We start from the raw sequence: 56,986 nt of genomic DNA, 5'->3' as shown, positions 1-56,986 counted from the left end.
TATAAGTCAAAGGTGAATGGTTAGTCGCCATTAGTTGATTACCTGAAGATACGTTGTTTACGCGATGTATCATCGAAGAATTAGTGAGGAAATGCAATGGATACCCATGTCTGGTTAGCTTATGTAGTAACAGCAATCGTTTTTAGTTTGGCTCCGGGCTCTGGCACGGTGAACTCAATCAGTAATGGTTTGAGTTACGGTACCCGTAAATCACTGGGTGCCATTATTGGCTTACAAATTGGTTTAGTTATCCACATCGCGCTGGTGGGGGCGGGTATTGGTGCGCTTGTCGCGCAGTCAGCAACCGCATTTTCTGTCATTAAATGGGTTGGTGCCGCTTATCTGGTTTGGCTGGGGGTTCAGAAATGGCGCGACACATCAAGCTTAGTCGCAGCTGAAAACCACAACGAGATGTCAGGCACGGTGCTGTTGTACAAGGCAGTGTTAATTAACCTCACCAACCCTAAATCGATTGTTTTTCTGGTGGCGTTGTTCCCGCAGTTTATTGACCCGGCAAAAGACCAAATCACGCAACTGTTGGTGCTTGGCGTCACTACGGTCGTGATTGATGCGTGTGTAATGTTGGGTTACACGAGCTTGGCAGCACAAATGGGACGCTTTATTCGCTCCGATAAAATCATGGGAAAAATAAACAAAGTATTCGGTTCAATGTTCATGGGTTGTGGTGCATTATTAGCAGCTGCAAAGTCATAAGCCATTTATAGGTCCTTCTTTAGCATGAATACAACGTATGTCGCTCGCCAGCCGATCTTTAACCGAAAAAGACAGACGCTGGGTTATGAATTGTTGTTTCGAGACGGGGAGAGTAACGCATACCCTTCACATATTGATTCAAATCGAGCGACATACCGACTGATCGTCGAAAACTTTCTATCACTGGGTACTAACCCAGTGATTGCCTCTTCTAGATGCTTTATTAACTTTCCTCATCAAAGCTTGGTGCGACGTTTGCCGCGCAGTTTGCCGAAAAACAAAATTGTCATCGAAGTGTTGGAAACGTGCCAACCTACGGATGAGCTTCTTGATGCGATTCGTGAGTTTTATCGAGAAGGTTACTTGATCGCTTTGGATGACTTCACCCTAACACCAGAATGGCGCCGTTTTTTGCCATATGTGCATATTGTGAAGCTCGACATTATGGCGATGGGACTCGAAAAGGCCTGTGAACTGGTCAAAACACACCTTGCCAAACGCGTCAAATACCACTTTTTAGCAGAACGTGTTGAAACCGCAGAAGAGTTTGAGCAAGCGAAAGCGGCTGGCTTTAAATTTTTCCAAGGTTATTTTTTTAGCAAGCCACTCGTCTCGCAGACTAAATACGTCAGTCCTGAGCAAGTGTTGGCATTGCAACTGTTTCGTGAAGTTTGTGCTCCTGAGCCTGATTTTACTCGTATCGAGTCCATCATTACGCAAGATGTCGCGTTGTCATATAAATTATTGCGTTTTGTAAATACGCAAGCGCCGAATTTGGCTGTCGAAATCAGCTCTTTTCGTCAGGCATTGATTTATCTTGGCCAGGATAACCTTAAGCAGTTTGTCTCTTTGGTTGTGGCATCGTATATCTCCAGTAACAAGCCTCGAGAGCTGTATCACCTTTCATTGCAACGAGCTCAATTTTGCCAATTGATGTCGCGCTATCAGCCATTCTCTCACCTCAACGAGCAAGGTTTCATGGTTGGTTTGCTGTCGATTCTAGATGCGCTGCTGGATCTTTCGGTGGAATCTTTAGTTAGGCAGTTACCGCTTAGTCATTCAGTACAACAAGCGCTATTACATCGTAAAGGGGTTTATGGTGCACTTATTTCCCTCGAAGAGTGCTACGAGCGTGCCGATTGGTCAGGGGTTGAAAAAATCACGATGCAATTGGGGTTGCCTTTAGAGGAAGTGAAGCTCTCCTTAGGTGAAGCGGCTCGCTGGAGTCAAAGCATCGCGACTGCATAATTTCTTGTCTTATCTTTTATCTCTTTGAATCTCTCTATTTACAATCAAGCTGTTCGTTAGATGTGAAACTTTTATGACGATGGACGGTTTCCTCTTGACGATATATCTTAATTAAATAAACATATACGCATATCCATATATAGGTATGTTCATTATGCTTCCACATCAGTTTTTTAAGCTGTTATCCGATGAAACACGCGTACGTTGTTTAATGCTCGTGGCCCGTGAAGGTGAAACTTGCGTTGGCGATTTGGCGTTTGCTCTACAAGAGAGCCAGCCGAAAGTTTCTCGTCATCTTGCTCAGTTACGATCCAGTGGCATCTTGGTGGATAAACGCCAAGGGCAATGGGTGTATTACGAGTTATCACAGCAATTACCAGGTTGGATGCGAAAGTTAATTGAAGACTTAGTGGCATCAAACTGTTTGAAGCAGGAATACCAAGACGACATCACACGCTTACACGATAAAAGTCGTGAGGCTTGCTGTTAACAGCGAATAGAGATTCAAGGTAGAAGATTAGAGGGTAAAACTATGACAATTAAAGTAGGAATTAATGGCTTTGGCCGAATTGGTCGCTTAGCGCTGCGAGCGGCATTTGATTGGCCAGAATTGGAGTTTGTGTTAATCAACGATGTCGCAGGTGACGCCGCTACGCTTGGTCACTTATTAGAATTCGATTCAGTGCAAGGTCGTTGGCATCATGGAGTTCAGGTCGAAGGCAGTGAGCTCGTCATCAACAGCAAGCGTGTCGCCACGACTCAACAACGCGATATCGATGCGGTGAACTGGTCTGATTGTGATGTTGTGATTGAAGCGACAGGCGTACATCGCAAAACATCATTCCTAAACAAATACCTAGAGCAAGGCGTGAAACGTGTCGTGGTAAGCGCACCTGTGAAAGAAGAAGGTATCGCGAACATTGTGGTGGGCGTGAACGACCATATTTTCGACCCTGAAAAACATCGTATCGTGACAGCAGCTTCGTGTACGACTAACTGTATCGCACCTGTGGTTAAAGTCATTCATGAGAAATTGGGTATCGAACAATCTTCTTTTACGACCATTCACGACCTGACGAATACGCAAACTATTTTGGATGCGCCACACAAAGATCTACGCCGTGCAAGAGCATGTGGCATGAGCCTTATCCCGACCACGACGGGTAGCGCGAAGGCGATTGTCGAAATTTTCCCAGAATTAAAAGACAAAATTAATGGTCATGCGGTTCGCGTGCCTCTAGCAAACGCATCGTTAACAGACATCATTTTTGATGTGAAGCGTGATACCACAGCAGAAGAAGTGAATGCACTGTTAAAAGAAGCATCTGAAGGTGATTTGAAAGGCATCCTTGGCTTCGAAGAGCGTCCTTTAGTTTCTATCGATTATAAAGGCGACCAACGTTCAACCATCGTTGATGCGCAATCAACCATGGTTGTGGGTTCTCGTATGGTTAAGATTTACGCTTGGTACGATAACGAAATGGGTTATGCAACGCGCACAGCAGAGCTGGTTCGTAACGTTGGTTTGGCTTAAAAGGGGGTCACAATGTCTCATCCTACATGGCAATTAGATTTGGACTCCGGTGCTTTAATCTTAACACCGTGCCCAGGAACGAAAGGTGTCGATTTGCATGCGTCGTTAGAACAGTTGAAAGAGCAGGGTGTTCAAGCGGTCGTTACTGCATTAGATGATAGTGAATTAGCTGCGAAGAATGTCTCTGCATTGGGTGAAGCCACTCAGCAACTGGGTATGAAATGGTTCCAGATCGAGATTGAAGACGACTGCGCACCAAATGAAGAATTTGCGACGAAGTGGCAACAAGCCAGTCCGGAACTGCACGCGATTCTTGCTCAAGGTGGCAAAATTGCGATGCATTGCATGGGTGGTTCGGGGCGCACAGGTTTGTTCGCTGCTCACCTACTCCTAGAAAAGGAATGGCAGTTAGAAGATATCGTGCGAGAAGTGCAGGCATTGCGCCCTGGTGCATTTACAAAACCTGTGCAAGTTGAGTACATCGAACGCGTGGCTCAAGACGCTTGATCAGCTTAAATAGCTTTTGGTTCATCATGATCCAAAAGCTAAATTCAAGCTTCTTCAGGATACGACTGTTTACAAAAAATGCCATTAATATTAACTAATGCATTGTTTTTAAGGTGTATTTTGCTTTTTATTGATGTTGGGGCATTTTTTGAAAATCACAGCAACATTGTATTGGTCAATGTTGCTGTACAGGTTAGGAAGTATTTAGAACATGATGATCTAAATGCTTCTATCGCTGTACATATGAGGTCAATATGATTTCTCAATTAAGCAAAAGTATTCGTCAGTACATGTTAGTGACGTTTAACTATTGGAACTTTACGGTGACCGATGGCGCACTGCGTATGCTAGTGGTGCTCTATTTTCATGATTTAGGTTATTCCACGTTAGCTATTGCCTCACTGTTCCTTTTCTATGAATTTTTTGGTGTGGTGACAAACCTAGTTGGTGGTTGGTTGGGCGCAAGGTTAGGCCTAAATAAAACCATGAACATTGGTTTAGCGATGCAAGTGTTTGCGTTGCTGATGCTCGCAGTACCAAATGCATGGCTGACCATTCCTTGGGTGATGGCAGCGCAAGCTCTGTCGGGGATTGCCAAAGATCTGAACAAAATGAGTGCTAAGAGCGCGATTAAAACGCTAGTACCAGACGAACAGCAAGGTGCGCTCTACAAATGGGTAGCGATTTTAACTGGCTCGAAGAATGCACTCAAAGGAGCGGGCTTTTTTGTTGGCGGCTTGCTGCTGTCTTGGGTGGGTTTTCAAAACTCGATGTTTATTATGGCGGGTGTACTTACATTAGTGTTTGTTTGCAGCATGATCTGGCTAGAAGCGGACATGGGTAAAGCAAAGAGTAAACCTAAGTTTCGCCAAATATTCTCCAAGTCTGAATCGATAAACATTTTATCCGCAGCACGCATGTTCTTGTTTGGTGCTCGTGATGTGTGGTTTGTCGTTGCTCTGCCTATTTATCTTGGTAGCGTGTTTGGCTGGGATCACTTGTGGGTTGGTAGCTTTCTCGCAGCGTGGGTCATTGCTTATGGGTTTGTGCAAGGCTTTGCGCCGCGTATTACTGGCAAAGCGCAAGGTCGTGTGCCTGATGGTAGTGCAGCATTGGTGTGGGCAGGAATCCTAGCGTTAATTACGGCTGGTATTGCTTATGGTGTGCAAATCGGTTGGCAGCCTGAATTGGTGATTGTGGTAGGTTTGATGATTTTTGGCGCTGTGTTTGCCATTAACTCTTCGCTGCACTCGTACTTGATAGTGAGCTACGCTAAAGGCGATGGCGTCTCGTTGGATGTCGGTTTTTACTACATGGCCAATGCGATGGGACGTTTGATTGGCACGGTATTATCGGGTTGGATCTACCAAGAGGCTGGTCTTGCAGCGTGCTTATGGGTTTCTTTTGCTTTCTTGGCACTGACGACGCTGATTTCAATTAAGTTGCCAAAAGCTGATGTTGCTACTGCGTAACTATCCCCAGTATCGCTATCTGTAGATGGTATAAATGGCTCCAAATCGGAGCCATTTTTGTTTCTTATGCGCCGTTTGCTGTAATCAGATTGTGTCGGTTTGGCATCGAGAGTGAATACTGATGCTTGGTGTTTGGTTCTCGTTAAGTGATTAGAGTGGTGATGAAATCCCCGTTGTAGGTCATTGTTGAGTTAAAAATAAGCAAAAACAGATTGTTAACCATTTCACTGGTTGAGATTTACCCTATGCTATAAACGATAAGCGACTCAAAGTAGGGAAAGGTATGAGAGAAAGGGTTCTGTTTTTTGATTTATTGCGCTGCTTCGCAGCGGTAGCAGTGATCGCCATTCACGTCTTGGCACCGTATCGAAATGAGTTAGGAGTGATTCCATTTGACCAATGGCTGACAGCGGTAGGCGTGAATAGCGTAACCCGCTGGGCAGTGCCAGTTTTTATTTTGATCACCGGAGCGCTAATGCTCAGTGACACTCGACCATTTGACGGTAAGTATTATATCAAAAGGCGTTTGGGCAAAGTTTTAGTTCCATTTCTTATTTGGTCGATGTTTTATGCATACCTTTCAGGTTGGACTTCTCAAGGCTTTGATTTTGAAACCGTAAAAGAGGTATTAAGCAATAGCCCATTCCACGCAACGTATTACCATCTCGGCTTTTTCTATTACTTTATACCACTGTATTTTGTGATTCCGCTGTTTCAATGGATGGTACGCAACGTGGATGACAACGTCTTGTATACCTATCTCGCATTTTGGCTTTTCACCAGCACACTGTTCTTGTTCAAGATTGATGGCCCTTGGAGTAATCAGATGTGGCTTTATATGGGTTACCTTCCACTGGGGTATGTTTTATTTCAAAAGGTACCTTTAAATCGCTCTATGGTGACCTTATTTGTTGGGCTAGGACTCGTGGCGTTGGCAGTGACCTTTACGATGGTTGTGACAAATAGCTTAGAGGCGGAGAAGTATACGGTTGGGCGCTGGCTCTCTTATAAAACACTGAATGTGATTCTAGCGGCTTCGATGATTTTTATGATCGGGCGTTACTTTGGTGAAGGCTTATCACCAAAAGTACAAAAAGTGGTCAGTGTGATCAGTCAGCACAGCTTGGGGATTTACTTACTTCACCCTATTTTCTTATGGCCGATGAAAGAGTTCGGTTGGTACACAGGACATCCTGCGTGGGTGATTCCAGTCTGGATCGTTCTAAGTGGAGCTGGAGCCTTGGCGATGAGCTATCTCTTTTCTCGTTCTGCCAAGACTCGTTGGTTACTGCCTTAACGTTTGATAGCGAAGTGAAGGAACTTGTTGCCGCGATAGGTCAGTGTTCCCTTATCTCCAGGGTTGAGTGCATGGTAGTAATGCACTCCAATTTGGAATTCACGCTTTGGACCGATAGAACCACGTTGAACGTAAATCCAATACTCTTGATCGTCTTGACCTGGTGGTGCGTTTGGTATGTCTATCGCTTGTTTATCTAAAACCGTTACCTGCGCGCTTTGCTCTGGAGCGTCTTCGCCCACATAGTGCTTACTATAAAAACGGAAAAACACCCACGCGCCCAAGGCAATAAGGGCGAATAGGGCGACAATAAGTGAGATTGGCATATTAACCTCCAATGTTTTATCGGGTCCCATTCTACAGAACTCGCTGACGAAACGATGAGTTGAGGTAGCTTATTCATAATCTAATGAAAGGGATATGGAGATTATTCGGCGCACTTCACGATTTATCTTAATGATGCACGATGAAATCGTCGCTTCATCTGCAAGCGAAGTCACTAAAGCTGAACGAAGCGGCTTTCACTTGTTAGGCTATATGAGCTCAAGGGCACAAATTGAAAGTAAAATTGCACTTAACGGCTCGAAAAAGCTCTAAATTTATAGAAGAATAAAAATAATGAACATAGGAAGGGTCTGGTAAGGAGGGTTACGATGTCAGATATTGAAAAAGTAGTCATGCGTACCCGAACGATCGAAAAACTTTTGCGTACTCAGTACCATGCAGAAGGGAAAGGGTTGCACCAACTTATTAATAGTTGTGAAGAACGTTTACCGCATGACGTGATAGCAAAGCTTCGATTCATCGCAACCGTGCGTAACAAAGTGGTGCACGAAGACGATTACAAGCTGGATGATCGTAAAGGCTTTATGGCGGCATGTGATGCTTGTGAAAAAGAGCTGACACCAAGAAGCTCTCGCTTTATTTGGCGTACAGCAATTTTGCTAATGACGTTGATTACGTTGGCCGCTCTTGGTTTCTACTATATGCACTGGGATATTTTGTCTAAGCACATTCAGTAGAGCTATACAGATAAATAAAAAAGGACGCATTTGCGTCCTTTTTTATTTTAAATCATTTGGTTAGTACATCATTGGCAGTGTCATTAAACCCACAACCACTGCAATCATAACCAGCCCTTGTTTTTGAGAAGATGAAATCATAACACTACCCCTTAATCTTTGATGAACTCGATGAATTTAATATAGCACTGTTTTTGGGGTTTGATCAACATATGCTCATTAATCTTTTCAAAAACCACACTTAACTTGTCTGGTTTTACGTGATTCTGACTAATGAAACTATGTTTTTTGTGCTGTATTTAAAGTGTTCACATTGTTTTATTTCTATCCTTTTTTGTTTTAAGTGTATGATTTTATAATGTTAAATGGTTTGTGATGTTGGCTTTGTAATTGTTTTTTGTTTCGAATGGTATGTTGGGTGTTTATTTTGTCTGTATTTCTCAAAAATTGAGAAAATTAAAAAATGTGCTATGAGGTTGCATCGTCAAATCGAAAGCATGGAGTGAGATTTTCTTACCTTATGAGAAAATATGGGCTTCAAAAGTGTTTAGTGATTTTATGGTTTATGAAGTCCGCACTTTTATCTATTATTGAAATTATGGTTTTATTTATCATTGACTTACTTTTCTTGTCTGATGTTTTTTTTACTGAATTAAGGTCGGTTTTCTTAGTTTTTACCCCTAGTCATCAGTAGTTTTTCCTCTCTTAGGGCGCTACTAAGACTATTTTCTATTTTGTGTCTGTTATTTATTCTTGTTGCCTGCATTACATACATCCTGGTGGTTTAATCGTCAGTTTGTGAAGTGGCGGCTTACCTGGAGCACTTATCTGTTTTTCAGTTAAATAGTTTTAGAAAGCGTTGGTTATTGTGTCGTGTGATTTGATGGGTTCGGCTGATGAGCAAAGCTTGGCCCCAATGTTTAGTGGCATCATTCAGGCTCATCGGCTTTATTATTACGTAGGCTGAGGGTTACAAAATGTTTCGAATCGCTAGCGAGATCCAACTTTCGTAGATTGCGTCTTTACATCAAAACTGGTCTACCTAGACTAGCGGCGAGTTTAAGTAAAAGGTGTATACTGCATGTGGAGTTGGCTGGCGATAGGGCTATCAGGTGTGTATTCCGTGTTGGGAGCAAAGCAAGCTAACCCGACACAATCCCTCGTGTTTAAAATCTTTACTCTACTACTTCTTCTTGTGTTGGTGTTAACTCAAGGTGCATCCGCAACATATACCTACTGGATTGCGGGTGGGCTTATTGTGTCTATGGTGGCAGATACGCTGCACTCGTTTAAAACTCGTAAGCTAATCTATTTTACGGCTTATCTGGTTGCCCAGGTATGCTACAGCAAGTCATTTTGGGTGCAGCTTAATGGTGAGATTGTCTGGTGGCTGTTGGCCCTGCTGCTTGCAGCGAGTATCGTAGCGTTCTTTTTGTTGCTACCTCAACTCGACTCTCTGGTATTCCCCGTTGTGATCATGGGGATGATGCTGGTTCAACTTGCTTGGGCTGCCGGTGAAGTTTGGTTACAAGTGCCGAGTTACGCCAATGCTATCGGCTTTAGCGGAACCTTAGTTCTGATCTATTCGGCGCTGGCATACGCGATACACGGTTATCGAAAACCGATGAAACACGCCTATTTGTGGGTGAGTGGCAGTTACTTTTTTGCTCATGCCCTCATTGTTGCCTCAATCATTTACTAATTTAAGTCAAAGCAGCTCTTGAGGATTTCAGTAAACTGAACGCATTGTTCTTAATAACTGGAGTCAATAATGAGTGAAATCCATGCTCACGAGCTGCTAAACCTACTTAGAGAAACGCCAATGGATCGCGAAGCCCTCACACAGCACTTTGGCGCTAGCGTTCGCTTTCACACCTGTAAACTGAATGATCTAGACTTAGATGCATTACTAGCATTTTTGCTCAAGCGCGACAAAATTCGTGAGCTTGAAGGTAAGTTTGTGGTCAATATGGCGCGAGTTTGCAATCACTAAACGGCGGCTAAGATCGAGGGTGAATATGGTGTTTTCGCCCTCAGTCATATACTCATGTTGTCAGTTTGCTATACACTGGCCGCCATTTTTTAGGTGAGGCCAGAATATGGACATTCTTTCTGCAGCGACCATGCTGTTTCTAATCATGGACCCTCTCGGTAACTTGCCGATTGTGTTGTCTATTCTCAAACATATCGACCCCAAGCGTCGTCGTAAGGTATTGATTCGTGAACTACTGTTTGCCTTACTGATCTTGATGCTATTTCTGTTTGCAGGACAAAGCATCTTAAGTTTTTTGCATGTCCAGCCAGAAACGCTCAGCATTTCTGGTGGCATTATTCTCTTCATTATTGCGATTAAGATGATTTTCCCGAGTGCTGGCAGCATCACTGGACTGGCAGCAGGCGAGGAGCCCTTTATTGTTCCGATGGCCATTCCTATGATCGCAGGCCCTTCAGTGATTGCAGCCTTGCTTTTACTGTCTTCGCAACATCCAGAGAAAATGTTGGAAATGTCAGCATCAGTCGTAATTGCGTGGGGCGCAACATTTTTTATACTGATGTTTTATGGCTTCTTTAATCGCTTGTTGGGTGAACGTGGCTTGAAGGCGGTAGAACGCTTAATGGGCTTGTTACTGGTGATGATCTCCACTCAAATGTTCTTGGATGGTGTAAAAAGTTACATTGGGTGACGAACGAAACGCAGAAAAAAAGCCGCTCACAAGAGCGGCTTTTTCGTATCTGAGCGATTACATCATGTGTTTACGACGAATATCGAGTAGGGCAAAAATACCAAAAATCAGGATTGAATATTTTTCCCAACTGCTCATTTTTATTTTGTCGCCAAATGCACCAATGAAGATGGCCATTTGTAAACCGTGCATGATGAACAAAAAAGCGGTCATGATGTAAAGCGCAATCGCGGCATTGCCGGGAAAGGGCATAAAAATATTTAGGATTAATACTAACCAAACAAAGGCGATAGCCGCTTTGGCCAGCATAATTAGTGCTTTCATTTAAGTATCCTTTTAAATCGAGGCGTTATGCGGAGGTACGTTCGTACAGACGATAGCTCACTTGGCCTGCTGTTTTTTCCCGATGTAATTGCCAGTTTTCTGGTAAGTCGGCAATATTGAGTTCTTTTTCTGTTTCAATATAAATCATCGCATCTTCCGCGAGCCAGCCATTTTGTTCTAGCAGAGCCACGGTCTCATCCAATAGACCTTTGCGAAACGGTGGGTCAATAAACACCACATGGTGAGCAGAACCCGGTTGCTTCAAAAAACTCAGTGCGTCGGTATTTACCACTTGGATGTTGTTCGCGTTAAGAGAGGCAACATTCTTTTGTAACTGTTGGAAAGCTTGTGGGTTTAGCTCAACCATGGTCACTTGCTCTGCTTGGCGCGAAGCTGACTCAAATCCCAAGCCGCCAGAGCCAGCAAACAAGTCGAGACATTTTGCCTGTGGTACATCTTGAGCTAACCAGTTAAACAGCGTTTCTTTGACGCGATCGGTCGTGGGGCGTAAGCCTTCAGCATCGTGTACAGGAAGTTTTCTGCCTCTCCATAAGCCACTAATAATGCGAACAAAGCCCGTTGTTGGCTTTTTTTGTGATGAGTTTTGCTGGCGACGTCTTACCATAGATTTTTTGACCGCTAATAAAGTGATACTATATCTAATCGCCCAAGCAATGAGCTTGGAGCTTGGATACAGCCCAGAATATTCAAGATGACAGAGTGTAACACTAATAAGATTAGAATTACCTAATCGGAAAGTTTTCAGAACTTTGTCATTAGCCTTTTTTAGACAGATAATAATCTTGTCAAAAAAGAGTCATTAATAGATAAAAGAACAATCTAGGATAGCCCCAGATGACGGAAAAAAAGAAGCGCGGATTACTTTCGTGGCTAGGTTTTGGTGACGAAGAACAAAGCCCAAAACCAAAAACTGAAGAAACAGTAAAAGAAGAAGCAGTGGAAGCGCCTTCTGAAGAGCAGCAAACCGAAGCGGTTGCTGAGCAAGCGGAAGCAACACCAGAACTTGAAGAAGAAGAGAAACAATCAGAGGCTGCCCCAGCAGAAGCAGAAGCAGAAGCAGAAGCAGAAGCAGAAGCAGAAGCAGAAGCAGAAGCAGAAGCAGAAGCAGAAGCAGAAGAGCCAGAAGTCGTATCGGCCGCGCCTCGTGTTCAAGAACAAGAAAAGCCAACAGAAAGCTTTTTTGCTCGTCTTAAACGCAGCCTAAGCCGAACAAAAGCAAATATTGGTGCTGGCTTCTTCGGTCTGTTCAGCGGTAAGAAAATCGATGAAGACTTATTTGAAGAGCTAGAAGAGCAACTGCTTATTGCTGATGTGGGCATGAATACCACAACAAAAATCATCAACAACCTGACAGAAAAAGCCACACGTGGCGATCTGAAAGACGGCGAAGCCCTTTATGGTTTGTTGAAAGAAGAAATGGCTGAGATTCTTTCTAAAGTCGAACAGCCACTAGAAATCGATAGCAACAAAACGCCTTACGTCATCTTGATGGTGGGTGTAAATGGCGTGGGTAAAACCACGACCATCGGTAAGCTAGCGAAGCAGTTCCAAACTCAAGGCAAAAAAGTGATGCTTGCAGCGGGAGATACTTTCCGTGCCGCAGCGGTTGAGCAGCTACAAGTGTGGGGTGAACGTAATAATGTTCCTGTGATTGCTCAACATACTGGCGCAGACAGTGCCTCTGTTATCTATGATGCGATTGAAGCGGCAAAAGCACGTGGTGTGGATGTGGTGATTGCTGATACAGCAGGTCGTCTACAGAACAAAGCGAACCTAATGGAAGAGCTGCGTAAGATTGTACGTGTGATGAAGAAAATTGATGAATCTGCACCACATGAGATCATGCTAACGCTTGACGCAGGTACAGGACAAAATGCCATTAGCCAAGCGAAACTTTTCAGTGATGTTGCCCCTCTAACCGGGATTACTTTGACTAAGCTGGATGGTACAGCCAAGGGCGGCGTAATTTTCGCTATTGCTGATCAGTTCGGTATTCCAATTCGTTACATTGGTGTGGGTGAAGGTATCGAAGACTTGCGTCCATTTGAAACTCAAGAGTTTATTGACGCACTGTTTAGTCGTGAAGAATAAAAAGAGTTAGAGGAAATCAACGGTGATCAAATTTCAGCAAGTAAGCAAAGCTTACCGAGGTGGTCGACAAGCACTGCAAAAAGTCGATTTTCACCTGAGGCGCGGTGAAATGGCGTTTTTAGGCGGACATTCCGGGGCTGGTAAAAGTACCTTGCTGAAATTGATCTGCGCGATAGAGCGACCAACCGATGGCAAAATCCATTTTAATGGCCACGACATCACGCGTATTCCAGGCAAAGACATCCCTTTTTTGCGCCGCAATATTGGGATTGTTTTTCAAGATCATCGCCTATTGATGGATCGCAGTGTGTACGACAATGTCGCTCTACCAATGCGTATCGAATCGATTTCTGAAAACGAAATCAAACGCCGTGTTTCTGCGGCGTTAGATAAAACGGGCTTACTCGATAAAGCTCGTTGTCTACCTAGTCAACTTTCTGGTGGTGAACAACAGCGCGTCGGTATTGCCCGTGCTGTGGTTAATCGACCAACGTTGCTGGTGGCTGATGAGCCTACGGGTAACCTTGACCCAGAATTATCCAACCGTGTGTTGCGTCTATTCGAAGAATTTAACCGTGCGGGCGTGACTATCCTACTTGCCACGCACGATGTGGGGTTAGTAAACACTCGCCCACAGTATCGTCATTTTGAATTGAACCAAGGCTTCCTAAGTGAGGTAGAAGACTATGGCAGGTAACAAGCACTCCCAAAAGAAGGGGAAAGGCCGCAGTGCCAAGCGTGCGAATACCGATGGTTTTTTCTCTGTCCACGCAAAACAAGCTAAATCCTCTTTTAGCGCTTTATGGCAACGACCACTAGGCAACATTCTGACCCTAGCGGTCATCTCCATGGCACTTGCCATGCCAGCTTGTTTGTATCTATTGGGGAAAAACGTTGCAGGGGCAGCGGAAGATGTCGCTTCTCCTTCACAAGTTAGTGCTTACTTAGTTGAAGGCATGCCGGATGCGCGAGTTATGGTTCTCAAAGATCAAATTGAAACTTGGCCTTTGGTAAAAGAGGTAGAATATATTTCACCGCAACAAGGTCTATCTGATTTAAGCCAATATGCAGGGTTCGACCAAGCTATCAGTCTTTTAAGTGGCTATGCGCTTCCTGGTGTGTTGGTGATTACGCCAGATTCGGAGCTAAAAAGTGATATTCAGTCATTAGCCAAAGACGTTCGAGAGCAACAAGATGTGACCGACGTGAGACTTGACGAAGACTGGCTGGCGCGTCTTGATGCCATCAAAACTCTCGCGAGTATTATTGTCATTACCCTGACAGTGCTGATGCTCGGTGCGGTATTTTTAATCGTTGGCAATACATTGCGATTTAATGTGCTGGCGAATAAAGAAGAGATTCAAACCATGAAACTGATCGGTGCGACGGACAGTTTTATTCTGCGCCCTTACTTGTACACAGGTATGTGGTTTGGCGTGTTAGGTGCCACTATTGCGTGGTTGGTAACGGCTTTAGTGACCATTGTCATGAATAGTGCGGTGGAAGACCTTGCTGCGTTGTACGATAGCCAGTTCCGCCTGATTGGTCTAAGTTGGGATGAATCTTTGTTATTAATCATCATTGGGAGTCTTTTGGGATGTATTGCGGCGCGTTTTTCTGCGCAACGACATTTAAAAGAAATTGAACCAGTTTAAGTGATGGCGGTCTTATTACTTGGATTTCATTAGCACTAGCTAATTTTGAACCCTTGCTTAGACCAAATGTTTATGGATAATTGCTTCCCCTTCTTGAAACTTGTTCATTTTGAGTTCAAGATATCGAAGCTAAATTGCAATGTAATGCTCCAGATCAGAGATTGATGAGGAATTGAATGACAAAAGAAGCGTATCCGATGGCTCTAGTCACGCAAGATAGCCTTGATAGCTATATTCGCTCAGTAAACAGCTACCCAATGCTGACTGCAGACGAAGAGCGTGAGCTGGCAGAACGATTACACTATAAAGGTGAGATTGAGGCTGCAAAAGGTCTAATTCTTTCGCACCTACGATTCGTTGTTCACGTTGCTCGTGGTTACTCTGGCTACGGTTTGCCAATGGCGGATCTTGTGCAAGAGGGTAACATCGGTCTAATGAAAGCCGTTAAGCGTTTTAACCCAGAAGTAGGGGTTCGCTTGGTTTCTTTTGCTGTCCACTGGATCAAAGCAGAGATCCACGAATACGTGCTACGTAACTGGCGTATCGTGAAAATTGCGACCACTAAAGCGCAACGTAAATTGTTCTTCAACCTGCGTAAGTCGAAAAAGCGCTTGGGTTGGTTTAACAACGGTGAAGTGGAAACCGTTGCGCGCGAGTTAGGTGTTGAGCCTTCTGAAGTTCGCGAGATGGAATCACGCTTAGCGGCGGTGGATTCAACCTTTGATATGCCAACTGATGAAGACGACAGCTCAAACGCTTACACAGCGCCGATGCTATACCTAGAAGACAAATCGTCTGATGTGGCCGACAATATTGAAGCCGCCAACTGGGAAATGCACACCAACAATCGCTTGGGTCATGCATTAGCGAGTTTGGATGAGCGTAGTCAGCGCATCGTGCGTTCTCGTTGGTTAGATGATGAGAAAGCAACATTGCAAGACTTAGCTGATGAGTTCGGTGTTTCCGCCGAGCGTATTCGCCAGCTAGAAAAAAATGCAATGAAGAAACTAAAATTGGCCGTGGGTGAATTTTAATTTCCACTGCTAATTGAAAGTAAGATTTTCATAGAAAGCCGAGATCATGTGATCTCGGCTTTTTTATTGTCGATCGAAAATCGATAGCGTTTGCGATCCGGATTTTATGTGCTACCTGTGTATAACTCTGTGAAGTAATTATTTATCAACTGTTCGAAACCCGGACAAAATAAGGGATTCAAGCACTTTTCCATCTGGGGATAGTTATAGATATACACACAGTTAGATCAGGATCATCACTACATATTGTGGATCAAAAGATCCAAATACACTTTATCAACGCAATTCACAGCTTTATCCACAAATGGTTGGAATGTGTACACTTTTGAAAACCCTGATTATCCATGTGTCTAAGTTTGCCGTTGGATAGGTTACAATAGCGGCAGTATACCCAAGCAGCTTCAAATATGGATTTTATGCTGTACCACGGGCGCTGATTAGTACGTTAGGTTCGAGGTTGCTTGGGTATATTAATAAGACAATGAGAAAGTAAATGGATCAGTTTAAGCATATCGATGTACAAGGTGCGCAAGCGCTGCTCGAGCAGGGTGATGCGAAGCTTGTAGATATCCGTGACCCTCAATCGTTTGCCGTTGCGCATGCGGAGTCCGCGTATCACTTAACTAACGATACGATCGTTGCGTTTATGGATGAAGTGGAGTTCGAACAACCTATTCTAGTGATGTGTTACCACGGCATTAGTAGCCAAGGTGCGGCGCAATATTTGGTTAACCAAGGCTTTGAACAGGTGTACAGTGTAGATGGTGGCTTTGAAGCCTGGCATCGAGCAGAACTACCGATAGTGAGAAGTTAATGAAGAGATTGGTAACGTTAAATAATCCACGTATGGCGCAAGCCTTTATTGATTATATGGCCTCTCGCCAAATTGACATCGAAATGATGCCAGAAGTGGATGGGCAATTTGCGCTGTGGCTGACTGATAGCCAGCATGAAATAGAAGCGGAAGCCGAACTTAAGCTGTTCCTTGCTAACCCGTCTGATTCAAAATACAGCGCCGCCTCGTGGGACGTTGCCGATACTCGTAAGAGCACATTTCATTATTCCAGCCCGAGTATCATAAGCATGGTCAAAGCGAAAGCTGGCCCCATGACTTTGCTGATCATGACAGTCTGTATCATCATCTACTTGTTACAAATGTTTGGCTTTGGCAATGGCGTGTTTAAGTTGTTGCACTTCCCGGCTTTTGAGGGGCAACAATGGCAAGTGTGGCGATGGCTAAGTCATGCGTTACTGCACTTTTCAGTAACTCACATCGTGTTTAACTTACTATGGTGGTGGCAGTTGGGTGGCGACATCGAACGTCGTCTCGGTTCCGGTAAGCTATTGCAACTCTTTGTGGTGTCGGCAGCGCTTTCAGGGGCAGGCCAGTTCTATGTTGAAGGGGCTAACTTCGGCGGCTTGTCTGGCGTGGTCTATGCACTGCTTGGTTATTTGTGGATATTGGGTTACCGCTTGCCACATTTAGGCCTTACGCTACCCAAGCCAATTATCGTCTTTATGTTGGTATGGTTAGTTCTTGGTTTTGTGCAGCCATTTATGGCGATTGCAAACACCGCTCACTTAGTTGGGCTACTGTCGGGGATGGCGATTGCGCTGTTTGATTCAGGCAAGATGAAATACCAACAGCAAGCCTAAAGCAGATGAAATGAAAAGACCGCTCAAGAGCGGTCTTTTTTTATGTTCAAAACGGATTTGGGTTTATTGATAAAGGTATTTTGTAAACAACAAATCGGCAATGATGGTTTTACCTGTTTCAGGCAAAAGCGTTTCGTTGAGGGTCGTCACTAAGGTTTTGCGCAGATCTTCTCGGCCAGACAGGGACTTAATCGTATCTTCTGTTTGCTTACCCAATAATTCAATCACTGCATCGCGAATCAAAGGTTGGTGATGCTCAACAACTGATAAATCTTGTTGACTCATTACCATGATGTCGATGCGCACTTGCACATAACCTAACTTTTTGCCTTTGGTATAAAAGTTAGTAGTGAGGTCAGGCTCTAGGGTAAAGTATGCCAACTTAGGTCCAGCTTCTTCCGTTTCAGCCCAACTTGGTGCGGCGAATAGTATGGTTAACGCAAAAATAATTTGGGCTATATAACGTTTGTACATATTTCTAACTTTTCTTTCTCTGGATCGCGATATTCGAATCGCTTCAGTCTTGATACAATGGGCCGTCTATAACAAATAACGGAACTTACGGTTACATACATTACTATGGACGGTAAGTTGTTGCTTTATTGTACGCATAAAGCCTCCAATTGAATACTAGTATGAATCAGCCAACATCACTCTATCTTGCTTCTTTATTGGAAGTAGAGTGGCAAAACCCCGAAGAATTCGAATTTCCAAATGAATTTGCCAAGCACTGGCTTGAAGAGCAAGGGTCTTTGTCACGTCGTTTAAAACAGCACTGCCAAGCGTTAACGGTAGAATTGCTACAAAATCAGATCGTCACAGCAGCGACATTAAAACAGGACGAAAGCCAGTTATTGTCCGAACAAGATTGCTTACTGAGAGAGGTAATTTTGTGCGGTGACAATAATAACTGGGTTATTGGGCGGACATTGATTCCTCGCTCAACCTTAGTTGATCAGCAGTACGATTTGGCTCAACAAGGGGATATCCCATTAGGACTAACTGTGTTCAGCGCAGATAACGTTGAGCGGGACTCTTTGCAAATGGGATGGGTAGCCGTACCAGAAGGACGTTTGTTAGCGCGACGCTCAAGGTTGTGGATGAATCACAAACCGATGCTAGTCGCCGAGTTATTCTTATCTAATTCACCAGTTTACGCTAAGGAGACAGTGTAAATGTCCGCAGAAAAAGCCAAAGCATATTGGCAACTGATGCGCATGGATCGCCCGATTGGTTCACTGTTACTGATGTGGCCAACGATTTGGGCGCTAATTATCTCAGCCCAAGGGATGCCGAGTTGGGATGTATTTATCGTGTTTGTATTGGGGGTATTCCTAATGCGTAGTGCGGGGTGCGTGATTAATGATTTTGCTGACCGCAAAGTCGACGGCCATGTAAAACGTACCAAACAACGTCCACTGCCATCAGGGAAAGTGACAGCAAAAGAAGCGATTGGATTATTTTTGGTTTTGGGTATCAGCTCGTTTTTGTTAGTGCTGACCATGAACCCGCTGACGATTCAGCTATCCTTCGCTGGTATTGTGTTGGCGTTCATCTATCCATTTATGAAGCGTTACACTCATATTCCACAGCTATTTTTAGGCTTGGCTTTTAGCTGGGCGATTCCAATGGCTTGGGCTGCACAAACTGGGGAATTACCATTGATTGTTTGGTTTTTGTTCCTCATTAACGCTTTGTGGACCATTGCGTACGACACTCAATATGCGATGGTAGACCGAGATGATGATCTAAAGATTGGCATTAAATCGACGGCAATTCTGTTTGGTCGTCATGACAAGCTTATTATTGGTGTGTTGCAACTGATTACACTCGCGATGTTGGTTTGGTTAGGGCAGTTCTATCAATTGGGACAAAGTTACTACTGGACCCTTTTGATTGCAGCGTCGTTGTTTGTTTATCAGCAGCACTTAATTCGTCACCGTGAGCGTGAGTTGTGCTTTAAGGCTTTCCTTAACAACAATTATGTTGGCATGGTGATAGCGATAGGGTTACTGGTCGCATTTTGGTAAGCGAAGAAATAGAAAAAGGCATCCGATTGGATGCCTTTTTTCTTATTGAAAGAAGATAAAACGGTTACGACCGAAGTTGGTGAATACTCTCTTCGATCGTCAGTTTCACTTCTGGATAAAGCAGAGTGAACAGTAGTCGTGCAAATTGCTGCGTTTTCTTCGTGTCACAGTTACCATCGTTATCGAGGTATTTTTGCTGTTTGAGCGTATTGAACATCGCGGTAAACACACCTTTATCGAAGAATTCTGGCGCATTAATACCGTGCAAACGCCCTAGGCGCTGAGCAATATCTTGGCTCTTCTGCTCTAGGTCCGATTTACCGAGTTCAGGGTAAGCAACAAGCAAGTTCATCGCGATAGAGTAGCGTTGCAGCGTTTCAGTTATCGTTCGACCTAACAGAACCAAAGGCTGGTTGTTCGATTGATTGATCTCTAGCTTATCACCATCAAGACTAATCATTTTCTGATCGGCAAATTCATGCAGTGTTTTAACGACCAATTCATCCAACTCGTCTTCTTGGTAACTTAAGAACAACTCTTTCTTCAAGAATGGGTAGATTTGTGCGACATTCGCTTGAATCTTGGCTACCGAAAGGTTGCGCTGACGAATGAGCATTTGGGCAATTAATGACGGCAGAGCGAACAAGTGAATGATGTTGTTGCGATAGTAAGTCATCAGGATCGATTGGCTACGGTCCAGCGAAATGATGTCACCCATGCTATCGGTTTCAATCACGAACTTATCAAGCGAAATTGCATGATCAACCAACTCCTCAGCACTTTCGGTAGGGATAGTGGAGGTGCTTGAGTACGGATTATTTTTGAGTAGCTTTAAGTAACACTCGATCTGATTGATCAGCGAGTCACGAGAAAGTGCACGTTGACGAGAAGCAAGCAGTGCGGTTGCACACAAGGTCAACGCGTTTGCTGCCGCCGCATCATTGATGTGCGTCATCATCTTATTAGCAAGGTCGTTGACCACAGGATTCATCCATTGTGGTTTGTTACCACCCATGCTGTCGATGTCTTTCGTCCACTCAGGAGCATGCTCGTTCAAGTATTGGTTGAGCTGAATTGGCTCACCGAAGTTCACATAGCCCAAACCAAAGTTACGCAGTTTACGCAGAGTACGCAGTACAAGCCCTGCGTTTTCTTTCTCTTTGCGTTTGCCACGCAGCTCTTTCGCGTAAGTGCCCACTTCCATCACGTGCTCGTAGCCGATGTAGACCGGCACTAGTGTTACTGGGCGGTTTAGACCACGTAGCATTGCTTGGATGGTCATAGCCAGCATACCCGTTTTCGCTTGCAGTAAGCGACCTGTACGTGAACGACCACCCTCACTGAAGTACTCGACTGAATAGCCTTTGGCAAACAGCTCAGCTAGATACTCACGGAAAATGGTTGAGTACAGTTTGTTGCCTTTAAAACTACGACGAATAAAGAACGCCCCACCACGACGGAAAAGCGGACCGGCCGGGAAGAAGTTCAAGTTAATGCCTGCCGCAATGTGCGGAGGCACCATGCCTTCATGGTATAAAACATAAGACAACAGCAGGTAGTCCATATGACTACGGTGACAAGGAACGTACACAATTTCGTGGCCGTCTTGCGCTAAACGACGCACAGTCGAGGCGTTATTGATGTGCAAACCTTGGTATAGTTTTGTCCATAACCAACTCAGGATGCGGTCGCCGTTTTTCACCAGACTATAGGAGAAGTCGGCAGCGATTTCATCCATGATGTCGTGGGCTTCTTTACGTGCCTTATCAATCGAGATGTTTTTGCTCTTGGCTTCGTCAGCAATCGCCAGTTCAATAGCTGGAGACTTTAGTAAACGAGCAAACAACACTTGGCGTTGTGGCAGGTTTGGGCCTGAAGCAGCCAGTTTCTGGCGTGAGAAGTGGATACGCGCCACGCGAGCCAGTTTGTGCGCAATTGCGCTGTCGGTACCGTGAGAGTCTGCCATATAACGCAGAGATACCACGGGACTAAAGCGAACTAAGCAGTCGCGTCCCGCCGCCATTACCGCTTTGGCTTTTTGCGGACCATTCATCGGTTGAAGGTAAGGCTTTTGGTTCTCTTCTTTACCTGGCTTACGCCCCCAAAGCACGGTTGCAGGGATCATTTGAACATCCAACTCACTATCCAGTTTGTGCAGTTCCAGTAAGTCAGTGAACAGAGAGACAGAATCGGTTGGGACATCATTATCGTTGTTCATCACAGTTGGACGCGCAGCGATAAAGACGAAACGGTTCAGCGTTTTGCCATTGATTTCCAGCGGGCTGAGCGGGTCGGGTAGACCAAGGCTCATGGCTTGTTTTTGCAGTGTCAGCAAATCCACGTTCGAGCGGAACGGCAGGGCATATACAATCGGTTTAGTTAGGTCGATGTTCAGATCTTCAATCGGGTTCGACGGGATTGTGGTGCCCTTTACCAGTACCGATAAAGGTAGTTTTAGTAATGAACGTGAAAATGATTGTCCAGAAGACATAAAGTTCACAGCCTCAATAGGTATTCAAACAGGCCTAACCTTATTTCAGTTTCCGCTTTGCATGTCTTCTCTATAAAAAGAGATGAGTACGGCAATAGAAATAAGCCTAGGCGATAAAATTTAAGCGCTGCAAGGATACCAGAAACTGGTCAAACCTTTTAATTTTATTGGCTGTAAATTAGTCGAACCCCTAAGTTATTGCTTTGACTTGATTAACTGAAAAGTCGGTGTTTTAAACGAATAAAGAATGAACTTAATCGGTAAGCTGAAAGCTCTCCACAAATAAATTAAAAAACAACCAATTGGGTTTTCATTTGAGCATTTACTGGATATACTCACAGTTAACTGTATAAAAAGACAGGTGAGACATGAAGCCGTTAACGCCACGCCAACAACAAGTCTTCGATTTGATTAAAAGTAAAATCGACGACACCGGAATGCCACCAACTCGTGCAGAGATTGCGCGTGAGCTTGGCTTCCGCTCTGCGAATGCCGCAGAGGAACACCTAAAAGCGCTTGCTCGTAAGCAAGCAATTGAAATTATTCCAGGCGCTTCTCGTGGGATTCGTATCCTGCTTGAAGACGCAGCCAATGATGAGCAGGGTTTGCCATTGATTGGTCAAGTTGCAGCGGGTGAGCCAATTCTGGCTCAAGAGCACGTAGAGGCGCACTACCAAGTCGATCCTGCGATGTTCAAACCGCAAGCGGATTTCTTACTTCGTGTAAATGGCGAGAGTATGAAAGACATCGGGATTATGGATGGCGATCTGCTCGCGGTGCATAAAACCCAAGACGTGAGAGACGGTCAAGTTGTCGTTGCGCGTGTTGATGATGATGTGACTGTGAAGCGTTTGGAGCGCAAAGGTTCAACCATATTACTGCATGCTGAGAATGAAGAGTTTGCCCCAATCCAAGTGGACTTAACGTCTCAGCACCTTACGATTGAAGGCTTAGCCGTTGGTATTATTCGTAATACCGATTGGATGTAAGTGTATTTAAGCAGCCCAGTTGATCTGGGCTGTTTTGTCTTTTCTCTTCTTTTCTCTTTTTCTACTTCCTCCAAAAGCTTGCTCATCATCTTGACCTTGTTTGTTTTGACCAATTTATAAGCTTGATAATGTAATTGATATTCATTATCATCTTTATTAATGTCTATGTTTTCTCTCTGGCGCAGGAAATGCCCATGTCTCAGTCTAAACATCAAGTTCCTAACCATCTATTGAAGCCACTGTTATTGCGTAGCCGTGAAAGCATGGTCGACAATGGCTTGGTGTACGATCCGATAGCTGCTAAAGCGTGTTTGAGCTGTAAGATGGCGCCGGATTGTTTGAGTGGTGATATTGCGCAGAAGCAATTGCTGCACGTGACGCTGACTCAGCTTTGTGACCAGCAGGTTAACCACTTCTTACAGCAGTATCCCGATGCCTGGATAATCAATGTTGGAGCTGGGTTGGATACCCGCTTTTATCGTTTGGATAATGGACGCTGCCATTGGATAGAGCTGGATGTGACGGAAAATTTGGTATGGCGTCAGCGCTTGTTCCACAAAAATGAACGTTATGAACATCGCTGTGGCAGTGTGGATGAAATGTCGTGGCTAGAGACGTTAGCCATTCCAGAGCAAGCACCGGTACTCATTTTATGTGAAATGGCACTGCTCGATTGCACAGAGCGTCAAGTCGCGAAATTTATTCAAACCTTGGGTCGATATTTTGTCTCTGCTGAACTGTGTATGGTGCTGGCAGGAGATTTAACGGAAACCAAGTGGGGACAAAAGCTTGGCTCTGATCGCTATGCACATGGCTTTGAATCGCCCGCAGAACAGATATTGCAATGGTTACCATGGGCACAGTGGGTGAAAGCTTTTTCGCCATTCGATAGATTCTGTTCTCGTTGGAAAGCTTGGCAGCGTTGGCTTAATAAGATTCCAATGTTGAAGCATCGCCTCACGCCAGTCCTCGTTCATATCAAGTGGTAATTGGCTAGTCGTTAAGCGCTCAGGTACACTCGTCGATCTTACTGATGAGGTGCCTGTGATAAATTCAATCTTCTCTCCTTTATCTAACCCAAAAGTTCATCGCCAAGTCTTAGCTTTAGCGATACCTATGGTGCTGTCGAATATTACTGTTCCATTGCTCGGTTTGGTCGATGCTGCGGTGATTGGTCATCTAGACCACGCTTGGTATTTGGGTGGTGTTGCGTTGGGCAGCACCATGATCAGCGTGACGTTTTGGCTGCTTGGTTTTTTGCGTATGTCGACTACTGGGTTGGCGGCGCAGTCCTATGGCGGTGAAGACCGAAAGCAACTTGCCTTGGTGTTTATGCAAGGCTCACTTATGGCGCTGCTGTTTGCGTTAGTCTTCCTTATTGCCCATAACCCGATTGCTGATTTGATCTTTGGCTGGAGTGACGCCAGCGCAGAGGTAAAACACTACGGCATGCAATATTTCTCTATCCGTGTGTGGAGTGCCCCCGCTGCGCTAATGAACTTTGTGTTGTTGGGGTGGCTGCTCGGGACGCAAAATTCCAAAGCACCAATGTGGATGGTGATCATCACCAACGTGACGAATATTGCCCTCGATTTGTTGTTTGTGATTGGTTTGGGGTGGAAAGTAGAAGGCGCTGCGCTGGCATCGGTGATTGCTGACTACTCAGGCATGGGTTTTGGTCTCATGTGTGTCTGGAAAACCTGGCGAGAGAGACAATTACCATCACCTCAAAAGTTGCTAGCCAGCACTCAACACGGTTTAGGGCGCTTCGTGAAATTGAATCGCGATATTTTCTTGCGCTCTTTGTGTCTGCAAGCGGCTTTTAGCTTTATGACGTTCCAAGGTGCGAGCTTTGGTGATGAGGTTGTCGCTGCAAATGCGGTTCTGATGAGCTTCCTGATGATTATCTCGTATGGCATGGATGGCTTTGCTTACGCAATGGAGGCCATGGTCGGGAAGGCGATTGGTGCCAAAGATAGGCAACAATTGAGTGAATCGCTTGTCGGCACTTTCTTTTGGAGTTTGGTTATTTGTTTAGGACTGACCGCGCTCTTTGGTTTGGCGGGATCGCAGTTGATCGCCATGATCACTTCAATTGAGGCGGTACAACAGCAAGCAGCGGTGTATCTACCTTGGCTGGTGGTGATGCCACTTGCGTCGATGTGGTGCTTTCTATTGGATGGCATTTTTGTCGGTGCAACCAAAGGCAAAGACATGCGCAATAGTATGTTTGTCGCGACCAGCAGTTTCTTTGTTGTCTTTTACTTATTCGCCGAGTGGGAAAATCACGCGCTGTGGTTTGCAATGACGAGCTTTATGTTGATGCGGGGTATTGGTTTAGGGGTTATCTTTCTCTACCAATGGCACAAGGATACCTTCCTCGCACAATGTTGATATAAAAACAGCAGGTCCAAGCCTGCTGTTTTTCTGTCTGCTATCAAGAAGCATAGATTAGAACAAGCGGTTCAAACCATTCAACGCAGCGACACGATACGCTTCGGCCATTGTTGGATAGTTGAAGGTGGTATTGACGAAATACTCGATGGTATTCGCTGAGCCTTTTTGCTCCATAATGGCTTGACCGATGTGGATAATTTCCGCGGCACGTTCGCCAAAACAGTGAATCCCTAAAATTTCTTTGGTTTCACGATGGAACAATATCTTCAAGCTACCGATGTCTTTCCCTGCGATCTGTGCACGAGCTAGATGCTTGAACGAAGAGCGTCCTACTTCATACGGTACTTTCGCAGCTGTTAGCTCTTGCTCGGTTTTACCCACAGAGCTAATCTCTGGGATGGTGTAGATACCCGTTGGAATATCATCAATCAGGTAGTTTTCTGCCTGACCTTTCGTAATGGCTTGTGCGACAAATCGCCCTTGGTCATAAGCGGCGCTTGCAAGGCTAGGGTAACCGATGACATCGCCTACAGCGTAAATGTGTTCGATATCGGTTTGGTAGTTACGGTTTACTTTTAGTTGTCCGCGAGAGTCCGCTTCCAGACCCACTGCACCCAAATTCAACTTATCGGTGTTACCTGTTCGACCATTCGCATACAACAAGCAGTCTGCCTTCATCTTCTTGCCAGATTGTAGGTGAATAATCACGCCATCTTCTGTGCCTTCGATTTTTTCATAGGTCTCATCATTACGAATTACCACACCACTGTTCCAGAAGTGGTAAGACAGCGCATCTGACACTTCGTTATCCAAAAACTCCAACAAGCGGTCTCGGGTATTGATAAGGTCGGTTTTCACTCCAAGGCCGCGGAAGATAGAAGCGTATTCACAACCGATAACGCCCGCACCGTAAATGATGATATGGCGAGGGTCGTGTTTCAGGCTCAAAATGGAATCACTGTCGTAGATGCGCTCATGCAAGAAATCTACGTCGTTAGGCTGATACGGGCGAGAACCCGTCGCGATGACAAACTTATCCGCAGAATAGATTTCTTCTGTACCGTCGCTTTGCATCACTGCAATTGAGTAGTTATCGATAAATCGCGCGGTTCCGAACAAAAGTGTGCATGAGTTACGGTCATAAAAGCCCTGACGAAGTCGAGTTTGCTTATCAATGACCGATTTAGCATGACCTAAAATGTCAGAAAATGTTGCATGAACGCTGGTGTTGTTTCGACAAAATAGCGGGTTGCTATTAAATTCGATGATGCGGCTAACGGCATGACGCAGTGCTTTTGATGGAATGGTACCCCAGTGAGTACAACCGCCGCCGACACTGCTTTCTTTCTCGACAATGGCAACATTCAGTCCCGCTTTGGTTAATCCCATTGCAGCCCCTTCTCCGCCAGGGCCACTACCGATTACGATCACGTCATAGTGATTAACATGCGCCATGATGCCTTCCTTGTTATATTTGCTTAACATTGCTTTAGCGCGATTTTAACTCATTTACTCTATTGGTACACGTAATGCCTGTTAGAGAGTGGAAGTGATCACGCAGAATCGACCAAAAGGGTGATTTGGTATGTTGTATGTCTATAAATTGCATCGAGAACATTGCAATTAGATGCATGCCAATAGTAACGTTCTCGGCGCTCAGAGCGAGCGAAGCAACATATCTTTCTCCGTAGGAGCAAATTGCGTTATATTGAGGCTCTTGTACCCTACAGAAAAAGAGCAAGTTAAGAATGAAATCGATGGGAATCCGCGCACAGCAAAAAGAGAAGACACGTCGATCATTGATCGATGCGGCATTTAGTCAGTTAAGTGCGGATCGCAGCTTTTCCAGCCTTAGCTTGCGAGAAGTCGCCCGAGAGGCAGGGATTGCACCGACTTCTTTTTACCGTCACTTCAAAGATATGGATGAGCTAGGCTTAACCATGGTTGATGAAGGCGGTTTGCTACTACGCCAACTGATGCGTCAGGCGCGTCAACGTATTGTGAAAGAAGGTAGCGTAATTCGTACCTCGGTCGAAACCTTTATGGAATTCATTGAAAGTAGTCCGAACGTTTTTCGTTTGTTGTTGCGTGAGCGCTCCGGCACTTCTGCTGAATTTCGTACCGCTGTTGCTCGAGAAATCCAGCATTTTGCGGCAGAATTAACCGAGTATTTAATGAGCACCGGCGTGACCAGAGAAGAGGCGTATACTCAAGCAGAAGCGTCTGTGACTTTGGTTTTCAGTTCGGGCGCTGAAGCTTTAGATTTAGATCGACGTGAGCGCGATGAACTCGCCGAGCGATTGATCATGCAATTGCGAATGATAGCCAAAGGGGCCTATTGGTATCGCAAAGAACGTGAACGTAACCGATTAAAAGGCGGGATAGAATAATGTCGAATGGAAATAAATCTGAAAAGAAAACGCTGATTTTGGCACTGGTTGCAGGTATGTGTGGTGATGCTTTGTTGTCATGGTTGACCATGAGTGAAGTGTCTTTTTCAATCTTCCCATTGATTGCACTCGTACTGGCTGTACAAGCTCTTTACCAAGAGTACCTAAATAATCCGGTATCAGAAGATATCCCATTAGTTGGCTTGGCGTGTTTCTTCGTAGGTGCGTTTGGTCACTCTGCGTTTATTAAAGCGCAATACCCAGAAGCAGGCTCAAACTTCTTTGCGATCATGGTTTCAATGATTTTACTCGCATGGATTGGTAAGAAGTTAGGTTTTGTCAGCAAGAAGACTTCTGCGGAATAAGCAAAACGAATCAAATTAAAAAGCGAGCCATTGAGCTCGCTTTTTTTGTATTTGACGCCGTGGGTTACACTTTGCGTTCCAATAGCACGCCCGCTTCCATGTGGTGGGTAAATCGAACTCTGAATCTTGTGGTGTCTTCTAAAATCCAAATGTGTATTTTAATTTATTGTTTTTATTTGAATTTTAATTGTTGATTGTCCAGGGGTGTCTTTAGCCGTACAATGAAAACTCGTCTTTCCCCGTACCCCGCGCCGTACCCAGAAATGCAGAGGTTTTTAAACCATGACCAAGCGAATTAGCACCAATGCCACGTTGCAATCATTGAAAGCACAAAACAAAGAATACTTAGTTCCAGATAAGAAAATTGAAGGATTGAATATTCGTGTTCGCCCAACGGGCACTATGACTTGGATCTTTCGCTTTCAGGTTGGCAAAAAACACGAAAAAATCACTATGGGGCGGTATGTTAAGTTGAAACCGGAAACGGGGATGACACTTGAACAGGCTCGAACAGAAGCGGGGCGTTACCGCAGTTGGCTGGAAAATAATAAGAATCCGAAGCTGGAACTAGCGCGAGAGCAGCGCGAGCAAGAGGAAGCGAAAACCTTTGACGATGCTTTTGCCAGTTTTGATGAAAAGCGTTTATCTAAGCAGCTGCGGGGAGAGCAGGCGAGGGCGACCTACACCCGCGATATCAAACCGTTTCTAGGTCACATCAAACTAGAAGAGTTGAGAATTCATGATCTCAATAAAGTGTTTGATGCCAAGGTTGATGAGAGTGGAAAAAGAAAGGCGGGTGCGATTAGTGCATGCCATAGAATAATCAATCAGGTGCTCAACCATGCGCTAGCTTTGAATATGCTCGGCGCTCACCCTGCACCACATTTGAAATCCAAGGATGTCGGTGGTGGCTCTAAGGTCACAAAACGCAACTTGAGCTTTTCAGAGTTGAAGACTTTGCTAACCAGTTTGCCTTCTTGGCGTACAGAGCCCTCAAACGTCCGTTTAATGCAGTTTTTGCTTGGGTGTGGGCAACGTATTAGTGCCGTGCTTGAAATGCGCTGGAGTGAGATAGATTGGCAAGAAAAGGTATGGTTGTTACCTGCCAGCTCTGAGGAGCGCCACACCAAAAGTCAGGAGAGTCGGAAAGTACCATTAAGCGATTACCTGTTGGCGCTTCTTAAAGAGCAACGTGAGAGCGTACCAAGCAAATGGAAACTTGTTTGGCCTCAGCTTTTGGCCGATAAGGTTCAGGAACCCGCAGCAGTACGTGCGCTAATTAAACGTAACTTACCGGATGATTTTGAGCGTTTCTCACCACATGATCTGCGCCGCACCTTTATCAGTCGTTGCAGTGAAATGGGGTTAGATATTGTGGCGATTGAAAAGACGGTTGGCCACCAGCTACCAGGCATGTTGCGGGTATACAACCATCACGATTACCTTGAAGAGCAGTTAGTGGTATTACAAGCCTGGGGCGAGAAGTTACAATCTCTGACGGTTGCCAATGTAGTGCCGTTGGAAAAAACGAAATCAGCTTGAGATTCTATGAACATAGTAATCAAAGTGAGTATCATTTGTAGTGCGGCTTTTGTTCATCGGTGTCTTCTCTTTTCATGCCACTGTTTGAATTAATGATTATTTTTATATAATTTAGGTTTTGAGTAAGTCCTCTTAACTTGACAAAACTTGACCTGGTCATATACTCACCACATGCAAAAAGTACTTAATATAGAAAACGCTACTGAAGCGATGCAAAAGAAGGGACTGACACAGACCGCTGTGGCAGAAGGTCTTGCTGTATCCAAAGAAGCGGTTTCTCAGTGGCTAAATGCCAAGTCATTTCCACGCCCGAACAAGCTACTTCAGCTTGGCAAACTGCTGGGTTTGACGTTTGATCAGCTTGTTATCAAACAAGAGCTTAATGCTCCAAAAGTAGCCTTTCGTAAAAAGGGCTCAGCAAAAACAAAAAGCCATCATGTAGAGAAAGCTCAGGAGATGGGACGTTTTTTACGTCATCTTGTGCCTTACCTTCCTTTTGATACTTTTGAAATGCCTCCTGTACTTAAGTCGCCAAATTGTGACTATGACTATTTACATAAAGTAGCGGCAAAGGTGCGGGAAGACATAAATGTAGGGCCGACGGATAAGATTGATTTCAAACATCTGATTCGCCGTTTCAGTGAATTACAGGCGGTTGTCATTCCTGTTTTATGGGGTACAAAGCAACGCCATGAGAACGCTATCCATATCTACTTACCTGATTCTCAAAGTACTTGGGTTTATCTGAATCTTGATACCAATATCCATGATTTCAAGTTTTGGATGGCGCATGAGTTGGGACATTGTATGTCTCCTAGATTGGAAGGCGATGAGGCTGAAGATTTTGCTGATGCATTTGCTGGTTGCTTATTATACCCGGCAGAATTGGCAGAACAGGCTTACAAGGAACTAGTTGCAGTAGCTACTCCTTCAGCAAAAATAAATAGACTAAAAGAGTTGGCCGAGAAACAGGTTATCTCGCCAAACTCAGTGCTTCAGCAAGTCAACAAATATGCGCTTCGAATGGGGTACCCAGAGATAAAAATGGGTAACTCATTTTTTGCTGCAGTAACGAAATTCAATCAACAGTATCCCAACTTAAGCGAAGCTCTATTTAAGCCTACTGGTCTTGATGAACAAGGCAACCCCACAGCAAGAGCTTATATTGACTTAGCCAATGAGGGTTTTGAAACACCAATATTTGAACTTCTAAAAGCCTACATCAAAGAGCACAACAAAGGACCAGGATTTGTGCAAACTGTGCTGGATATGCCACTGCTTGATGCCCGGAGTATCCACACAGAGTTGACCTGATGCCTCAATCCAAGATTCTTGTAGATACCAACGCCTACCTTCGATTGGCAAAAACGATAAGACCACTGTTGTTCGTCTCTTTTGGGGACGAACAGTACTGCTTGTATATTTTACCCGAACTGAATGAAGAACTGGCTGGCCGAAAACTTCAAAGCAAGTTTCCTTGGACGGAAGACGACGAGTTTCTTGAAAACCGGAAACACTTTCCAAGTATTAGCCGAAAGCAGAAGCAGTCCATCAAAGATACATTTGAGTACGTCTGGGATTATGTCCAAACTGACCTGTCCGGTCCTTCTCGAGTGGATGCTTGGTATATTGCTTACGCCCTTGAACTTGGTGTCCCTGTCGTTACCGATGATCAAGATATGAGCGAATTGGCACGTGTGTTTGAGGCGCAGGTGATGTCGACACTAGAGTTACTTAAAATAATGCTGGATTGTGGTCATGCTGATATGAAAACAATCGATGCACTGTGTTCTTACTGGCAACACATATCGGATATGCCAGCGAAATTCCACTCAGATTATCCTCGCCTTTTTGGCAAATCACCGCCGCTTTAAATATCAGCTGGTTACTATTCTGGGTTAAACTACCCGCAGACTTAAATGTTATTCAATGACTGTATTTGAGATGGAGTGCCTCCAAGGCCACCATCAGTTGTTGAATGATACTCCAAGAATGATCAGGATTTGGCCTTATGGCACAACTAGAAAATATCGAAGCAATCGAAAAACGACTTTGGAAATCCGCCGATAACCTCAGAGCCAACTCTGAGCTGGCGAGTAATGAATACTTTCTCCCAGTCATGGGGCTTATTTTTTTGCGTCATGCTTATAGTCGTTATCTGGCGGTCAAAGAAGAGATTATTGCTGAACTGCCAAGCCGTGGTGGTAAAACACGCGAACTGACCAAAGAAGATTTCTCACAGAAGAGTGCCATATTCCTCGCTCCAGAAGCTCAGTTTGATTACCTGATTGCTCTGACCGATGCAGATAAGCGTGCGGAAGCAATCATTCAGGCGATGGAGTCCATTGAGAAAGATTACAAAACCCTCAAAGACCAATTGCCGAAGCAGGAATACAACAATATCCCGAACGATGTTCTCGGTGTGTTGCTGCGCACTTTAAACCCAGAAGAACTGAAAAAAGCCAGCGGCGATATATTTGGGCGTATTTACGAATACTTCCTGACTGAGTTTGCTGATCAAGGTGCTCACGATGGCGGTGAATTCTTCACGCCAGTTTCTTTGGTGCAATTGCTGGTTAATGTGCTGGAACCTGATCATGGTAAGATTTTTGATCCAGCTTGTGGCTCGGGTGGTATGTTTGTTCAAAGCGCTCACTTTATGGAGCGTAACGCTCAGAACCCGCAAGAACTGACCTTTTACGGACATGAGAAAAACAGAGTAACTACCCGCCTCGCTAAAATGAACTTGGCCGTACATGGCTTAGAAGGCAACGTTGAGGGTGGTGAAAGCGCCATCACCTACTACAACGACCCCCATGAAGGGTTGTTTGGTACTGTCGATTATGTAATGGCTAACCCTCCATTTAACGTTGATGAGGTAGATGCTGACAAAGTCAAAAAAGACAATGCGCGTTTGCCGTTTGGATTGCCGGGAGTCAATAAAAACAAAAAAGTTAGCAATGCCAACTACTTGTGGATTCAGTATTTCTATAGCTACCTGAACGACACAGGACGCGCAGGCTTTGTGATGTCTTCACAAGCATCGAGTGCCGGACGTGATGAAGCGAAGGTGCGTGAACAATTGGTGAAAACAGGTGACGTTGACATCATGGTCGATGTTCGTGGCAATTTCTTTTATACCCGGAGCGTGCCTTGCCAGCTTTGGTTCCTAGACAAGAGCAAGCCCGCCAACCTAAAAAACAAAGTACTGATGTTGGATGCGCGTAACGTGTACCGCAAAGTTACGCGCAAGATTTATGATTTCAGCCCTGAGCAACAAAAGAACCTGACCGCCATTGTTTGGCTATACCGCAATGAAGGTAAGCGGTTTATTGAACTGGTGCGAGAGTACATTTCGCGTAGTTTGTTGGAAGCACAGCTGTGCGGGAAAATTGAAAGATCTGACGTCAAATACGTACCTGACTTTATCGCTGAGTTGGAAAAGTTACAAAAAGCCTTTGCGCCATTTATGACCTTGTTGGAAAAAGCCGGTATTGATTTGGATGTTCACACCGAGTTTCTGCATGTAAAAGAGGTGACTGAACAAAGCTGGTCTGCAATGCAAGCGATAACCTCAAGCTTACAAATACGCTGGAGTGCTGATGACATTAATCAGGTTAGCGGGTTAGTCACGTTTACCGACAAAGACGAAAGCCTCAAAGCACTGGCGGATCAAAGCCGGAATCTGATCAAAGAGTTGGATTTGGCATATAAGCTGGCAACTCGCGTCATCGAGCTAGCTGAAGCCAATGGCGCTAAAGACAGCGACCTTTGGGATAGCACTTTACTTAATGGCCGTGGCCGTAAAAACTTGAAAAAGTCTGCGGATGAAGCACGCAAGCTGGCAGTTGAGCAACTTAAGCAGGTGCGTTACTTTTACAAACAGGCACATTGGCTGTTAAGCCGCTTCCCTGAAGGTAAGCTCCGTGATATAGCAGGCTTAGTGAAGTTGGTGGATATCAAAGATATTGAAGCGGCAGGATGGAGTCTTACACCGGGACAATATGTAGGCGTTGCACCTGAAGAAATTGATGACGAGTTTGATTTTGAAGAGTCACTGCGTGATATCCATATTGAACTTAAGGGGCTAAACACAGAAGCGGTTGAGTTAGCTCAGAAGATTGCCCGCAACTTTGAGGAGTTAGCGGTATGAGTTGGTCTGATAAATCACTGGATGAACTTGGAACTGTATCAAGAGGTCGTTCGCGGCATAGGCCTAGAGATGCGGCACACTTATATGGTGGCCCTTATCCATTTGTGCAAACCGCAGATGTGAAGCGTGCAGGTCTGTATCTATCTGAGTATTCAAAAACATACAGTGATGAAGGTTTGGCGCAAAGTAAGCTGTGGCCGACAGGCACGCTTTGTATAACCATTGCAGCGAACATTGCTGATACGTCAATCCTCGCTATCGATGCTTGTTTCCCAGATAGTGTCATTGGTTTTATTCCTGATCCAGAAAAATCGGATGCTCGGTTTATCAAGTATCTTTTCGATGCAGTGCTGAAGTTACAATACCGTCAGGTCAGTCAAGGGGCCGCACAAGATAATCTGAGTCAAGGGAAGTTACTTGCTTTGAAATTCTCTGTTCCTGATGACGTTAATGAACAAATTCGAATTGCTGACTTCATCGCTAGCTACGACGACCTCATTGAAAACAACCGCCGTCGTATCCAGCTTTTGGAGGAATCTGCACGCCTTCTTTATCAGGAGTGGTTTGTTTACTTGCGCTTCCCTGGCCATGAGCAGGCAAAGATCATTGATGGTGTGCCTGAGGGGTGGGAGAAAAAAACATTAAAGCAAATAGCTACGCTTAACTATGGTAAAGCCTTAAAAGCCGATGTCCGGATTCCTGGCCCTTATCCTGTGTATGGCTCTAGTGGTGACGTCGGTTCGCATGAGAAAGCTCTAGTAGATGGACCTGGTATTGTTATTGGCAGGAAAGGGAATATTGGTAGTGTGTTTTGGGTAAATACTGACTTTTTTCCTATTGATACGGTTTATTTCATTACACAGGAGCAAAGCAGTCTTTTTCTGTATCACGCATTAAAAAATGTTCAGTTCATAAATACTGATGTGGCAGTTCCGGGATTAAACCGTGACATGGCTTATAGTCGCGAAATATTGGTTCCAGATGAGATCAACTACCAAAACTTCATAAGAGAAGTGCAACCAATCCAAGAACAAATCAATAAGTTGCAAGACTACAGCGATAAACTTGCGAAAGCCCGTGATCTACTGTTACCTAAACTGATGAGTGGTGAATTAGCCGTTTAATTCAAGGAGAGAATATGAACCGAGTTCAGGCCCAACAACTATTACAAACTGCATTGGCAAACCCTGCCGCTGAGTTCCGAGATGGACAGTGGGAAGCGATAGATGCCTTGGTCAATCATCGGCAGAAATTGCTGGTTGTTCAGCGCACGGGCTGGGGTAAAAGCTCGGTTTATTTTATCAGCACCAAAATCTTCCGTGATCGTGGTATGGGGCCAACCATTATCGTTTCCCCCTTACTGGCTTTGATGCGCAACCAGATAGAATCGGCGCAGCGTCTAGGTATTGTTGCGGAAACCATGAACTCTACCAATACCGCGGATTGGGAAGCAGTAAAGCAACGCATCTTGAATAATCAGATCGATTGTTTATTGATCTCCCCTGAGCGGCTGGCAAACGACAACTTCATTGAAACTGTACTTCAGCCTATTTCTGATCGTATCTCGTTGATGGTGATTGACGAGGCGCACTGTATTTCAGACTGGGGGCACGACTTCCGCCCTGATTACCGCCGCATTGTGAATATTCTGCGTCAGTTACCGCCCAATACGCCAGTCTTGGGCACAACGGCCACGGCAAACAACCGTGTGGTGGAGGATATCCAAACACAGCTGGGTGATATTCAAATCCAAAGAGGGGCTTTGTCTCGCGACAGCCTAGCGCTGCAAACCATGGTGCTGCCGGATCAGGCATCGCGTTTGGCATGGTTAGCGCAGGTTATCCCTACGCTAGAAGGGACGGGGATTGTCTATACACTAACGGTGCGTGATGCAGAACAAGTTGCACAGTGGCTTAAAGATAATGGCATTAATGCTTGTGCTTACCATGGCAGTATTGAAGCTGAAGGCTTTGAAAACAGCAACGAGTATCGTCAGCATCTGGAGCACATGCTGCTCCAAAACGATATTAAGGCCCTTGTTGCAACGACTGCACTGGGGATGGGCTACGACAAACCTGATCTGAGCTTTGTTATCCATTATCAGGCTCCGGGATCTATTGTGGCTTATTACCAACAGGTTGGTCGTGCTGGGAGAGGCATTGAGCATGCGATTGGTGTACTGATGTCTGGAACGGAAGACACCGATATTCATGAGTTTTTCCGTTCATCAGCGTTTCCTTCTGAGCCGCAGGTTAATGAAATTCTTGCTGTATTGGCGGCCTGTGATGGGTTGTCGATTCCTCGTATCGAAGAGAGAACCAACCTTCGTCATGGTCAGATTGAAAAGGTCTTGAAGCTGCTGAGTGTTGAAAGCCCTGCGCCTGTTATCAAAGTGGGGTCTCAATGGCGCAGGACGGCCGTTCATTTCACCATGGATCGGGAGCGTATCGAACACCTCACCTCTCAACGCGAACAAGAGTGGCAAGAAGTTCAGGCTTACCTTGGTGCTGCTGATTGTAAAATGACCTATCTCCGCCGAGCGTTGGATGATAATGACCCTACCCCTTGCGGAAAGTGTGCATCTTGTCTTGGGCAAGCCGTAATTAATCTTCCAGTCAATCCTGCATTAGCCCATCAAGCGGCCACATTCCTTAAACATGCGGAGATGGTTATAAAGCCTCGAGCACAAGTCGCTGCAAATGCCTTTTTAGAATACGGGTTCAGTGGCAATCTCCCTCAAAACCTTCGGGCGAACGAGGGGCGTGTGCTTTCCCGATGGGGTGATGCAGGCTGGGGTAAAGTGGTAGCAGATCAAAAACACGCTGGTCAGTTTAGCGATGAACTGGTCGAAGCGATGGCGACTATGATCCTGGAGCGTTGGCATCCAAACCCGATGCCGCAATGGGTGTGCTGTGTGCCTTCCCGTAACCATCCAGAGCTAGTGCCTCAATTTGCTCGTAAGCTGGCACTTAGGCTTGAGCTGCCATTTATAGACGCAGTAAGTAAAGTGAAGAACAATCAGCCTCAAAAAGGGCAGCAGAACCGATTCCATCAGTGTCGTAATTTGGATGGTGCGTTTGCCATCACTCAACCCGTTCCTAATACTCCAATGTTACTTGTTGATGATATTGTAGATTCAGGATGGACGCTGACCGTTATCGCAGCATTACTAAAACAAGCAGGCAGTGGTGATGTATATCCCGTTGCTTTGGCCTCTTCTTCGGTGAACGACGCATGAATTTATCGCCAATAGCACAGGCAACATTGTTGCTGACGAGTTATTTTTCGAAAGCAAACACTGAGGATGTAAAGCCTCTCTCCAATGCAGAATGGGGACGTTTTGCTTTGTGGTTGAAAGATAAGTCAATTACGCCAGCTGATTTATTGGTTTCAGACCCTAGGCCTTTGCTGCATGGATGGCGTGATACTCGAGTTAGCATAGAGCGTATCGAGTCTTTGTTAAATCGAGGCCACAGCTTGGCTTTGGCGGTTGAAAAATGGCGACGTGCAGGTCTTTGGCTAGTGACCCGATCTGATCCTGATTATCCCAAGCGTTTGAAGCTTAAGTTAAAGAATGATTCTCCCCCAGTTTTATTTGGTTGTGGCAATAAGTCATTACTTAATTCTGGTGGCTTGGCTGTAATTGGCTCAAGAAATGCGAGCGTTGCAGATCTTGCTTTTACTGAACAATTAGGTGTAAAAGCCGCCTCTGAAGGCATTGCTATCGTATCTGGTGGTGCAAGAGGTGTAGATGAGGCGGCTATGCAGGGCGCGATGCTTCGTGGTGGCTCAGTGATTGGTGTGATGGCTGATAGCCTGCTCAAAGCGGCAACCAGTGCCAAATGGCGTAAGGGCTTGCTCGAAAATAACGTTGTACTTGTATCTCCATTTTATCCAGAGGCGGGCTTCAATGCTGGTAATGCAATGGCTCGCAACAAGTACATCTATTGCATGGCTTCAAGTTCGTTAGTGATTCACTCAGGAAAGAAAGGTGGTACCTTAAATGGTGCAGAGGAAAACCTCAAGAAAGGCTGGGTACCTTTGTGGGTTAAACCAACCAATGATACCAATGCTGCAAATGCGGATTTGGTGGAGAAAGGCGGCGCTTGGATTGAATCTGATCTTTCCATGCTTCAAATAGCCTCAATGCTACAACCAAATAAGCAGAATTCGTTGGTATCTACGCCTACGCAGCGCAATCTCTTCACCACTCCAGACCTACCTGGGATATTTGATGAGCTAGAAACAGAAGAGAAAACTGAAAATGTGACAGCTTCTGATTCAAAGATGGGTGTCAAAAACGATGAAGTCGCTCAAATATCGGAAAAAGAACAATCAGAAGATGTTAATGAATCGATAGCGTCACACCCTGTTGATTTTTATAATATATTTTTAGGTGAGCTCTATCGATTAGCCAGCTCTCCAATCACGCTCGAAGAACTCATCGAGCAGACAGGGCTTCATAAATCACAACTTAATGATTGGCTGAAAAGAGCAAGTGAAGAATGTGTAGTGAAGAAGCTGAGTAAGCCAGTGCGCTATCAGGTAATCAATAACAACTAAAAGGATAAAGCCATGCCCATGACAGAAGATGTCCTAGTTCAAGAGGTAACTGCAGACTATCTGTTGAATGAATTGAAATGGGATGAGTCTTTCATGGGGCTGCACGAGCGGATGGGTAAAGAAGGGGATCTCGGCAGAACCTCAGAGCAGGAAGTCGTTCTTACCCGCTACCTTGGTGAAAAGCTTATAGAGCTCAATCCAGGGTTACCCTCCGAGGCCTATCAAGAAGCCCTGCGGATTGTTGTTGATGCTCCCACCTCTCGCAATATTGTTGGTGTAAACAAAGAAAAGTACGCGTTACACAAAAATGGTGTAGACGTTACTTTCACCAATGATAAAGGCGCTCGGGTCAAAAACAGCCTGCGTTTGTTTGATTTCGATAACTACGAAAACAATCACTTTTTGATTGTTCGTGAGTTTTGGGTGAAAGGTGAGATCTATCGCCGAAGAGCCGATGTGGTCGGTTTTGTAAATGGTATTCCACTGTTGTTTATGGAGCTGAAAAACGTACACAAAGATATTCGAGCAGCATACGAACAAAACCTTTCAGATTACAAAGACACTATCCCACACCTATTCTATCACAATGCCTTTATCGTCTTAGGGAATGGTATTGATGCCAAAATTGGTTCGGTTTCAAGTCAGTTCGAGCACTTTAATGATTGGAAGCGTCTTAGCGAGGAAGAGCCAGGTGTTGTGGAGATGGAAACCCTTTTAAAAGGTACCTGCTCCAAGACAAACCTGATGGATATCTTTGAGAACTTCACGTTGTTTGATCAAAGCTCAGGCCGTTTGATAAAAATTGTTGCTCGAAACCACCAGTATTTGGGTGTTTGTCGTGCTGTTGATGCTGTTGTTAATCGAAATGAACGTCTTGGTAAGCTTGGTGTTTTTTGGCATACGCAAGGGTCCGGTAAATCCTATTCAATAGTGTTTTTTGCCCAAATGGTGCACCGAAAGCTGGGGGGTAACTACACCTTTATCGTTCTGACCGATCGGGAAGATTTAGACACGCAAATCTATAAAACTTTTGCCGGATGTGGCCTGGTCAACAACGATAAAGACCCGTGTCGAGCTAAGAGTGGGAAGGATTTGAAGTCGCTTATCGGTGAGCAAAAGGCATTTGTCTTTACTCTAATTCAGAAGTTCAACGAGAGAGTCGATCCTAAAAAACCGTATTCAGAGCGCGATGACATCATCATTATTACCGATGAAGCTCACCGCACTCAATATGGTGACTTGGCGCTAAATATGCGTAATGCCTTGCCGAAGGCCAGCTTCATTGGCTTTACGGGGACGCCGCTATTTAAAGAAGATCAAATTACGAAGAAGTTTTTCGGTGATTACATCTCCACCTATGACTTCCAAAGAGCTGTTGAGGATAAAGCGACAGTTCCGCTTTATTACGACGCTCGTGGTGAGGATTTGGTCTTTACTGATGATGATGGTAACCAACACAGTGTGGCTGACCCTAAGGGGCTCAACGAGCGTATCGCTGAAAAGCTTGAAGAATTGGAAATTGATGATGTTGATGTTCAGCAAAAATTAGAACGTGAACTGAAGCGTGATTATCACATCATCACATCTTCAAGCCGTTTAGATCAGATAGCACGAGACTTTGTTTCCCATTACGCCAACGGGTGGGAAACGGGTAAGGCTATGTTTGTCTGCTTAGATAAAATCACTTGTGTACGCATGCACAAGTTAATTGATTTCTATTGGCAGGAACACATTAAAACCAAGGAAGCCAGTCTTTCTAAGGCAACGGATGAGCAAGACTTGGCGTGGCGTGAGCGCCAGTTGGCCTGGATGAAAGAAACACTGATGGCGGTAGTTGTCAGTGAAGAGCAAGGTGAAATTGCTAAGTTTGAAAAGTGGGGGTTGGATATTAAACCTCACCGTCAGCTAATGAAGACTGGATTCGAATTACAAGACGGCTCTCGTCTGGATATGGAAGAAGCCTTCAAAGCCAGTGAGCATCCGTTCAGAGTGGCAATCGTCTGTGCCATGTGGCTGACGGGATTTGATGTTCCAACATTATCAACTCTGTATCTTGATAAGCCACTAAAAGCACACACGTTAATGCAAGCGATTGCTCGTGCTAATCGGGTTGCTGAAGGGAAGAGTAACGGTCTAATAGTTGATTATTGTGGAATTCTAAAGAACTTGCGCAAAGCGCTAGCAACTTTTGCGGGCACAGGTGACGAAGGCCATGGTGGCGAAAATGATGAAACCGATCCAGCAAAACCTAATGAAGAGTTGCTTGATAATCTAAATGAAGCCGTTAGCTTTGTCGTCGAGTTTCTCCGCAAGCATGAATTTGAGCTAGAGACGATAATCACAGAGACAGGTTTCGCCCGCAATGCTGCTATTGTCAAAGCTAAAGAGGTTATTAACCAAAGCGATGAGACTAGAAAGCGATTTGAGGTAATGTCGCGAGAGGTCTTCAATCGATTTAAATCTTGTATCAATGTACCGGGTATCAATGGCTATAGAGATATTCGCGACGCTATCAATATACTTTACAAGAGCTTGCAGGCTGACAAAGAGAAAGCCGATATCACGGATATCATGAAAGAGCTGCATGCAATTGTTGACGCCAGTATTGATACTTCCCACCAGATCGGTGAAGAAAATCCAAACTCAGACAAGATCTTTGATATTAGTAAAATCGACTTTGAGCGACTACGCCAGGAGTTTACTCGCTCGGAACGCAAGAACACAACGGTACAAACCCTTAAGCATGCGGTAGAGCAAAAATTGGCCAGACTGATGTTTCAGAATCCATTGAGAACTGATTATCAAGAGCACTACGAAAAACTGGTGAAGGAATACAACCAAGAGAAGGATCGCGTTGTTATTGAAAAGACCTTTGAAGCTCTGCTCATTCTGAATGACGAATTGTCGAGAGAGGAGAAACGAGCTCTGCGTGAAGGTCTAGACGAGGAGTCTCTGGTGCTTTTTGATCTGTTGAGCAAACCGAACCTAAAACCAAAAGAAATAGTGACTATCAAGAAAGTGGCAACCTCGCTACTTGCAACCCTTAAAGCTGAGCGTTTGAAAGTGTCGAACTGGCAACAAAAAGAATCTGCGCGTGATGCGGTTAAACAGCAAATTTATGACTTTCTTTATGACGAAAAGACTGGTCTACCAGTAGAGGATTATGAAGAGGAAGAAATTTCTGTAATAACTGAAAGGGTGTTTCTACATATTTTTCGAGCATATCCTGAACTGCCTTCTCCTATCTATGGTTCATGATTTTTAAAATCTAATGAGAAACTAGCGGTTAGAATGGAAGGGGGCCCGCATCCAGGGGTATCAATTATGTGTATTGTTTTGCGGATAACTCTTGGGAGTCTCAACATCCTTTTTAGTTAAGAGAAATTCAGTAACTTTTGCCTCACTAACCGGCTTAACTTAGGTTAAGCCAGTGCTTCTATATTTTTTAGCCAAGTATCAAACAAAGGACATTTCTCACGCATGGTTTCTAGACCCACTTCTAAAGCTGCCAAAGTTCCTAAAAGTGGTTTTTCATAGCCGAAAATATGCTTCTCGATGCGCTTACTTGGTGCTGTTTGCGGGCTATTGTTGATATGTTCTGGTGAGTCGAAGCTGTTTGCGATCTCGGTAAAGACCGTTTCCAGTTCTACTCTATCCATACCTTGAGCCATCTTTATCGGATCGCTGAAGAGCAGTGCTTCAAACTCGTACATCTGCACGTAAGGGATAAACCGACGCATAGCGTTCGCACCGATTTTCTCAGTCAATTTTTCAGCGAATGCGTTTTGTAGTGTTTGAGCCTTAACAGCGACAGGTGCATTGGCATCGACGGCATTCTTACCAGGGAAGCTCTCTGGTAACCCGTAGAAATCAAAGAAGGTGGTGCAATAACACTGTTGATCTGCCAGCAAACGCTTTTCGATATCAGGAGCAAGCCGTTCAAACTTGAAGTTTCCTCCTTTATGGCCTGGGCGACCGATAAGCCCTGGCATCAAGTAAATGCCTTTAAGGGCGAATGGCTCCACCAGCAACTCTTTCACAAAAGCTTCTTCTGTTTGTCCTTCACAAATTACATGCACTATGGTCATTTTGATGGTCTCCCACCAATGATGTTTTTCTCCCATAGCTCGCCAACCGAATAATCATCTAGCCAAGTACGGAATTTATCAGCATCTAAGCGTTTAAATGTCGATGCGCCTTCTTCACGCTCTACAACAATAAGATCATCCAACTCAAATTCATTAAGCAGTGGAACGGATTGCGTAGATACGATCACCTGCATCCGTTTTGACGCACTGCGTAACAATGCCCCTAATAGCGTTATCGCATAAGGGTGCAAACCTAGTTCAGGCTCATCAATGATGATGGTCGATGGTGGGTTAGGTTGCAATAAAGCTGTGACCAAACAAATAAAACGGATAGAGCCATCGGAAAGCTGACTAGGCCAAAGAGGGTAGTCACTATCGGCTTGTTTCCACAGTAAGCGTATTTGCTCTTCACCAGAAGCAAGCGGAATAGATTTGAGAACGAAATCATCAAAGAATGGTACAGCTAAGCGCACGGTTTTGCAGATTTGTGCATAGACCTCAGAGTTTTCACGCTGTAGCTTAAATAAGTATGCGGCTAAGTTGCTCGCATCTGAACGTAGATACTCGTTATCGTGAACTGCCCCAAGGCGCTTTACTGCTGCTGTGTCGCTCGTATCATGGAAATGAAAAACCTTCCAAGCAGAAATCGCTGAATAACAGAAAGAGGCCACTTTTGATGACGTGCCTGATTGCATCTCTTTCTTTAAGTTAGACTCCTTGTGTCCGGCTCCTAAGTTGGGCTCTGTAACCCCAAAAAATGGGCCGTCGAAATAGAGCTTCTCACTCGAAAAAGTGAAATTATCGTCCGTGGTAGGCTCTAAATCTGCCGAATAGCCATTCACCCCAAAACGTATAGTGGTATGAAGTTTCTGAGTCTCTTTGACGCCATATGACAATACACGATCAGCGCCACCTTGTTTGCTCGTCCAAACTTGCAAACGACCTTCAACTAACTCATGCAACATTCTAAAGTAACTGACAAAGTTACTCTTACCGACGCCATTTGCACCGATAAGAACGTTTAAGTTGTTGAGCTGTAGCTTATCCAGCGAACGGATAGACTTAAAACCCTGGATGGTTAACCTGTCTATCTTACTCATTGGCTTCCTCTTTTCTGATAACGACGTATTGTTGATTGAATGGCTTGTTGATTTAGCAGAACTAAGCGTATTTCGATTGATGGACGATTATACCTCACAACCGTCACTTTCTGCGCTTTTCTCTTTGTTTTCTCAATCAAACTCTGACGGTCTTAAAATTGTGCATCAAGTCTAAGATGAGAGTAGCACACAAATCCGCGTCACTTTACAGCTGAAAATACCACGATTTGCCGTTGCTGACCCATAGCAATCAAAACAATTTCAGATAGATATCATCTTCGTGCATACCTCAACGGTTTCATTTTTAGGAGCTTTTTATGCGCGAAAACAACTACTATTTTGATGGTCCTGTTACGGCGGACAGGGTGCTCGACGCGGCCGCAGAAATCCTTGCTGCACGCGCCCTCCGAGGCGATCAATATTGCAATCCCGATGCAACAAAAACCTATTTATCTTGCAAGTTAAAACACCATGAAAGAGAGGTGTTTGCGGTGATGTTTCTAGATAATCAGCATCGCCTTATTGCCTTTGAAGAGCTCTTCTTTGGCACAATTGATTCGGCAAGTGTTTATCCCCGAGAAGTCCTCAAAGCGGCTTTAAAGGTCAATGCCGCCGCACTCATCTTTGCTCACAATCACCCTTCTGGCGATGCCACACCTTCCCAAGCCGATAAACAAATTACGCAAAGGCTTAAAGAGGCTTTAGCGCTGGTGGACATTCGAGTTCTTGATCATATCGTGGTTGGTGATAGCGCCATTTCTTTTGCAGAAAGGGGGCTACTATGATCCAGAAAACATCGGGTGAACTGGAACTGTTGGATGGCTTTCATCGAGCATTGCTTTTGGTAATCCAACACTATTCGATTCCTCCACAAGCTCAACGTATGGTCCTGAACTGTCGACAAAAACGCTATTACCAGACGGGGCAGGGGCTTCATCCCATTGAAATTCAATTTCGTCGTACATCGGCCAGTGAAGATTGGCAGGTTGTCTGCTTAGCGAGTTTTTCTTACTCGGAAAATAAACCGAGTGAGATGGAGACTGAACTCTACTTTCATCTCTTCAATCTTTGGTGTTATCAACCAGATAGCGGTGCTGCAAGTCTTGCACACCCGCAAGTGAAAGCGCTGTTAGATACTTGGCTGAACGCGCTCTCTCGACACCTTACTCAGTCCCTCTTTGATGACATTCAGTTATCGATGATTCAAACCTTCGATGAACACCACTCATGATCACGTTTTAACCTCGGCCACTTTTAGGAGATCTAGCCATGTCTATACTGAATTTTACGCCGTCAGTGCTGCCTGTTTCTAATAAGCTTCTGACGTTATTAAACCAACATTGTCATGCCTCGATGGAATCGACACGGTCCACCAGCCATGCCCTCTCTATCAATTTTCGAGACAAAAGCTATAGTGCGGAAGAAGGGGGATATCATCCGGTTGAGATTGGCCTCAACATTGTGAATGGTAAAACGGTTGATATTCTCTACATTACCGATTTTGCGTATATGGGGAATTATTATCCGGAGCTAGAGCGATGCATTGATTTTGACTTTGGCAATCAAGTCGCTTTTACCGTCGCCACAGGGTGGCAAAGCATTCGCTCTCCAGGTATCGATGAGCTGTATCAAATGTGGGAGCAAAACTTTCTTCAGTACGTCGAATGGGAGTGTTACGACGACATTCAGATTTCTCATTAACTTTTTATCAATCTAGCCAGACTTCCACCTGTTGCTTTGCTTCTTGCTTATGTTCTGGTTTTACATGCGCCCCTACCGAAGCCAAAGCCGCCATCAACACACCAATGTCATCACTATAGCCAATCCCTATCAAAACATCGGGTATGGCATCAATAGGTAAGACAAAGTAACCCAGCGCACTCAGTATTGCGGTTTTCGCCCAACGCGGCGTATCGCTGTCTTTCGCACAGTAGTAAAGGATCAAGGCCGTTTCAATAACCTCACGACCAGCTTTCTTGGCGTAGCGTTTGAGCTTATCCCAAAAGGATTGCTCACTGTAATGTTCTTGGTGTTGAGTGTCTTGCATGAGAGGCCCCTCTGTTGAGGTTTCAGGATACTGGCTAGCTCGCTCATTTTTAAGACAAACCTTATCCGGTACGACATAAGTTAACGCACCAATTCGTACCATGCATGGGAATTGACCACTTAATAAGAAGGATAACCAAATGGGATTTTGGGACAACGTTGGAAAGCTTGCTAAAGCAGGTGCACAAGCGGGAGCGAAGATGGCTTCTGATACGTACGGTGATATGAAAGAAGCGCAAGCGGATGCTGCTCGTAAGAGTGATGATCAGTTAGCGCGTACTATTGCCAATCGTTCAGGCGGTACATGGACCATTGGGGCTGCTCGCCAGGAGCTTAAAAGTCGTGGCTATAGTGACGATGCCATTCAAAGCTTGGTGAACCGTCACCGTTAATGATGGTAAGGGGACTCGGCGCTTTGCCGTGTCCGCTGCTTTCTTTATTTCCTCGCAAAACTGCTGCGACATAAGTCAACGCAGCGCCTCGTAAACTCACTTTAATCAATTTGTTAGCTCATTGTCTTTACTCAACTCTTGTGTGGGTGAGGGTTCGTGCGCTTAAAAATAAAGCCATCTATGAACGATACTAAGCTTAATCGCTCTCAGCATTACATCCAGCTGGTTCTTGAGATTTATAAGCGCATTCCGAACAGTCGCAAAATCACAGCCAAAGAGATCCAGCAGCAACTGAGTGAAGTGGGCATTGTGCGTTCAGAGCGAACTATTCAGCGCAATCTCACCGATATCGCTCAGTTCTTTGATGATGTCGACGTGGATATGCGCGACAAGCCTTTTGGCTATAGTCGTCGCTCGCGCCATTTGCTCTCACACGGTCCACAAGAGGCGGTTTTATTGAGCTTGGCGGAAAATTATCTGCGTTATCTTCTCCCTGTAAACTTGATGAAAACTCTCGACACGGTTTTCAATGACGCCAAGCAACACCTATTTCCCACCACCAGCAATGTGAAAGAGCGTCAATGGCTAAAGAAAGTGCGCTTTGTTAGTGAGGGCGTACCGTTGCTTCCTCCCCACATCGACAATGAGATTTTTGAGAAGGTCAGTTACGCTCTCTTCCACAATCGTTATTTGTCCCTTTGTTATACCAATGCCAATCTAGAGCAGAAAAGCAAAGAGGTGATGCCATTGGGGTTAGCGCAACAAGGAAGCCGTCTTTATCTCGTGTGCCGTTTTCGCGGTCACACTAACGAACGTTCTTTGGCATTGCATCGTATCCATAAAGCAAGCATCTCTACGTTTGATTTTACTTATCCAAGTGATTTTGACTTGGAACGGTATGATTTAGATGGGCGTTTTTACTTTGCTGAAGGGGAGGAAATACGACTGTCGTTTTGTATTGGCAGAGAAAGCGGTTATCACTTACTCGAAACGCCGCTGTCGATCGATCAGCACGTGGAATTAATTGATGGTGGGTATCAAGTGACGGCAACGGTGATTGACTCACTTCAGCTCGATCGATGGTTACGCGGGTTTGGTGATGAGGTCTGGAGCATTACCAAAGAGGAATGCACTACAAAAATTGTTTAAGCCACTGCTTCTTGTTCTAGCATTGGCAAACCCAATCGCTCATCTCGTTCTGCCACTCTTTCTAATATCCAGTCTTGTACTTCACTTTCTACCCAAGCCACGCTGCGAAAACCCAGTGATACCGATTTAGGGAACTTACCCTCTGCCATGAGCTTGTACATATACGCACGGCTCAAACCTGTATTATCCAGCACTTCTTTTAGTCGAATTAGTCTCATTTTTCTGTCCTCATGATTTGTTCGTCATAAGGAGGTAGCTAGTTGTAATTTTTCCGGACGCTAACTAAGGAGCGCTTATGTCCGAACAGCACGATCTTTTCACTGCGCTTGAAAGTGAGATACGCCAGGCATCCCTCAATGAGCGTACTCGCACCAAGTTACTCGATAACCTCAAACAAATGAGAGCCACCGAGCTCAACATCCTCATAACAGGAGCCACCGGAGCAGGAAAAAGCTCAACGATTAACGCTCTCTTTGACATGAGCGTTGCAGAGGTGGGCATCAGTTGTGAGCCGCACACTCAGGGTGTTACGCAATATCGTCTGAACAACCTTATTCTTTGGGATAGTCCTGGTCTGGGGGATGGCATCGAAGAAGACAAGCGCCATGCCCACTTATTGAAAAATACGCTGAGAGCGAGAGATGAGCAGAACCGTTTCGTGATTGACCTGGTACTTGTGATTCTTGATGGTGGCTCACGCGATTTAGGCACACCTATCACCTTGATTAATGATGTGCTTATTCCAGCATTAGGCGAAGACGCACAGCACCGTTTAATTATCGCCATTAATCAAGCCGATAATGCGTTAAAAGGAAATCAATCCTGGGACTACGAAAACAATACACCGACACCCGCATCAAAAGCTTATCTTGAAACCATGGTGCGCTCGGTTCATCGACGCGTATTACGCGCAACAGGGGTTTATCTAAAGCCCGTCTACTACGTTGCGGGGCACTGTGATGGATTGACCAAGCAACGACCCTATAACCTTTCCAAGTTGCTGTATTTGATTGTTGAACGTTTACCAAAAAATAAACGGCTCTTACTGGCAAATCGCACGCTTTCCCCTCGACATGAGAATTGGAAAGACAACGATGCCAGTGATTACAACAAAAAAACCAGTCTTAGTTTGTGGGAGGCAATCTTCGACACGACGACTCAAGGTGCGCAATACGGCGAAGAAATAGGAAGTGTGTTTGGCACGACAGGCAAGCACCTGGGCAAAATTATAGGCGGTGCGCTAGGGGCATGCTTAGGCGGTTTACGCTATCTCTTTGGCTGGTAGATAAGCACTGTTACGGTTACATCTCTCAAAGCCAACTTCTCTTCGACATAAGTTGTCGCAACCACCTTTTAATATCAACTCATCGAATAACTGTTCAAAGGATACTTCTCATGAAACCAATTGTGCTTACAACAGCACTGTCAGTGCTATTGGCCTTTAATGCGTCTGCTGAAGGCTACAAAGTGGAATACAAAGACATCAATACTCAATGGGGAACCAAAACGAAAATATTTGTGACGGCCCTTTTTGACTTCTCTACCATCTTCGGCATTGAAGTAAACCGAGGCAATTGTGAGGTCGCTTGGCCAGAGATGGCCAAGGTGACTGTAAACAAGAATAAATACAGCCAATCCGATGATTTACTCAATAATCTGAGTAATCCCGATTACAAAAAGCCATCTAGCGATAGCAAAGCGAATGGTGTTGTATGGCACCGTTATCCTGAGGTGGAACTGAAGTACGGGGATTCAACCGGATACGTCACCACAACGCGCTGTAGAGTCTTAGAGATAAAAATCTTCTCCAGTGAAGGGGAGTTCCGCTACACGACGGATTAGGTGACAGAAAGGCCCCTGCGGGCCTTTCTTTTTTGTAAACTCAATAGCGACTGTAATCGAAGCTTCTTCCGTTCCTAGGTAGTTTACTTTCTTTTTTAGCAAAGTAACTAACACGGTAAAAGGCTTGATTGTATTGATTATCATAGATCTCTTTATCGCACCTCTTATTGATTTCACACGTGCCGTTCTTAGCGAAACAAATCGCACGACTTGCTTGTGCAACCAAAAGACCTGTTGCACTTGCCCAAGCCTTAGCAATCATCCCAGAAACGTATTCTCCCGTAACATCATCGTAAGGTCCCATTCCTTGAAAAACATCACCATTCAGCAATACGGCAACGTGATAGTGAGGGTTCTCTGAAGTGACGGCCTCTTTGCACCAAATAAATCGTGGCCTAGAGTGGCGGTTGTGCGTCTTACGTTTTAGGTAAGCGCACATAATCGCTTTGAAGGATTCTTGAAATTTTGTGATTTGCTTACTTGATACTTTCTCGCTTGAAAAGCCTTGGGGATATCTCAAATCGATACGAAGCAACAATGTTCGAGGGTATTGATCTAGAGCCCTATCAAAAGTGCTTTTAATAGCTAAAAGGCAGGAAGGTATTAGAGGTCCTTTCTTGGAGTATACCGGTAAGTCCATATCATCAATGGTGAGTATTTCTGCATGTTCAAGATAATTGTTCATTTCTATCATTCCTATTGGTTAGTGTTCTCAATAGGTAGATAGGTTGTTGTAATTAATTAGATAAGATTCATATAAATACTATTATTACCGACAGTTTCTCACTCCCCCATTCCAGCCACGTATCTTTGTTCAGCAAGGCGTCCAGTAGCTTCAACACTTGCAAAAGTTACTCTGATAAAAACTACCCATCAGTTTGGCGAAACGCCTCTTTCCTTTTTGAAAAAAACAGACATCAAACGATGTCATTTTGCCAGTCACGTCATGCCTGAGCTTACGCTGTCACATAAGAACAGGTCTAAGCTCAGTAATTTTTCAATGAAAGGCTATGATAATCTTGCTAAAGCTAGGTTTGGCGGTGGATCTTCTTTTATGTTTATACTTGAAAAATACCTTGAAAACATTTAAAAAATACCTAATAAATACTTTAAAATTACTGAGTAATAAATGGCTAGTGTTGTCGAGAATATAAATGTAGATAGTGACCCTAGGTTTCTTTTTGATGTGAGCTTTGAGCTAGACATCGTAAGTAATCAGGATGACATCGACTTAAGAATAGACATTGCGAAAGATGCGGTTAGGAAGGGTAAAGTCGAAGATCTCAAGCAGAAAAGAAACCGCTTTGCAGAAAGTAATGTCGCTTTGAGTGAATATGAATGGATTGATTTTAGAGATTACGAGACATGTTATTTTGTCTGGTACTTCATGCTGCTCGGTTTTCGTTGCAAGACCAATAACACTAAGCTGTTAAACATGAATCTGAACATGGATTTCAAGACGGTTTTCGCTAACAGTCACTTAGGTCGTATCACTACTATTACAGTGCCGAGCTTTCGTGAGAATAACTCTAAGTCAAAGATGCATACTATTCTTTATTTACATTACTTATTTTCAGAAAATAAAGTTGATGCAAAATCACAGAAAGAATTGTTGGATGCTCTCAAGAGGAGATATCTTGAGTTTAGGCAATCAGCATTCTTCAAACTAACTTTGGAAGACAATAGAGACAGGGCTCAATGGACAGAAAGTAGGCTAGAGAATGACGGCATTTTTCTACCCATTGAGATTCCTGTTAGTGCAAAAGCGCATAGCTTATCGTTAGCGATATCGTTCTTTTTTTGGGACCAAAGCTCTCAGTTTTCAATAAATACCTCAGGTGAGGAGTACATTGTTGGCAAAAGTGTGTACGTTCATAAACTGAATCTTTCATGGAATCAATATAAGCATAGAGAGAAGAACAAGCTTAAAAAGGTGAAGGCCTACAGTTTTGAGATGGAGGAGTCTCTGCAAAAGAAAATTGACCACCTGTCTAAAGCACTTGATATGAAGAAAAACAAACTTATTGAGTATCTCATAGAGCAGGAGTACACCAAGCAAACTAAAAAATAGCCTGGGTGTTTTAGTACTCAGAACTGATTGTTTCTGAAAAATGAGTGCGCACTGACTTCTGATTTAGTGATAGCTAAAACAAAAACGCCACTAGCAAAGCTGGTGGCGTTGACATCAAATCCAATCATAGCAATCGAGCATTTTAGATGCTCCCGTACCCCAAGCCGTACCCAGAGTGATTTTCGCTACAATTAAAAACCGTTTAAACCCTTATTTAATGCGCTCTAGCATGATACCTGCTTCCATGTGGTGGGTATAAGGGAATTGGTCAAACAGAGCAAAACGCGTTACGTTGTGTGTTTCGCATAGAGTGTCCAAGTTCTCTTTTAGAGTCTCAGGGTTACAAGAGATGTACATGATGCGCTCGTAACCTTGCACCATTTTACAAGTATCGACATCCATCCCAGCACGTGGTGGGTCGACAAAAATCGTATTGCAGTTGTAGCTCTTCAGATCTACACCTGCATCTTGTAGACGACGGAATTCACGCTTACCTTCGATCGCTTGAGTAAATTCCTCTGCTGATAGACGTAAGATTTGTACGTTATCAATCTTATTGGCAGCGATGTTGTACTGTGCAGATACCACAGATGGCTTCGCTAGCTCAGTTGCCAGTACGCGGTCGAAATTCTGTGCCAACGCCAGCGAGAAGTTACCGTTACCACAGTAAAGTTCTAGTAGGTCACCAGTGCTTTCTTGGGTACAGTCGACCGCCCATTCCAGCATCTTCTCTGCGACTTTGCCGTTCGGCTGAGTGAAGCTGTTCTCCACTTGTTGGTAGATGTAGCTTTGACCATTTACATCGAGCTTCTCGATCACGTAGTCGCGGTCTAGGACAATCTTCATCTTACGAGCGCGACCAATGATGTTTAGGTTAAAGCCTTCATCATTTAAACGCTGTTTAAGGGCTTTCGCGTTTTCAATCCACTCTTCATCAAGTTGGCGATGGTAAAGGAGTGAAACCAGAATCTCACCGCTTAGCGTCGACAGGAAATCCACCTGGAACAGTTTACGACGTAGCGAGTCGTTGTCTTTCATCGCTTCAACCAATAGCGGCATCAGGTCGTTGATCAGACGGCTTGCTGCAGGGAATTGGTCAACACGGTACTTCTCACGAGTTTCTTGGTTGAACATGATGTAGTAAAGATCTTCGCCTTCATGCCAAACACGGAACTCAGCACGCATGCGGTAGTGCTGCTCTGGTGATTCAAACACTTCCAGTTCTGGCATGTTGTATGGCGCGAACATATCCGTGAGACGTTCGACTTTTTCAGCCAGTTGTTCTTGGTAGCGTTGTGGGTTTACATCAAGAGTAGCCATGATCTTACCTTTTATGGTGCATTCAATTTAAGAGCGCAGATTTTATTCAATCTCAATAGGATGTCCAGTTTTGTACTGGAATTGATTTAAAGATAGTGCGTACAGGCAGAGTAGAAAGCAAAATCAATCAAAACGTTACAACTTCTAAGGGCAATATTGGCTGGACAAATAATCAATAGCTGAATAATATTTGCCTCAAGTTGGTGCTATCTAGCAATCTAGATGGCTGAAATGGGAATCTGGTGTGAATCCAGAACTGACGCGCAGCGGTAAAAGAGAACGAACGCTCATCAGACACTGCATTAGTTTATGTGGGAAGTCGAGCAAGTAGGCGGTACACCCGTGCTCTTGAGTCCGAATACCTGCCAACAACTGAGCCACAGCACTGGACTGTCATGATGACAGGGCTCGGAAGGAATTACGCGATTTAGGACAATACAATGAGAAAATCCGCACTGGCGATAACTTTGGCATCGCTGCTTTCACCTGTCTCTTATCTACAGGCCCAAGAAACCTCCACTGACGAAACCATCGTTGTTACTGCAAACCGTTTTGAGCAAGCCGAAAGCCGTACGTTGGCAGATGTCGAAGTAGTTACTCGACAAGACATCGATCGCATTCAAGCGAAAACCCTACCAGATGTATTGCGTCGCCTTACGGGGATTCAAGTTTCACAAAATGGTGGTCGTGGTCAGTTAGCGTCTTTATTTGTTCGTGGAACCAGTTCCGACCAAGTTTTAGTACTGGTTGATGGCGTACGTTTTGCGCGAGCAGCGAAGGGCGCTGTGGACTTTAACCAAATCCCACTTACTTACGTTCAACGTATTGAGTACGTGCGTGGTGCGCGTGCGTCACTTTATGGCTCAGAAGCGATTGGTGGCGTGATCAATATCATCACCATTGCGCGTGCTGACGAAGAAGGAACGAAGTTAAGTGCGGGTTTAGGTAGTTTAGATTATCAAGAATTGAGTGTGGCATCTGGTATTAAAGTCACAGAGAGCGGCCAGCTAAATATCGCGCTTGGTAGTGAAAGTGATGATGGTTATAACGTTCGTCCTGTACCGGGAGTTAATGACGGTGATCGCCATGGCTTTGATACAAAGAATGGTCTGCTAGGTTACGTGCATAACTTCAATGACCAGTGGTCTGCATTTGGTAACCTACGTGCTTACGAAAATGTTTATCAATATGACAGCAGCTACGGCAGTCGCGGTTACTACGAAGCAGAAAAAGACGATCTTTCTGTCACTCTGGGCGGTAAGTATCAGTCTGATAATGTGATGTCAGAACTACAAGTAACAGCACAGAAACAGAAGTCTTGGAACTATGAGCAAGCAAAAGGCAAACACTCAGGTACTGAAGATGAACTTGAGCAGCAAAATGTCCAGTGGACCAACAGTTACTTGCTAAACAACAATACGACGTTTGCTGGTGGTATTGACTGGCGTAATGAGTCTTATAAAGACAAGAGTGCGAATAAAACGTTTGATCGTACCAATGGCGCTCTGTTCGGTATGGCAACCACCAGTATTGATAAAGCAATGCTTGAGGGCAGTGCTCGCCTTGATGATAACGAAGAATACGGTAGTGAGTTCACTTACAGCTTAGCGGCTGGTTACCAGTTTGTGCCAGAGTTTGGGGTTAAAGCTTCTTTTGGTACTGCGTTTAAGGCTCCAAACCTATATCAACAGTATGATCCAACATACGGTGAGAAAGATCTTAAGCCGGAAGAGTCAGATGCTTGGGAGCTAGCATTCAGCGGTGATGTCCAAGGCGTTTTTTGGTCCGTAACGGGTTATGACTATAAAATCACGAATCTTATCGATTACCATCCAACCACATACAAATATTTGAATGTCGATGGTGAAACACATATCCAAGGTGTGGAGCTTGTTGCTGAGTTTGACACAGGGATTGTGCAGCACCAGTTGAGTGCAGATTATAAAGATGCAGAAGACGATAAAGGGCATCAGTTGCAGCGCCGCGCTAAAGAAATGTATAAGTGGAATACTTTAGTGAGCTTCGATAAAGTGGATTGGTCGGTTAGCTATCAGTACGTCGGTAAGCGTCCAGATGTGGATTACAGCACTTGGCCTTCACAAGATATCACGCTTTCTTCTTACTCGTTGGTTGATACGGCGGTGACTTACTATCCGAATGAGTCGACCTCTATTAGCGCTCGTATCGATAATCTACTTGATGAAGAGTATGAGATGGCAAAAGGTTACCCTGCTGCGGAGCGAGCGTACTATCTCAACGTTGGCTACGAATTCTAATCGTGAATGAGCACAAACCGCCTTCGGGCGGTTTTTAATATTTTGTGGTGGAAAATCGAATGAAGAAACCCAAGCGAGTGGTGATCAGTTGGTCCAGTGGTAAAGATTCGACATTAACGCTTGAGCGCCTTAACGAGAATCCAAATTATCAAGTTGTCGGTTTGTACACGACTTACGTAGGGAAAGAAGTCCCTTTCCAAGCAACTCCGCTTGAAGTCGTACAAATGCAAGCAGACTTACTTGCGCTTCCGCTCATTACTATCGAGCTACCTGAAATCTTTCCAAGTAACGACATTTATCAATCGACCATCATTAATGCATTACAAAGTAGTGGTCTGAACATAGAAGCTGTCGCATTTGGTGATATGTTTTGTAATGGCATTGCCGATTACCGACGCAGCTATATTGAACCTGTTGGCTGGGAATGCGTCTTTCCTCTATTAGGGGAGAGCAGCGAAAAACTAGCGATGGAAATCATAGAGCGTGGTATTCAAACTATGTTAATCACCATCGACGGAAGAGTTCTCCCTCCAGAATGGTGTGGTCGCTGGTATGACAAAGCCCTAATAGAGTCATTACCAAGTCAAATTGATCCCTGTGGGGAAAATGGTGAATTTCACACATTGGTCACGTCTTCGCCATCTTTTCAAGGACATATCGAGTTGACGAAGCGAGATGTAGAATCTGGAGATAGATTCAGCCATCAAAGATACCATGCTAAAGCATTGCCAAAACAAATCTACGCAGTATGATCGCAACGTTTCTGTTCTTTAGGTAAGGCTCGTGCGAGTAGCAAGTAAGAAAAAAGTCCTAGTTTTTGACTCCGGTGTTGGTGGCCTTTCTGTATTCCAAGAGATACATCGCCTATTGCCCCAGCTAGACTACTTATACTTATTCGATAATCAGGCTTACCCTTATGGTGAACTCGATCAGGCTGTACTCATTTCACGAGTTAACCAACTGGTCTCTTCATTAGTCGAAGAACACCAAGTCGACATTGTCGTCATTGCTTGCAACACGGCGAGCACCATAGTGCTTCCTTCCTTACGCGAAAATTTATCGATTCCCGTTGTTGGTGTTGTCCCTGCGATTAAACCCGCATCGCTTTTAGCATCAAAAGGGGTAGGGCTGATCGCCACTCCGGCGACAGTAACACGCCAATATACTCACGAGTTAATACGGGACTTTGCGCAAGGCAAACCAGTTGAGCTGGTGGGATCAACTCGCTTGGTAGATATGGCCGAAGAGAAGTTGCGAGGCAACAGCGTTTCTCTCGACGAACTGACAAATATCCTGCTTCCCCTTCGCGATAAAGTCGATGTTGCGGTGCTCGGTTGTACTCACTTCCCTTTAATCAAAGAGGAGATTCATCAAGCTTTGGGTGGGGACGTTACTTTAATTGATTCAGGCGCAGCGATTGCACGTCGAGTAAAAGCATTGCTATTAAGTGATGAAATTGAGGATACAGAAGAGGGAAGTAAGTCGATTTATGCCAGTGCAACTCCTTGGCAGGAAGATGCACTGAACATTTGTTTAAAGAAGCTAGGTTTTAATCCTGTTCAGGTTTACCACCATCCGGATGTTTAGGATCGTTCGCAATTCTCACTTTTAGCGTTCTCTCCATATATTCCTTTTCATTAAGTTTAGCGATAGCTGGCTTGGCATCTGCCGCAGCCATCACTACAAAACCAAACCCTCTTCTTTTTCCAGTACGCTTATCTTTCATTAAGCGTACCGCATAGACCTGTCCATATTCAGCAAACAAATCGCGAACATGACTCTCATTGGCCTTATAAGGAAGGTTGCCGACATACAGCGTTTTAGTTGAAGGATCAGGATCCGAAGATTGAAGAACAGGTGTTTTGCTAGAAAATGAAAAAAGAAAAGCAGTAGCGATAACACCAATGAGGAAGCTCAAGGCTGGTGGGATGATGAATTGAGAGAAGATGATTCCCCCAACGATGGCCAGCCCAACACATAAAATCAGATTTTTTTTAGACGTCATTTTAATTACTACACATAGTGATAAAGAGATCGATTGCCCATTAACAGAATAGACACATGAATCTTACGTATATGGTTGGTGTTTTTCCAACCAATTGCTGTGATATGTCTCAAATGTGACGAAGAAATATGCAAATATCGCACTTTTGGCTAATTTGTGACCGGTTGGTTTTTTATTTGCAAAAAACACTTGTACTAATTTCTCAACTCCCTATACTGCGCATCCACCGACACGGAGTGAGACGAAAGTCACACAGCGAGTCGGGAAGAGAGAAAAAAGAATTTGAAAAAATGCTTGACTCTCTCACGGTGTGAAGTAAGATACGCACCCCTAACGACGAGCAACTAAGTTGCTGAAAATGTTAGAAAAGCTCTTTAAAAATAAGAACCTATCAATCTGTGTGGGCACTCGTTGATGATAATCCAATTGGAAGCTTCGGCTTCAAATTAGGTTTCAATGAAACGAAGTGACCATTGAATCGAAAGATTCAGCACAGTCAATTCAAACATTACTTATGT

57 protein-coding genes and 1 riboswitch (1 of these 58 cut by a window edge) are annotated in these 56,986 nt (G+C 44.6%); of the genes, 43 read left to right on the top strand and 14 right to left on the bottom strand.

Annotated features, from left to right (window positions below; translation table 11 throughout):
* Positions 1-31: the 5' end (the start) of an alpha/beta fold hydrolase gene (locus R7O03_RS18880; protein WP_005378733.1), read on the bottom strand. It extends 980 nt beyond the left edge of the window; the window shows 31 of its 1,011 coding nt (coding positions 1-31); the start codon lies at positions 29-31; its stop codon lies off the left edge, out of view.
* Positions 32-96: 65 nt separating this feature from the next.
* Here R7O03_RS18880 and rhtB point away from each other — a divergent pair, with 65 nt between their 5' ends.
* The 7 genes from rhtB to R7O03_RS18845 all read left to right on the top strand — a co-directional run bounded on the left by rhtB (position 97) and on the right by R7O03_RS18845 (position 6,772).
* Positions 97-714, top strand: coding sequence for a homoserine/homoserine lactone efflux protein (gene rhtB, locus R7O03_RS18875; RefSeq protein WP_318131940.1), 618 nt, complete (start codon positions 97-99; stop codon positions 712-714).
* 24 nt (positions 715-738) lie between these two features.
* Positions 739-1,962 (top strand): EAL and HDOD domain-containing protein, encoded by a 1,224-nt coding sequence (locus R7O03_RS18870; protein WP_005378731.1) that lies wholly within the window; start codon positions 739-741, stop codon positions 1,960-1,962.
* 154 nt (positions 1,963-2,116) lie between these two features.
* Positions 2,117-2,452: a metalloregulator ArsR/SmtB family transcription factor gene (locus R7O03_RS18865; RefSeq protein WP_005378730.1), complete on the top strand. Its 336-nt coding sequence runs from the start codon at positions 2,117-2,119 to the stop codon at positions 2,450-2,452.
* Positions 2,453-2,494: 42 nt separating this feature from the next.
* Positions 2,495-3,496 carry an ArsJ-associated glyceraldehyde-3-phosphate dehydrogenase gene (locus tag R7O03_RS18860; RefSeq protein ID WP_213870837.1) on the top strand — a complete coding sequence of 334 codons (1,002 nt, stop codon included), beginning with the start codon at positions 2,495-2,497 and terminating at the stop codon, positions 3,494-3,496.
* A 12-nt stretch (positions 3,497-3,508) separates the two neighbouring features.
* A complete protein-coding gene (locus tag R7O03_RS18855) occupies positions 3,509-4,003 on the top strand; it encodes a cyclin-dependent kinase inhibitor 3 family protein (protein ID WP_086047096.1) in 495 nt (164 codons plus the stop codon).
* Between the two features lie 254 nt (positions 4,004-4,257).
* Positions 4,258-5,475 (top strand): organoarsenical effux MFS transporter ArsJ, encoded by a 1,218-nt coding sequence (arsJ, locus tag R7O03_RS18850; RefSeq protein ID WP_005383628.1) that lies wholly within the window; start codon positions 4,258-4,260, stop codon positions 5,473-5,475.
* A gap of 283 nt (positions 5,476-5,758) precedes the next feature.
* Positions 5,759-6,772: an acyltransferase gene (locus R7O03_RS18845; protein WP_017636080.1), complete on the top strand. Its 1,014-nt coding sequence runs from the start codon at positions 5,759-5,761 to the stop codon at positions 6,770-6,772.
* On the opposite strand, the gene R7O03_RS18840 is transcribed toward R7O03_RS18845, so the two are convergent.
* Positions 6,769-7,098: a DUF2500 domain-containing protein gene (locus R7O03_RS18840; protein WP_005389668.1), complete on the bottom strand. Its 330-nt coding sequence runs from the start codon at positions 7,096-7,098 to the stop codon at positions 6,769-6,771. The genes R7O03_RS18845 and R7O03_RS18840 overlap by 4 nt on opposite strands.
* Before the next feature lie 327 nt (positions 7,099-7,425).
* Between R7O03_RS18840 and R7O03_RS18835 the strand changes: the two genes are divergently transcribed.
* The 4 genes from R7O03_RS18835 (at position 7,426) to R7O03_RS18820 (ending at position 10,478) form a co-directional block, all read left to right on the top strand.
* Positions 7,426-7,794 carry a hypothetical protein gene (locus R7O03_RS18835; RefSeq protein ID WP_005378717.1) on the top strand — a complete coding sequence of 123 codons (369 nt, stop codon included), beginning with the start codon at positions 7,426-7,428 and terminating at the stop codon, positions 7,792-7,794.
* A gap of 1,081 nt (positions 7,795-8,875) precedes the next feature.
* Entirely contained in the window at positions 8,876-9,496 is a 621-nt protein-coding gene (locus R7O03_RS18830; protein WP_005389670.1) for a lysoplasmalogenase, read from the top strand.
* 69 nt (positions 9,497-9,565) lie between these two features.
* Positions 9,566-9,787 carry a YecH family metal-binding protein gene (locus tag R7O03_RS18825; protein ID WP_005378711.1) on the top strand — a complete coding sequence of 74 codons (222 nt, stop codon included), beginning with the start codon at positions 9,566-9,568 and terminating at the stop codon, positions 9,785-9,787.
* Between the two features lie 106 nt (positions 9,788-9,893).
* Positions 9,894-10,478: a YhgN family NAAT transporter gene (locus R7O03_RS18820; protein ID WP_005389671.1), complete on the top strand. Its 585-nt coding sequence runs from the start codon at positions 9,894-9,896 to the stop codon at positions 10,476-10,478.
* Between the two features lie 57 nt (positions 10,479-10,535).
* Here the strand turns inward: R7O03_RS18820 and R7O03_RS18815 are convergent, their stop codons facing one another.
* Together R7O03_RS18815 and rsmD are read right to left on the bottom strand one after the other, a co-directional pair.
* Positions 10,536-10,802 carry a DUF1145 domain-containing protein gene (locus tag R7O03_RS18815; RefSeq protein ID WP_005378704.1) on the bottom strand — a complete coding sequence of 89 codons (267 nt, stop codon included), beginning with the start codon at positions 10,800-10,802 and terminating at the stop codon, positions 10,536-10,538.
* Positions 10,803-10,827: 25 nt separating this feature from the next.
* The gene (gene rsmD, locus R7O03_RS18810) at positions 10,828-11,427 is read right to left on the bottom strand and encodes a 16S rRNA (guanine(966)-N(2))-methyltransferase RsmD (RefSeq protein WP_005378702.1); all 600 of its coding nucleotides are present in this window, start codon (positions 11,425-11,427) and stop codon (positions 10,828-10,830) included.
* 230 nt (positions 11,428-11,657) lie between these two features.
* Between rsmD and ftsY the strand changes: the two genes are divergently transcribed.
* From ftsY to glpG, 6 genes are all read left to right on the top strand, one after another.
* Positions 11,658-12,914, top strand: a complete 1,257-nt coding sequence (gene ftsY, locus R7O03_RS18805; protein WP_318131939.1) for a signal recognition particle-docking protein FtsY — start codon at positions 11,658-11,660, stop codon at positions 12,912-12,914.
* 22 nt (positions 12,915-12,936) lie between these two features.
* Complete coding sequence (gene ftsE, locus R7O03_RS18800) at positions 12,937-13,611, top strand: cell division ATP-binding protein FtsE (RefSeq protein ID WP_005378697.1); 675 nt, start codon at positions 12,937-12,939, stop codon at positions 13,609-13,611.
* Complete coding sequence (gene ftsX, locus R7O03_RS18795) at positions 13,601-14,569, top strand: permease-like cell division protein FtsX (RefSeq protein WP_005378695.1); 969 nt, start codon at positions 13,601-13,603, stop codon at positions 14,567-14,569. Before ftsE ends, ftsX begins: the two co-directional genes overlap by 11 nt.
* A gap of 176 nt (positions 14,570-14,745) precedes the next feature.
* Positions 14,746-15,603: an RNA polymerase sigma factor RpoH gene (rpoH, locus tag R7O03_RS18790; RefSeq protein ID WP_005378693.1), complete on the top strand. Its 858-nt coding sequence runs from the start codon at positions 14,746-14,748 to the stop codon at positions 15,601-15,603.
* A gap of 493 nt (positions 15,604-16,096) precedes the next feature.
* The gene (gene glpE / locus R7O03_RS18785; RefSeq protein WP_005378691.1) at positions 16,097-16,417 is read left to right on the top strand and encodes a thiosulfate sulfurtransferase GlpE; all 321 of its coding nucleotides are present in this window, start codon (positions 16,097-16,099) and stop codon (positions 16,415-16,417) included.
* Positions 16,417-17,259 carry a rhomboid family intramembrane serine protease GlpG gene (gene glpG, locus R7O03_RS18780; RefSeq protein WP_318131938.1) on the top strand — a complete coding sequence of 281 codons (843 nt, stop codon included), beginning with the start codon at positions 16,417-16,419 and terminating at the stop codon, positions 17,257-17,259. The genes glpE and glpG overlap by 1 nt, the downstream gene beginning before the upstream one ends.
* A gap of 63 nt (positions 17,260-17,322) precedes the next feature.
* Here glpG and R7O03_RS18775 read toward each other — a convergent pair whose 3' ends face one another.
* Positions 17,323-17,733, bottom strand: coding sequence for a flagellar basal body-associated protein FliL (locus R7O03_RS18775; RefSeq protein WP_005378687.1), 411 nt, complete (start codon positions 17,731-17,733; stop codon positions 17,323-17,325).
* A 161-nt stretch (positions 17,734-17,894) separates the two neighbouring features.
* On the opposite strand from R7O03_RS18775, the gene R7O03_RS18770 reads away from it, so the two are divergent.
* Together R7O03_RS18770 and ubiA are read left to right on the top strand one after the other, a co-directional pair.
* Entirely contained in the window at positions 17,895-18,434 is a 540-nt protein-coding gene (locus tag R7O03_RS18770; RefSeq protein ID WP_005378686.1) for a chorismate lyase, read from the top strand.
* On the top strand, positions 18,435-19,289 hold the full coding sequence (gene ubiA / locus R7O03_RS18765; RefSeq protein WP_005378684.1) for a 4-hydroxybenzoate octaprenyltransferase: 855 nt from the start codon (positions 18,435-18,437) through the stop codon (positions 19,287-19,289).
* 64 nt (positions 19,290-19,353) lie between these two features.
* Here the strand turns inward: ubiA and plsB are convergent, their stop codons facing one another.
* Complete coding sequence (gene plsB, locus R7O03_RS18760) at positions 19,354-21,780, bottom strand: glycerol-3-phosphate 1-O-acyltransferase PlsB (RefSeq protein ID WP_053307422.1); 2,427 nt, start codon at positions 21,778-21,780, stop codon at positions 19,354-19,356.
* A 368-nt stretch (positions 21,781-22,148) separates the two neighbouring features.
* Between plsB and lexA the strand changes: the two genes are divergently transcribed.
* The 3 genes from lexA (at position 22,149) to dinF (ending at position 25,163) form a co-directional block, all read left to right on the top strand.
* On the top strand, positions 22,149-22,769 hold the full coding sequence (gene lexA / locus R7O03_RS18755) for a transcriptional repressor LexA (RefSeq protein ID WP_005378682.1): 621 nt from the start codon (positions 22,149-22,151) through the stop codon (positions 22,767-22,769).
* A gap of 194 nt (positions 22,770-22,963) precedes the next feature.
* Positions 22,964-23,758 carry a class I SAM-dependent methyltransferase gene (locus R7O03_RS18750; RefSeq protein WP_318131937.1) on the top strand — a complete coding sequence of 265 codons (795 nt, stop codon included), beginning with the start codon at positions 22,964-22,966 and terminating at the stop codon, positions 23,756-23,758.
* Positions 23,759-23,813: 55 nt separating this feature from the next.
* Entirely contained in the window at positions 23,814-25,163 is a 1,350-nt protein-coding gene (gene dinF / locus R7O03_RS18745) for an MATE family efflux transporter DinF (RefSeq protein WP_239939111.1), read from the top strand.
* 57 nt (positions 25,164-25,220) lie between these two features.
* Here dinF and sthA read toward each other — a convergent pair whose 3' ends face one another.
* Positions 25,221-26,651: a Si-specific NAD(P)(+) transhydrogenase gene (gene sthA, locus R7O03_RS18740; RefSeq protein ID WP_005389689.1), complete on the bottom strand. Its 1,431-nt coding sequence runs from the start codon at positions 26,649-26,651 to the stop codon at positions 25,221-25,223.
* A gap of 263 nt (positions 26,652-26,914) precedes the next feature.
* Here sthA and fabR point away from each other — a divergent pair, with 263 nt between their 5' ends.
* The 10 genes from fabR to R7O03_RS18690 all read left to right on the top strand — a co-directional run bounded on the left by fabR (position 26,915) and on the right by R7O03_RS18690 (position 41,437).
* On the top strand, positions 26,915-27,556 hold the full coding sequence (gene fabR, locus R7O03_RS18735; RefSeq protein WP_005378632.1) for an HTH-type transcriptional repressor FabR: 642 nt from the start codon (positions 26,915-26,917) through the stop codon (positions 27,554-27,556).
* A complete protein-coding gene (locus tag R7O03_RS18730; RefSeq protein WP_005378634.1) occupies positions 27,556-27,921 on the top strand; it encodes a YijD family membrane protein in 366 nt (121 codons plus the stop codon). The genes fabR and R7O03_RS18730 overlap by 1 nt, the downstream gene beginning before the upstream one ends.
* A 282-nt stretch (positions 27,922-28,203) precedes the next feature.
* The gene (locus R7O03_RS18725) at positions 28,204-29,463 is read left to right on the top strand and encodes a tyrosine-type recombinase/integrase (protein ID WP_140333542.1); all 1,260 of its coding nucleotides are present in this window, start codon (positions 28,204-28,206) and stop codon (positions 29,461-29,463) included.
* Between the two features lie 171 nt (positions 29,464-29,634).
* The gene (locus R7O03_RS18720) at positions 29,635-30,777 is read left to right on the top strand and encodes an ImmA/IrrE family metallo-endopeptidase (protein WP_249566423.1); all 1,143 of its coding nucleotides are present in this window, start codon (positions 29,635-29,637) and stop codon (positions 30,775-30,777) included.
* Positions 30,777-31,337: a DNA-binding protein gene (locus R7O03_RS18715; protein ID WP_275875426.1), complete on the top strand. Its 561-nt coding sequence runs from the start codon at positions 30,777-30,779 to the stop codon at positions 31,335-31,337. Before R7O03_RS18720 ends, R7O03_RS18715 begins: the two co-directional genes overlap by 1 nt.
* Before the next feature lie 137 nt (positions 31,338-31,474).
* Positions 31,475-33,616: an N-6 DNA methylase gene (locus R7O03_RS18710; RefSeq protein WP_318131936.1), complete on the top strand. Its 2,142-nt coding sequence runs from the start codon at positions 31,475-31,477 to the stop codon at positions 33,614-33,616.
* Positions 33,613-34,740, top strand: a complete 1,128-nt coding sequence (locus tag R7O03_RS18705; protein ID WP_140333546.1) for a restriction endonuclease subunit S — start codon at positions 33,613-33,615, stop codon at positions 34,738-34,740. The genes R7O03_RS18710 and R7O03_RS18705 overlap by 4 nt, the downstream gene beginning before the upstream one ends.
* A gap of 14 nt (positions 34,741-34,754) precedes the next feature.
* Positions 34,755-36,854 carry a RecQ family ATP-dependent DNA helicase gene (locus tag R7O03_RS18700; RefSeq protein WP_182293110.1) on the top strand — a complete coding sequence of 700 codons (2,100 nt, stop codon included), beginning with the start codon at positions 34,755-34,757 and terminating at the stop codon, positions 36,852-36,854.
* Positions 36,851-38,179 (top strand): DNA-processing protein DprA, encoded by a 1,329-nt coding sequence (locus R7O03_RS18695; protein WP_275875428.1) that lies wholly within the window; start codon positions 36,851-36,853, stop codon positions 38,177-38,179. The genes R7O03_RS18700 and R7O03_RS18695 overlap by 4 nt, the downstream gene beginning before the upstream one ends.
* Positions 38,180-38,191: 12 nt before the next feature.
* Positions 38,192-41,437 (top strand): type I restriction endonuclease subunit R, encoded by a 3,246-nt coding sequence (locus tag R7O03_RS18690; RefSeq protein WP_318131935.1) that lies wholly within the window; start codon positions 38,192-38,194, stop codon positions 41,435-41,437.
* A gap of 164 nt (positions 41,438-41,601) precedes the next feature.
* Here the strand turns inward: R7O03_RS18690 and R7O03_RS18685 are convergent, their stop codons facing one another.
* Positions 41,602-42,267, bottom strand: a complete 666-nt coding sequence (locus R7O03_RS18685; RefSeq protein WP_140333550.1) for a DUF4276 family protein — start codon at positions 42,265-42,267, stop codon at positions 41,602-41,604.
* The gene (locus tag R7O03_RS18680) at positions 42,264-43,367 is read right to left on the bottom strand and encodes an AAA family ATPase (protein ID WP_140333551.1); all 1,104 of its coding nucleotides are present in this window, start codon (positions 43,365-43,367) and stop codon (positions 42,264-42,266) included. The genes R7O03_RS18685 and R7O03_RS18680 overlap by 4 nt, the downstream gene beginning before the upstream one ends.
* 317 nt (positions 43,368-43,684) lie before the next feature.
* Between R7O03_RS18680 and radC the strand changes: the two genes are divergently transcribed.
* The 3 genes from radC to R7O03_RS18665 are packed head-to-tail and all read left to right on the top strand — an operon-like array spanning position 43,685 to position 45,068.
* The gene (radC, locus tag R7O03_RS18675) at positions 43,685-44,152 is read left to right on the top strand and encodes a RadC family protein (RefSeq protein ID WP_001208958.1); all 468 of its coding nucleotides are present in this window, start codon (positions 43,685-43,687) and stop codon (positions 44,150-44,152) included.
* On the top strand, positions 44,149-44,598 hold the full coding sequence (locus R7O03_RS18670) for a DUF2787 family protein (protein ID WP_140333554.1): 450 nt from the start codon (positions 44,149-44,151) through the stop codon (positions 44,596-44,598). Before radC ends, R7O03_RS18670 begins: the two co-directional genes overlap by 4 nt.
* Positions 44,599-44,636: 38 nt before the next feature.
* A complete protein-coding gene (locus tag R7O03_RS18665; RefSeq protein ID WP_140333555.1) occupies positions 44,637-45,068 on the top strand; it encodes a DUF2787 domain-containing protein in 432 nt (143 codons plus the stop codon).
* A gap of 7 nt (positions 45,069-45,075) precedes the next feature.
* Here the strand turns inward: R7O03_RS18665 and R7O03_RS18660 are convergent, their stop codons facing one another.
* The gene (locus R7O03_RS18660) at positions 45,076-45,414 is read right to left on the bottom strand and encodes a YkvA family protein (protein WP_275875429.1); all 339 of its coding nucleotides are present in this window, start codon (positions 45,412-45,414) and stop codon (positions 45,076-45,078) included.
* A 139-nt stretch (positions 45,415-45,553) separates the two neighbouring features.
* Here R7O03_RS18660 and R7O03_RS18655 point away from each other — a divergent pair, with 139 nt between their 5' ends.
* Positions 45,554-45,805 carry a hypothetical protein gene (locus R7O03_RS18655; RefSeq protein WP_140247726.1) on the top strand — a complete coding sequence of 84 codons (252 nt, stop codon included), beginning with the start codon at positions 45,554-45,556 and terminating at the stop codon, positions 45,803-45,805.
* 180 nt (positions 45,806-45,985) lie between these two features.
* Positions 45,986-46,954 carry a helix-turn-helix transcriptional regulator gene (locus tag R7O03_RS18650; RefSeq protein WP_318131944.1) on the top strand — a complete coding sequence of 323 codons (969 nt, stop codon included), beginning with the start codon at positions 45,986-45,988 and terminating at the stop codon, positions 46,952-46,954.
* On the opposite strand, the gene R7O03_RS18645 is transcribed toward R7O03_RS18650, so the two are convergent.
* Positions 46,951-47,172, bottom strand: a complete 222-nt coding sequence (locus R7O03_RS18645) for a helix-turn-helix transcriptional regulator (protein ID WP_005378664.1) — start codon at positions 47,170-47,172, stop codon at positions 46,951-46,953. The genes R7O03_RS18650 and R7O03_RS18645 overlap by 4 nt on opposite strands.
* Positions 47,173-47,249: 77 nt before the next feature.
* Between R7O03_RS18645 and R7O03_RS18640 the strand changes: the two genes are divergently transcribed.
* Positions 47,250-48,239 carry a GTPase family protein gene (locus tag R7O03_RS18640; protein WP_140333558.1) on the top strand — a complete coding sequence of 330 codons (990 nt, stop codon included), beginning with the start codon at positions 47,250-47,252 and terminating at the stop codon, positions 48,237-48,239.
* Positions 48,240-48,349: 110 nt separating this feature from the next.
* A complete protein-coding gene (locus R7O03_RS18635; RefSeq protein ID WP_318131934.1) occupies positions 48,350-48,796 on the top strand; it encodes a hypothetical protein in 447 nt (148 codons plus the stop codon).
* Positions 48,797-48,836: 40 nt separating this feature from the next.
* Here the strand turns inward: R7O03_RS18635 and R7O03_RS18630 are convergent, their stop codons facing one another.
* Positions 48,837-49,481, bottom strand: coding sequence for an inovirus Gp2 family protein (locus tag R7O03_RS18630; RefSeq protein WP_318131933.1), 645 nt, complete (start codon positions 49,479-49,481; stop codon positions 48,837-48,839).
* A 444-nt stretch (positions 49,482-49,925) separates the two neighbouring features.
* On the opposite strand from R7O03_RS18630, the gene R7O03_RS18625 reads away from it, so the two are divergent.
* Positions 49,926-50,867 (top strand): hypothetical protein, encoded by a 942-nt coding sequence (locus R7O03_RS18625; RefSeq protein ID WP_275875430.1) that lies wholly within the window; start codon positions 49,926-49,928, stop codon positions 50,865-50,867.
* A 210-nt stretch (positions 50,868-51,077) separates the two neighbouring features.
* Here R7O03_RS18625 and trmA read toward each other — a convergent pair whose 3' ends face one another.
* A complete protein-coding gene (gene trmA, locus R7O03_RS18620) occupies positions 51,078-52,187 on the bottom strand; it encodes a tRNA (uridine(54)-C5)-methyltransferase TrmA (RefSeq protein WP_318131932.1) in 1,110 nt (369 codons plus the stop codon).
* A gap of 184 nt (positions 52,188-52,371) precedes the next feature.
* Positions 52,372-52,572: riboswitch (cobalamin riboswitch) on the top strand.
* A 55-nt stretch (positions 52,573-52,627) separates the two neighbouring features.
* Here trmA and btuB point away from each other — a divergent pair.
* The 3 genes from btuB to murI are packed head-to-tail and all read left to right on the top strand — an operon-like array spanning position 52,628 to position 56,050.
* The gene (gene btuB / locus R7O03_RS18615; RefSeq protein WP_205391034.1) at positions 52,628-54,463 is read left to right on the top strand and encodes a TonB-dependent vitamin B12 receptor; all 1,836 of its coding nucleotides are present in this window, start codon (positions 52,628-52,630) and stop codon (positions 54,461-54,463) included.
* Positions 54,464-54,522: 59 nt separating this feature from the next.
* Complete coding sequence (locus R7O03_RS18610) at positions 54,523-55,215, top strand: ATPase (protein ID WP_318131931.1); 693 nt, start codon at positions 54,523-54,525, stop codon at positions 55,213-55,215.
* A gap of 31 nt (positions 55,216-55,246) precedes the next feature.
* Positions 55,247-56,050 carry a glutamate racemase gene (gene murI / locus R7O03_RS18605; RefSeq protein WP_005389694.1) on the top strand — a complete coding sequence of 268 codons (804 nt, stop codon included), beginning with the start codon at positions 55,247-55,249 and terminating at the stop codon, positions 56,048-56,050.
* On the opposite strand, the gene R7O03_RS18600 is transcribed toward murI, so the two are convergent.
* Complete coding sequence (locus R7O03_RS18600) at positions 56,013-56,468, bottom strand: RNA-binding protein (protein WP_017636066.1); 456 nt, start codon at positions 56,466-56,468, stop codon at positions 56,013-56,015. The genes murI and R7O03_RS18600 overlap by 38 nt on opposite strands.
* Positions 56,469-56,986 lie beyond the last annotated feature (518 nt).

Source organism: Vibrio sp. Vb2960 (assembly GCF_033337665.1).
Classification (GTDB): Bacteria; Pseudomonadota; Gammaproteobacteria; order Enterobacterales; family Vibrionaceae; genus Vibrio; species Vibrio alginolyticus.
Note: the sequence above shows the minus strand (reverse complement) of the source record. Positions and strands in the feature narration are given on the sequence as shown.

Bases quoted from the DNA above. Each gene is read 5' to 3' on its own strand.
- rhtB (WP_318131940.1), top strand. From the start codon at position 97: ATGGATACCCATGTCTGGTTAGCTTATGTAGTAACAGCAATCGTTTTT.
- R7O03_RS18870 (WP_005378731.1), top strand. From the start codon at position 739: ATGAATACAACGTATGTCGCTCGCCAGCCGATCTTTAACCGAAAAAGA.
- R7O03_RS18865 (WP_005378730.1), top strand. From the start codon at position 2,117: ATGCTTCCACATCAGTTTTTTAAGCTGTTATCCGATGAAACACGCGTA.
- R7O03_RS18860 (WP_213870837.1), top strand. From the start codon at position 2,495: ATGACAATTAAAGTAGGAATTAATGGCTTTGGCCGAATTGGTCGCTTA.
- R7O03_RS18855 (WP_086047096.1), top strand. From the start codon at position 3,509: ATGTCTCATCCTACATGGCAATTAGATTTGGACTCCGGTGCTTTAATC.
- arsJ (WP_005383628.1), top strand. From the start codon at position 4,258: ATGATTTCTCAATTAAGCAAAAGTATTCGTCAGTACATGTTAGTGACG.
- R7O03_RS18845 (WP_017636080.1), top strand. From the start codon at position 5,759: ATGAGAGAAAGGGTTCTGTTTTTTGATTTATTGCGCTGCTTCGCAGCG.
- R7O03_RS18840 (WP_005389668.1), bottom strand. From the start codon at position 7,098: ATGCCAATCTCACTTATTGTCGCCCTATTCGCCCTTATTGCCTTGGGC.
- R7O03_RS18835 (WP_005378717.1), top strand. From the start codon at position 7,426: ATGTCAGATATTGAAAAAGTAGTCATGCGTACCCGAACGATCGAAAAA.
- R7O03_RS18830 (WP_005389670.1), top strand. From the start codon at position 8,876: ATGTGGAGTTGGCTGGCGATAGGGCTATCAGGTGTGTATTCCGTGTTG.
- R7O03_RS18825 (WP_005378711.1), top strand. From the start codon at position 9,566: ATGAGTGAAATCCATGCTCACGAGCTGCTAAACCTACTTAGAGAAACG.
- R7O03_RS18820 (WP_005389671.1), top strand. From the start codon at position 9,894: ATGGACATTCTTTCTGCAGCGACCATGCTGTTTCTAATCATGGACCCT.
- R7O03_RS18815 (WP_005378704.1), bottom strand. From the start codon at position 10,802: ATGAAAGCACTAATTATGCTGGCCAAAGCGGCTATCGCCTTTGTTTGG.
- rsmD (WP_005378702.1), bottom strand. From the start codon at position 11,427: ATGGTAAGACGTCGCCAGCAAAACTCATCACAAAAAAAGCCAACAACG.
- ftsY (WP_318131939.1), top strand. From the start codon at position 11,658: ATGACGGAAAAAAAGAAGCGCGGATTACTTTCGTGGCTAGGTTTTGGT.
- ftsX (WP_005378695.1), top strand. From the start codon at position 13,601: ATGGCAGGTAACAAGCACTCCCAAAAGAAGGGGAAAGGCCGCAGTGCC.
- rpoH (WP_005378693.1), top strand. From the start codon at position 14,746: ATGACAAAAGAAGCGTATCCGATGGCTCTAGTCACGCAAGATAGCCTT.
- glpE (WP_005378691.1), top strand. From the start codon at position 16,097: ATGGATCAGTTTAAGCATATCGATGTACAAGGTGCGCAAGCGCTGCTC.
- glpG (WP_318131938.1), top strand. From the start codon at position 16,417: ATGAAGAGATTGGTAACGTTAAATAATCCACGTATGGCGCAAGCCTTT.
- R7O03_RS18775 (WP_005378687.1), bottom strand. From the start codon at position 17,733: ATGTACAAACGTTATATAGCCCAAATTATTTTTGCGTTAACCATACTA.
- R7O03_RS18770 (WP_005378686.1), top strand. From the start codon at position 17,895: ATGAATCAGCCAACATCACTCTATCTTGCTTCTTTATTGGAAGTAGAG.
- ubiA (WP_005378684.1), top strand. From the start codon at position 18,435: ATGTCCGCAGAAAAAGCCAAAGCATATTGGCAACTGATGCGCATGGAT.
- plsB (WP_053307422.1), bottom strand. From the start codon at position 21,780: ATGTCTTCTGGACAATCATTTTCACGTTCATTACTAAAACTACCTTTA.
- lexA (WP_005378682.1), top strand. From the start codon at position 22,149: ATGAAGCCGTTAACGCCACGCCAACAACAAGTCTTCGATTTGATTAAA.
- R7O03_RS18750 (WP_318131937.1), top strand. From the start codon at position 22,964: ATGTCTCAGTCTAAACATCAAGTTCCTAACCATCTATTGAAGCCACTG.
- sthA (WP_005389689.1), bottom strand. From the start codon at position 26,651: ATGTTAAGCAAATATAACAAGGAAGGCATCATGGCGCATGTTAATCAC.
- fabR (WP_005378632.1), top strand. From the start codon at position 26,915: ATGAAATCGATGGGAATCCGCGCACAGCAAAAAGAGAAGACACGTCGA.
- R7O03_RS18730 (WP_005378634.1), top strand. From the start codon at position 27,556: ATGTCGAATGGAAATAAATCTGAAAAGAAAACGCTGATTTTGGCACTG.
- R7O03_RS18725 (WP_140333542.1), top strand. From the start codon at position 28,204: ATGACCAAGCGAATTAGCACCAATGCCACGTTGCAATCATTGAAAGCA.
- R7O03_RS18720 (WP_249566423.1), top strand. From the start codon at position 29,635: ATGCAAAAAGTACTTAATATAGAAAACGCTACTGAAGCGATGCAAAAG.
- R7O03_RS18715 (WP_275875426.1), top strand. From the start codon at position 30,777: ATGCCTCAATCCAAGATTCTTGTAGATACCAACGCCTACCTTCGATTG.
- R7O03_RS18710 (WP_318131936.1), top strand. From the start codon at position 31,475: ATGGCACAACTAGAAAATATCGAAGCAATCGAAAAACGACTTTGGAAA.
- R7O03_RS18705 (WP_140333546.1), top strand. From the start codon at position 33,613: ATGAGTTGGTCTGATAAATCACTGGATGAACTTGGAACTGTATCAAGA.
- R7O03_RS18700 (WP_182293110.1), top strand. From the start codon at position 34,755: ATGAACCGAGTTCAGGCCCAACAACTATTACAAACTGCATTGGCAAAC.
- R7O03_RS18695 (WP_275875428.1), top strand. From the start codon at position 36,851: ATGAATTTATCGCCAATAGCACAGGCAACATTGTTGCTGACGAGTTAT.
- R7O03_RS18690 (WP_318131935.1), top strand. From the start codon at position 38,192: ATGCCCATGACAGAAGATGTCCTAGTTCAAGAGGTAACTGCAGACTAT.
- R7O03_RS18685 (WP_140333550.1), bottom strand. From the start codon at position 42,267: ATGACCATAGTGCATGTAATTTGTGAAGGACAAACAGAAGAAGCTTTT.
- R7O03_RS18680 (WP_140333551.1), bottom strand. From the start codon at position 43,367: ATGAGTAAGATAGACAGGTTAACCATCCAGGGTTTTAAGTCTATCCGT.
- radC (WP_001208958.1), top strand. From the start codon at position 43,685: ATGCGCGAAAACAACTACTATTTTGATGGTCCTGTTACGGCGGACAGG.
- R7O03_RS18670 (WP_140333554.1), top strand. From the start codon at position 44,149: ATGATCCAGAAAACATCGGGTGAACTGGAACTGTTGGATGGCTTTCAT.
- R7O03_RS18665 (WP_140333555.1), top strand. From the start codon at position 44,637: ATGTCTATACTGAATTTTACGCCGTCAGTGCTGCCTGTTTCTAATAAG.
- R7O03_RS18660 (WP_275875429.1), bottom strand. From the start codon at position 45,414: ATGCAAGACACTCAACACCAAGAACATTACAGTGAGCAATCCTTTTGG.
- R7O03_RS18655 (WP_140247726.1), top strand. From the start codon at position 45,554: ATGGGATTTTGGGACAACGTTGGAAAGCTTGCTAAAGCAGGTGCACAA.
- R7O03_RS18650 (WP_318131944.1), top strand. From the start codon at position 45,986: ATGAACGATACTAAGCTTAATCGCTCTCAGCATTACATCCAGCTGGTT.
- R7O03_RS18645 (WP_005378664.1), bottom strand. From the start codon at position 47,172: ATGAGACTAATTCGACTAAAAGAAGTGCTGGATAATACAGGTTTGAGC.
- R7O03_RS18640 (WP_140333558.1), top strand. From the start codon at position 47,250: ATGTCCGAACAGCACGATCTTTTCACTGCGCTTGAAAGTGAGATACGC.
- R7O03_RS18635 (WP_318131934.1), top strand. From the start codon at position 48,350: ATGAAACCAATTGTGCTTACAACAGCACTGTCAGTGCTATTGGCCTTT.
- R7O03_RS18630 (WP_318131933.1), bottom strand. From the start codon at position 49,481: ATGAACAATTATCTTGAACATGCAGAAATACTCACCATTGATGATATG.
- R7O03_RS18625 (WP_275875430.1), top strand. From the start codon at position 49,926: ATGGCTAGTGTTGTCGAGAATATAAATGTAGATAGTGACCCTAGGTTT.
- trmA (WP_318131932.1), bottom strand. From the start codon at position 52,187: ATGGCTACTCTTGATGTAAACCCACAACGCTACCAAGAACAACTGGCT.
- btuB (WP_205391034.1), top strand. From the start codon at position 52,628: ATGAGAAAATCCGCACTGGCGATAACTTTGGCATCGCTGCTTTCACCT.
- R7O03_RS18610 (WP_318131931.1), top strand. From the start codon at position 54,523: ATGAAGAAACCCAAGCGAGTGGTGATCAGTTGGTCCAGTGGTAAAGAT.
- R7O03_RS18600 (WP_017636066.1), bottom strand. From the start codon at position 56,468: ATGACGTCTAAAAAAAATCTGATTTTATGTGTTGGGCTGGCCATCGTT.